The sequence below is a fragment of the Polyangium jinanense genome (assembly GCF_028435365.1).
In genome coordinates, this window is record NZ_JAGTJJ010000006.1 from 1 (window position 1) to 57393 (window position 57393).

Sequence of the window (57393 nt, forward strand, 5' to 3'; positions counted from 1 at the left end):
AGGATCGTCGTTGGTCTTGACCTGGCCTGTTCGATGAACTGCGCATCGCGCAGTTCATCGACCCCGGGTCCAGCGCTTGCGCTGGTCCAGGTCCAGGGGCGGATAGCCCCGGTGGGGCCTGGGGCAACGCCCCAGCGAGGCGCCTCCCACGACAGACAATTGACGCGTCCGCGCGAGATCGGTACGTGTCCCCGACTCGATCCTTACGGAAGGCGCAATGGCCCTCGATCTCTCGAGTCTTGGCTCCACCACGGAGCCGAGCTCGCTCACCTACGACTGGAAGACACTCGCGCTTTACGCGCTCGGCATCGGCGCGAAGCGCGAAGAGCTCGCTTACCTCTACGAGGGCACCGAAGGCGGGCTCAAAGTTTACCCGACGTTCGCCGTGATTCCGGCGACGGAGCCCGTGTTCAAGTCGCTCGCGCGCACCGGCGGCAACTTCGCCATGGTCGTCCACGGCGGCCAGAAGATCCGCGCCCTCGCGCCGATCCCGCCCTCGGGCACGCTGCTCACGACCGCCACGATCCGCGGCATCTACGACATGAAGAAGCTCGCGCAGGTCGTCATCGACACGACGACCACGCTCGAAGGCGGCGAGCGCGTCTACGAGACGACCTGGTCGATCCTCTACCGCGGCGAAGGTGGCTTCAGCGGCCCGCGCCCGCCCTCCGATCCGGACGAACCTTCGATCCCCAAGGATCGCGAGCCGACGTTCACCTACGAGGAGACGACGTCCCCCGAGCAAGCCCTGCTCTATCGCCTCTCGGGCGACATCAACCCGCTGCACGCCGATCCGGCGCTCGCTGCGTCGGTGGGCTTCCCGCAGGGCCCGATCCTGCACGGGCTCGCGACGTACGGGTTCGCGGCGCGGGCCGTGGTGAAGGGTCTCCTCGAGGGAGATGCCTCGCGCCTCAGGGCTTTGTCCGCGCAATTCCGCAAGCCGGTCTGGCCTGGGGAAACGATCGTCACGAAGGGATACTTGCTCGAAGGTGGAAAGGTGGCGCTCCAGGCGAGCGTGAAGGGAAGACCGGACCCGGTGCTGACGGGCGGATACGCGGAGATCGCCTGACGAGCCGCCGAGGCGCGTGCTAACTCGACCGGACCGATCACAGGGTCATCGCCGCCCGCGCGGCAAGAACGGTGGGGCAAAGCCCTCTCTCTGAAGAAGTCATCATGAGCAAAGAGACCAAGAAGCAGCCCAAGGCCGAACAGGATCCCGAGCTCGACAAGGAGCAGGCGGAGGAAGAGGAAGAGGACGAGGAGGAAGAGGGCGCGGAAGGCGAGTCCGACGACGAGGAAGAGGACGAAGAGGAAGACGAAGAAGAGGACGAAGAGGAAGACGAGCACGCGCAACACCAGGGCCACGACGCCGCCGCGCACGGCGACGACGAGGATCCCTACTGGTGGACGCCGCACGTCGTCCTGGCCGTGCTCGTGCTCGTCGGCATCCTCGGCTTCTTCGGCATGTTCAACAAGCCGCTCGGCTTCCTCGCCGCGAAGCCCCAGGGCGGCGCCGCGCACACGGAGACGGCCGCGACGCAGCCTGCCACGCCGGCGACGCCCGCAACCCCGCCTCGCCCCACGGCACCTGCGCAGCAGCAGCCGCCGCGCGAGATGTTCGGCGCGAAGCACTTCCTCGTGATGTACAAGGGCAGCATGCGCGCGCCTGCGAACATCACGCGCACGAAGGAAGAGGCGAAGGCGCGCGCCGAGGAGGGCCTGAAGAAGGTCAAGGACGGCGCGAAGTTCGAGACCGTCGTCGGGGAGTACAGCGACGAGCCGAACGCGGGTGCCCGCGGCGGCGACCTCGGCCTCTTCCCGAAGGGCGCGATGGTCGGTCCCTTCCAGGAAGCGGTCGAGAAGCTGAAGGTCAACGAGGTCAGCGGCCTCGTCGAGACGCCCTTCGGCTACCACGTCATTTTGAGGACGAAGTAGTTCGTCACCGGCGAAGGGGGACGCGAGCCAACGCCGCGTCCCCACGCCTCCCTCACTTCTTGGCGATCGCGTCCTTCAGCCGCGCGATCTTCTCATCCTTGCCGAGCGAGACCTTCGCCACCTCGTCGGCCGTCATCCCGCTGCGCAGCACGCGCACCTCGTCGCCGATGCCCACGAGCCGGCTGCCCGTGCGCGCGACGATCCACTCGACCGCGGGCGCCTCGCCTTCCTTGCTCATGAAGCGCACGGCGCCGTCGCCGATCCCCTTCTCTTTCTGCGCCCCGGGCCCCTTGCCGAGCGTCGCGAGCACGTCCTTCGCCTGCTCGTCGTCCACGCGCACCATCACGGCGAACCGATACCGCTTGTCCGCGTCCTTGTAGTAGCCGAACGCGCCGCCGCCCGTGCTCGGGATCCCCAGGAGATCCTTGGTCACCACGCGCACGCCGAGCGGGATCCGGTTCGCCTCGGGCAACGCCGCCGCGGCCGGCGGGAGCGCCGTCTCGCCCGGCAGCTTCGCCCCGATCTCCTTCACGAGCGGCGCGAGCAGTTTGTCCCCGAGCGCCTTGATCGCGGGCTCTGCCGCGGCCTCGTCGTTGTACGTGATCTCCGCGAGGTGCGCGCCGCGCCAGAGGTACGCCGTCCCGAGCCCGAGCGCCGCTGCGCCCCCGCCCTCGATGGGCCGCGGCGTGTCCTCGCCCGCGGGATCTCCATCACCGACGACGCGCTTCGTGAACATCGCGTACGCGCCCTCGGTCGTGCCGAACTTCGAGAGGTGCACGTCGATCGTCGCCGCGCTGCCGCTGCCGTCGACGTACCTGAGCTCGACCACGCGGCGAACGCCGAAGCCTTTGTAGATCTCGCACTCGCCGTCGAACATGTCGCAGATCTGATCGAGCGGGAGGCTGCCGCCTTCGCCGTACGTCTTGTCGCCGCCGTTCGGGTCGAGGCAAAAACCCGCGGTGGTGCGCGGGAAAAACGCCGCGGACTGCGCGTCGGACAGGGTCCCGCCGCCGCCCGCGCAGGCCGCGGGTTTCGCCGCGGGAGGCGGCGGAGGCGCCGCGCCGCGAGGCTCCTCGTTCTTGCAAGCGCTGACGAGGGCGAGGGCGAGGAGGGAACCGATTGCCGCGTGCCGTTGAATCATGGTCGACCGCACATGCAACGATCAGAAGACCGGTGCAAGGGCACGAGGCCCCCGGCCCTCTGGATCCCGCAACTTTTGCAGAGCGTCGCAATCCGTAGCGGCTCGTCCCGCGCCGCACCTCGCATCCGGCCTTGCTCTCGGCCCGTTCCGCTTCCCCGAAAACTTTTTCTTCGAGGCACGAGGCTTGCTACCAATCATGTTGGTGGCTCGTTTCCTTTCTCGCCGGCTTCCCAGGACGCGGACCGCAGGTGCGGCGGATCGGGCGCGTGGCTTCACGCTGACCGAGATCCTCGTGGTCATCTTCACGATCGCGCTGCTCGCCGCGGTCGCGTCGCCCGCGTTCATCCGGATCATGCGCGACATCGGCATGAGTCGGCTCACGATGCAGCTCGCGGAGCTCTACCGCCGCGGCTACGTCGAGTCGTCCGAGCGCGCCACGTTCCTCGTGCGCTTCCGCAAGCCGAGCGGCGCCGTGCAGGTCGAGACCGTGCGCGCCGCGCTCGACACGCCCACGCCGACGCTGATTTCGCCGCGCGGCTGCAACACGATCAACTGGGACGACCCCGCCCTCGAGCGACAAACCTATCGGTTCGCCTCGACCGACAAGAAGACGCTCGTCGAAGTCGGCTTTCTCGGCCCCGACAACTCGATCCAGGACATCGCCGACGTCTGCTTCGCGCGCCGCACCGCGTTCGTCCGTTACAACGACGGCGCGTTCGTGCAGATGGTCGGCGCGGCGAAGCTGTCCGTGAAGAACCTCGCGAACGGCCGGATTCGCCGCGTGCTCGTGCCGTCGTTCGGCCTGCCGAGGGTGATCCAATGAAGCGGGCATCGCGTGGCTACACGGTCATCGAGGTCATGATGGCCCTCGCGATCCTCGCGGTCGGCGCGACGGGCGTGATCGCGCTGCAGAAGGTCGCGCTGATCGGCAACTCGAACGCGCGGATCGGCGACGGCGCGCGGCAGGTGGCGTCGACGTGGGCCGAGCGCCTCAAGACCGACGCGCTCCAGTGGAACGATCCGCTCGGCATCTCGGACATCGGCGAGACGCGCTGGCTCGCTGGTTCGGGTACGTACGATCCCGTGAATCCGCCCGGTCCGGCGCAATGGGTCCTCGCGCCCGAGGTCCCCGGCTGGAGCTCGCCCGTGGCCGACATCCACGGCGCGGACGTGCCCATCGCTGACACCACGACGAACGGCGTGTTCTGCACGCACCTGCAGATGGCGCGCGCGGTCCAGAAGCCTCTCTCGCTGGTCGGCGCGACGCACCCGATCGCGGTCCGCGCGCTCGTGCGCGTGATCTGGCGCCGCGACCTCGCGCCAATCACGGAGTGCCGCACGACCGCGCCCGCGAACATCGAGGAAAACGACGCGCGGTACGGCTTCTATTACCTCTCCACCGTGGTCGGCCAGGAGGAGGCCTCGAACTGATGCGCGCGAAACACCGCATCCTCCGCGATGCCGATCGGCGCGGCTTCACGCTCGTCGAGCTGCTCGTCGCGATCACCGCGGGCGCGCTCGTCGCCGCTGCGGCCGTGCTCCTTTCGAAGAACGCCGTGCGCATCTTCCAGGAGGAAGCGCGCATCTCGTACGCGCAGGTCGCCGTGGCGATGGGCCTCGGCCGCATGGGCACGGACCTCGAGCACGCCGGCCGCAACACCACGCGAAACCCCTTCACGGATCGTCGCATCTGCGCCCAGCCGAGCTTCGTCGACTGGCCGGCCGGCATGCGCAGGCTCGCGCCCGTCGTCATCGAGGCCCGCCCCGATCTGCCGCAAAACGCGGGCAATGACCTGCGCAATGAGCGCATCACGATCGCGGGCGATCTCGACTCCGGCGAGAACTTCGTCATGAGCACGACGCTGCCCGGCGCGAGCACCACGACGATCGTGCTCCAGCCGCAGAGCCGCGCGATCCGCCGCCTCGCGGCGCTCACGCAGAACGGCAACGTCGCATCGAGGCTCGCCGAGCTCTTCCGCGTCGGCCGCATCCTGCACATCGAGGGCCCGACGCACGACTACTACGGCCGCATCCAGGGGTTTGCCGCGGCGGGCACGCCGATCGAGTCGATTCAGGTCACGATCGAAAACACGCCCCTCGTGCCGATCCAGACCTCGCAGAGCGTGGGCCCCTCGTGCGGGATCAAGGGCTTCGGAAGCGGCTATCCCGTGCACGTGATCTCGCGCGTCCGTTACGAGCTCCGGTCCGTCGTGGCCGACGCGAGCTTCGCCGATTACGTGCAGCCGCTGAACCCCGTCACCGGCGACGTCGATCGCACCGAGCTCGTGCGTGTCGAGCTCGCGCCCGACGACTCCGAGATCCCCGGCACGCTGGAGCTCGTCACCGAGTACGCGGTCGGGCTGCGCTTCGGCATCACCGCGCTCGCCATCACCTCGCAGCCGGACGCGCCGGTCCTCGAGCGCTTCCCGATCACCGATCCCGTGCCGGACGCGCAGGTCTACGCGATCGCGGGCCCGCCCGACGTGCAAGGCAGCCGGCCCGAGGCCGTGCGCTCGGTGCAAGTTCGTCTCTCCACACGTTCCCGCGCGCCCGATCGGCCCACGCAGATCCCTTCGCCCGCGGGTCGCCCGTTCCGCTTTCTCGTGGGGAACGCGAAGGGCGCGGAGCGTTTCGCGCGCGTCCGCACGCTCGAGCGCGAGTTCGCGCTCGTGAACACGCGGGGAGGTGGGTCGTGAGCGTGATCGTCCGCAAAACCCCGAGCGCGATCGCGCGTCGTCGCGCGCGCGGCGGCGAGCGCGGGGCCACGGTCTTCGTGGTCGTGCTCGTCATCGCGATGCTCACGGGCATCGGCCTCTTCGCCGCGCAGGCGAGCACCATCGCCACGAGCACGAGCGGCATTTCGCGCGTCACCACGCAGAGCCGCTACTTCGGCGAGAGCGCGATGCACGCCGTCACCGCGAAGCTCTCGCGCGACCTCGGCGCGCAGATCGACTTTCTCGCGCGGCAAAACTCCACGGAGTGCCTCGGGATGTCGGGCGACCCGTACTACCAGAACTGCACGCGGTTCGGCCGGACGTACCTCGAGCAGGAGCTCCGCTTCGCGCTCTTCCAGCCGTACGACGCGCAGACCGGGCATCACGGCACGCTCGGCCGCAGCGAGAACGCGACGGCCGATCTGCTCGTCGAGATGAACGACCTCTACCGCATCGATCGCCCCATCGCGGGCTTCGACTACACCTCCGCGGGCGCGGCGAACGTCCACTTCATGAGCGTCATGCTCCATGGAACGGGCCGCATCCGGCTCGCGCCGCCGAACGGAGTCGCGAGCACCCTCTCGAGCACCACCTTCCGCGCCGAGCTCGTCGTCGGACCGATCTCCGGACCTTGAAGGAGGACCCATGCGAACCCTGACCCGCGTCCTCTCCCCGCCCATCGCCGCCGCAACGTTGCTCTCGATCGCGTCCTTCGCGCCGGTCGCCGAGGCGCAGATCGACATCAACCCGCCGCTGCCGAACGTGCTGCTCGTCATCGACACCTCGGGGTCGATGGAGAACATGGCGAGCGGCAAGCGCCCCGAGGAGGCCGGCGCGACGTGTGTCCCCGGCACGGCCACGCCGCTGAACCGCTGGGCCACGCTGGTCACGGTGCTGACGGGGACGATCCAGAACTTCTCGTGCTTCGCGCAGGATCGATCGTCGACCTCGTTCCTCAACGAGTTCACCCTGCCGAGCGGCCCCGAGCCCTACGATTCCAAGTACTACCTGCCCTTCCACCGCATCCTCTCGAACGGCTGCACCTACGGCCCGGGATCGATGGGCCCGGCCTGGTGGGACTGGCCCGCGAACGCGCTGAAGACGCACGCGTGGAACAACACGAACCAGGCCTGCGCATCGCCGGGCTTCCAGCAAGCGAACGACGGCTTGCTCGACACGTACCGCGATCGCGTCCGCTTCGGCCTGATGACGTTCGACACGCTGCCCGATCCCGGCACCGGCGCGAGCGGCTCCGTGCCCACGCCGAACGACGGCACGAAGGGCATGTGGAGCTACTACCCGAACTGGAGCTCCGGCGGCTCGCCCGCGGACGGCAACCCCCCGAACTGCGCGAACCAGCCGTTCGAGGTTGGCGCGCGAAACCCCGCCGCGCCGCCGTGGGAAGGCCGCCTCCTCGGCTTCGGCGCGCACGACGCGCCCATCGCGCAGGTGCAGCAGACGAACGATCGCATCCAGGCCTCGCTCCTCGCGATGCGGCCCTACGGCGCGACCCCGATCGCGGGCATCCTCGCCGACGCGCGCGACTACCTGATCAACGACGGCTCGGACGATCCGGCCACGGGCAAACCCTTCGGCCCGAAGAACGATCCGTACTTCGCGGGTCAGTGCCGCAACCAGTTCATCATCCTGCTCTCGGACGGCGAGCCGAACCTCGACCTGCGCGAGTCCTGCGCGACCGGCAACGGCAAGTGCCCCTACGCGCGGCCGCACGAGATCGCGCATCAGCTCGCGACGCTGTCGAACCCGATCAAGACCTTCGCCATCGGCTTCGGTTTGTCGCAGGCGGGGGGCACCGACTGCAGCACGCTCACGCAGAACGACATCGTGAGCCCCGGCGGCCTCTGCTCGAACGCGACGGGCACGCTCAAGGCGTGCTGCACGCTCTCGCGCATCGCGTACGAGGGCGGCACGACGCGCGCGTTCTTCGCGAACGACCTGCCTACGCTCAAGACCGCGCTCGATCAGGTCCTCGCCGTCGTCTCGTCCGGCTCGACGAGCCGCACGCTCCCCGTCTTCTCCACGGCCAGCGCCACGAGCCAGGGCAACGCCCAGGCCAAGGGCTACCAGTTCGTCACGTCCTTCGACGCGCCGGTCGGCTCGCTCTGGACCGGCAACCTCGAGCGCAAGCGGTACATCTGCGAGAACCAGTCCGGCGTCCTCAAGCCCGTGCTCGCGTCGATCGAGCCGGCCAAGGGCGACGACTTCGAGGCGAACCTCAACACGAACACGCCCGGCCGCAAGTTCTTCACGCTCGTCGGCCCGCAGGCGAACGGGCAGATCCACTCGCGCCGCTCGCTCCGGCCGGACGTCACCACGGACGACGGCCTCGGCCTTTACGGCGGCGCGAGCACGGGTCTGCTCGACGGCGCATCGTTCGCTTCGACGCTCGCGGCGACGCCGCCCGCGCTCGACATCCCGTCGAGCCCCGTGCCCGACGCGTGCAAGGTGATCGCCGGCTCGGGCGCAAGCGCGAGCACCTGCGCCGACACGGTGATCCGCTGGGAGGTCGGCATGCCCGGCGTACCGCAGTCGCGGTACGGCAACAGCTTCGGCAGCATCTACCACGCCTCGCCCGTCACGATGGGCGCGCCGAACGAGTACCTCCGCGACGAGTCGTACGCTGCGTTCGCCGCCGATCCCGTGATCAAGAAGCGCCCGCTCGTGCTCTTCGCGGCCACGACCGACGGCCAGCTCCACGCCTTCAAGGTCGCGTCGAACGATCCGGCCGACACGCAGCGCGTCGACACGCTGGAGAACAACGAGCTCTGGTCGTTCCTCCCGCCGCACGTGCTCCCCGGTCTTTTGGCCACATACGGTCGGCAGGCGTTCCTGCTCGATGGAAGCCCCGTCGTGAAGGACGTGATCTTCCAGCGCACGCGCGCGCAGGCGCAGGCCGGCGCGGCGGGCTCGCAGTGGCGGAGCGTGCTCGTCGCGGCCGGCGGCCCTGGCGGCAGTTTTTACTACGCGCTCGACGTGACGAAGCCGGCGGAGCCGCAGTTCCTCTGGCAGCTCTCGACGAACACGAACGGCGAGCCGCTCTTCGGGGCCACCACGATCAAGCCTGCGATCGCCACGATCGCCGTCGACGACGGCAACAACGACGTGAAGGAGGTCGCCGTCGCGATCCTCCCGGGCGGCACGACGACGCTCGCGAGCGGGAGCTGCCCGCGCCTCAAGTCGGCGACGAAGGTCTCGTCGTCCGACGCGTACCAGCCCAAGGTCAGCGGCGACGTGGTGCGGTGCTGGCACGACGCGAACGGCAGGGTTGGCGCGGCGCGCTCGCTCTCGGTCGTCCGCCTCGACACGGGCGAGCTGCTCATGAACTTCCGCGGCAAGGCCGACGACGGCCCTGTGCTGCCCTCGACAAAGGTGAAGGAAAACTCCTTCGACTCGCCCGTCACCGGCATCCCCGTCCCGTATCCCGCGCAGCCTGGCCAGGTCTCCGATCGCATCTACGTCGGCGACGCGGACGGCACGCTGTACCGCATCGACCTCACGTCGCCGAAGCCCGACAAGTGGACCGTCGATCTCGCGTGGGACGCGTACTCGTTCGGCAACGACACGGCCGCGACGCGCCAGCCCATCGAGACGCCGCCGATCGTCACGATCGATCCGATCGGCAACCCCGTCGTGCTCCTCTCGACCGGTGATCAGGAGACGTTCACGTCGAGCGCGGGCGTGCAGACGCGCGCCTGGTCGATCCGCGAGGAGCTCACCGGCTCGGGCACGTTCGTCACGAAGACCAACTGGGTCATCCCCTTCGAGAACGGCGTGCGCGTGACCGGCCCGATCTCGCTCTTCAACGGCGTCGCCTACTTCTCGACGTTCACGCCGACCGGCCTGCAAGGCAACGCGTGCGCCGATGGCTACGGCGCCGTGTGGGGTGTCGACTACTACCGGAAGAATGCTTGCAGTGCCAACGGTCCCACGCCGCCGACGGACTGGCCTTGCCCGCGGTACGTGCAGGATCCGGTGAACGCGCCGCAGACGTTGAGCTACTTCGAGAACCAGCCGCCCGGCACGGTCGTGTTCGGCGTGGCCGTCACGCAGACGCCGAGCTGCTACGGGGAGCTCAACTTCGCCGACCCCGCGTTCGGGGCGATGACGGCCGTGAGCAACTCGACGGCGGGCGAGTTCCAGCTCGTTTTCCAGACCGGCCAGGGCGGCACGTCGAGCGAGAACTCGAAGACGAACACCGTGACGAAACGCCTGCCGCCTCCGCGCACCTCGGTGAGGATCGACTCGTGGGGCCTCGTCCTCGAGTGAACCACGCGCTCCTCTGCGCCGCCGCGGCGCTCGTGCTGCTCTCGGCTTGCCGCGGGAGTGACGAACGCCGCGCGCCCACCGGCGCCCCCTCCGCGGCCCCGGCCCCGCGTCCCGATCAGCTCGCGCCCGGCGAGCTCGCCGAGGGCACGGTCGATGCGTTTGGGCTCAAACTACCGCGCGCCATGACGGTCACCGCGCAGTTCCCAGACGCCTTCTTCGCCCGGGGCAGCCTGCGCGCCGAGGACGTCGCGACCTACGTGAAAGAGCGCGTCGTCGCCGAGCGTGTCGAGTCGGCTCCGCCGAAGACGATCTTCCACGGCGCGACCGCGAAGTCCGCGCCCGCGCCCGCGCGTGTCCTCGGCATCGAGGTCCTCAAGCGGGACGATCACACCGAAATCGTCGTGCGCGACGTGACCCGCCCCCCCGCGAAGGATGGCCTGACCGAGGAAGAGCGGTGGCGCGAGCTCGGCCTCACACCGCAGGGACAACCCCTCGACCCCACCAAGCTCGAATAGGCTTTCCGGCCCGATGCGCGGCGCGTCATCGATCGTGCAAGCTGCGATCGTGCGTCCGTGCTGGACCGTACCGGACGACCATCGACTTTGACCCCGAATCGGACTACATCGCGCGGGGTGTCGACCATGGATCAGCCCCAGGTACCGCTTCGCAGGACCCCTCTTTACGATGAGCACGTCGCGCTCGGCGGCCGCCTCGTGCCCTTCGCGGGCTGGGAAATGCCCGTGCAGTACAAGGGCGTCACGGAAGAGCACCGCGCGGTGCGCACGGCCGTGGGGATCTTCGACGTCTGCCACATGGGCGAGCTCGTCCTTTCCGGCGACTACGCGGCGGACGTGGTCAACTACCTCATCACGAACGACGCGAAGCGCCTCATGGACGGACAGGCGCTCTATACCGTCGCGTGCAACGACGCGGGCACGATCCTCGACGACCTCATCGTCTACCGCGTGTCGCAGACCAAATGGCTCATCGTCTGCAACGCCTCGAACCGCGACAAGATGGCTGCGCATTTCCGGGCCGCCGCGGTGAACCACTGCGACTTCGACGACGCCTCCGATCGCACGGCGCTCATCGCGCTGCAGGGCCCGAAGGCCCTCGCGCTGCTCGCGCAGGCGGGCGGCGACGGCCCTGCGCTCGCGGAGCTGCCGGCCTTCCACTTCCGCGACGCCACGCTGGCGAACGTCCCGTGCACGGTGGCGCGCACGGGTTACACGGGTGAGGACGGCGTCGAGATCTTCTGTCCCACGGACGGCGCGGCGCAGCTCTGGCGCGCCCTCGTCCAGCTCGGCGGCCCGCTCGGCCTCGAGCCGGCCGGCCTCGGCGCGCGTGACACGCTCCGCCTCGAAGCGCGCCTCTCGCTCTACGGAAACGAGATCGACGAGACGACGAACCCGCTCGAAGCCGGCCTCAGCTGGGTCGTCAAGCTCGGCAAGGGCGACTTCGTGGGTCGCACGGCGCTCGAGCGCTTCAAGGCTGCGGGCCTGACGCGCAAGCTCGTCGGCTTCGAGATGACCGGCCGCGGCATCGCGCGGCACGGCTACCCGCTCCTCGACAAGGTGGGGATCAAGGTCGGCGTGTGTACGAGCGGCAGCCCCGGCCCCACGGTCGGCAAGAACATCGGCCTCGGCTACCTGCCCACGTCGCTCGCCGAGGTGGGCACATCGTTCGAGGTCGACTGCCGCGGCCGCTCGGTGAGCGCCGTCGTGGTGAAGACTCCGTTTTACAAGCGTTCGTCGTAGCGGAAGCGTCGTAGCAGGGGACAGGAGAGAGCCTTCGTATGAGCAGCAATGATGTTCGTTCGGATCGTCGGTACAGCAAGGATCACGAGTGGGCGAAGGAAGAGAACGGCCGGGTGCTCGTGGGCATCACGGCGTACGCCGTGGAACTGCTCGGTGACATCACGCTCGTGAACCTCGACGTGAAGGTCGGCGAGACGGTCACCCAGGGCAAGGCCTTCGGGACCATCGAGAGCGTCAAGTCGCTGAGCGACCTCTTCGCCCCGGTGAGCGGGAAGGTCGTGCAGATCAACCAGCTCCTGGAGCAGCAGCCGGAGAAGGTGAACGAGGATTGTTACGACCTCGGGTGGATGATCGCCGTGGAGCCCTCCGATCCGAACGAGCTCAATGGCCTGCTCGACGTCACTGCCTATACTGAGCTGCTGAAGACCGCCGGCCACTGAGACGGGCCGCGGCCTCCTCATCATCTCTCTCCACACCCATGCGATACCTCCCTCATACGCCCGAGGAGATCGCTTCGATGCTGGAGGCCGTCGGCCTGCCGTCGCTCGAGGCGCTCTACGAATCGATCCCCGCACGCGCCCGCTACGATCGCCCGCTCGACCTGCCCGCGCCGGTCGACGAGCCGTCGCTCATGCGCCACCTCGAAGAGCTCGCCCGCAAGAACCGCGCGGCCGGCATGCTCTCGTTCCTCGGCGCCGGCGCGTACGAGCATCATTTCCCGCCCGCCGCCGACCAGCTCATCCTGCGCAGCGAGTTCTACACGGCGTACACGCCGTACCAGCCCGAGGTCGCGCAGGGCACGCTGCAGGTCATCTTCGAGTTCCAGACGATCGTCAGCGAAATCTTCGGCCTGCCGCTCGCGAACGCGTCGATGTACGACGCCGCGAGCGCGGCCGCCGAGGCCGTGCTCATGGCGCGCAGGCTCGTCGGGCGCGAGCACACGGTCATCTCCGCGGGCATCCACCCCGAGTATCTGGAGACGATCGAGACGCACGTGCATAGCCTCGGGACGGGCAAGGCCTCGCTCACGACGGTGCCCCTCGCCGCTGACGGCGCCGCGGACGTCGATGCGCTCGCGGCCGCGATCACGCACGAGACCGCGTGTGTCGTCGTCGGGTACCCGAACTTCTACGGCTCGATCTGCGATCTCCGGAAGGTGGCCGAGGCCGCGCACGACAAGGGCGCACTCGTGATCACGGCGACGCAGGATCCGTATGCGCTCGCGCTTCTCGAGTCGCCCGGCGCACTCGGCGCCGACATCGCCGTGGGCGAGGGCCAGCCGCTCGGCCTCCCGCCGCAGTTCGGCGGCCCCGGCGTCGGGCTCTTCGCGTGCCGCGACGACCGCAAGTACCTCCAGCAGATCCCCGGCCGTATCGCCGGCGAGACCGTCGATAAAGCGGGCAACCGCGGCTACGTGCTCACGCTGTCCACGCGTGAGCAGCACATCCGCCGCGAGCGGGCCACGAGCAACATCTGCACGAACAGCGGCCTCTGCGCGACCGCGATGACCATCAAGATGTGCATGCTCGGCAAGAAGGGTTTCGTGGAGGCCGCGCGTCAGTGCCTCGCCAAGGCCGAGTACCTGAAGCAGGCGATCGCGGGCCTCGAAGGCTACTCGCTGCCGTACCGCGCTCCGACCTTCAACGAGTTCGTCGTGCGCGTGCGCGGCGGCGACGCGAAGAAGGTCTGCGACACGCTCGCCGCGCGGGACATCATCCCCGGCTTCGACCTCGGCCGCGTCAGCGCCGATCGGAAGGGCGAGCTGCTCATCGCCGTGACCGAGCGCCACACGCGTGCGGACCTCGACCGGCTGGTCGAGGCTCTCGCGTCGATCTGAGGAAGCCCCCCAAGCTTCAGAAGAACCGCGGCGACGGCCCGAACGAGGCCGTCGCCGCCGGCGTTTGATGCGCCGGATACGGGTTCGGCCACGCGTCGAGCATCGACTGCCGGTAGATCGTCAGGCGCAGGAAATCGATGCCGGCGAACGCGCCGAACGCGAGCGCATCGCCCGTCCCGTAGAGCCCTTGCACGCCGATCGAAAAGCCGAGCGGCAAGCCGAGCGTGAGGCCCCCGGCCACGCCGCGCGAGTAGGTCCCCCAGAGCCTCTGGTAGCCGCCCACGTCGACCGCGACGCCGACCTTGCCCGCCTGAAAGCCGTGCGTGGCGAAGCGCGCGAGCAAGGACAGGTCGAGGCCCTCGTCGACCACGGGCGTGAGCCGCGCGAGTCCGCCGACGATGAACGATCCGTCCGGCGTCGTGCCCACGCCGTAATCGATGTTGAAGGCCGCGCGCGGCGCGAGCGCCGCCGTCCCCTCTTTCCACGCGAGCGCCCCTGCCCCCGCGAACGCCCACGCCGACGCGTCGGCCCGCGCGACGTCCGGCGCGAGCGCGACCCCGAAGGCGAGCGCGACTCCGATCCACGAAGCTTTCACGTTGCGACGCACGAACCCGCACCTAGCACGTTTTTCTGCGGCGGCCGAGGATCCGCCGCTCGACGATCCGCGCGACCTCCTCGTCGAAGAGCACCGTGTTGTGCCCTTGGCCTTCCATCACGATCACCTCACCGCCGGGCAGGGCGTGTGACACGGGCGAACGCAGGACGGCGTCCGCCCTTGCGATGATCGAGAGGTGCGGGACGTTCGCCGTGGCCGACGCGGCGAGACGGATCCTGCGCAGGACCGCGCTGTCCGGTGCGAGATCACGCGCCGCGCCGAACCCGAGCGCGCTCGCCCCGACGACGCCCGCGAACGGGCTCGCCATCGAGATCGTCTGCACGACCCGCGCATCCCCCGCCTCCTGCGCGTAAAACCGCGCCACGACGCCGCCGAGGCTGTGCCCCACGAGGTGCAGGCGCGCCGCGCCGGGCAGCTCCGCGGTGAGCGCCGCGAGCCGCTCGGCGAGCTCCTCGACGCCCGGGCCTGGCGGATACGTCATCGCCGCGGCGTGCACGCCCTTGTGACGCGTGATCGCGCGGCGCATGGGGCGGAGCCCGCCGGCCGTCGCGAAGAGGCCGTGGAGGAGCACCACGACGTCGTCACCGTCCTGTACCTCGGCATGCGGCGCGGCTCCCTCGAGATCGTGCCGCAGGAGCCACGCCTGCCGCCCGAACGCGAGGGCCTCGCGGCCCGCGTTCACGAGCGCGCGGGCCCAGAAGGGACGATCCGCCATGCCGCGAGGATGCCACGGACGGCGCCCGTGATCTTCAAGGTCGTACGAGCCACGCGTGGAAGCTCCGCCACGCGTTTTGCTTCGCCGTGATCTTCACGGAATCACGACCGCCGATGGAGGAAAGCGGGACACGCGCCTCGAACCAAGTCGCCTCGTCCCGCATGGGAATCTCCACGGTTTGCGTGCCTCCCCCGAGGGGCTCCCCGTGCACGACGTGCTCGATCTGGAGCGTGATCGGTCCGCCTCCATCGGTCCGGAGCACGAGCGTCGCGGGGCCTCGCGCGACGTGCGGCGTGACGCGAAACGACTCGCTTTGCCCCTGCGGGATGATGCGGCCTGCGTCGAACCGCGCATGCCCGGCCGCGTCGCGCAACGTCGCGCCGATCACCCACCCGGCCTGCGGCCGCGGGAACGTGTATCCGTGCGCCCGTTCGTCCACGAGATCCGCGACGTCGACCTCGAAAACCGAACCCGCCCGCGTCTCGTCGCTCGCCGCTAGCGTGGACCAGTCCGCCGCGTACACGACCTTCTCCGGCGCGGCGCAGATCACGTTGTCCTCGATCTGCACGGAAAACATTTTCTGCCCAAACGATCGAGCGAGGTCGGGGAACCAGCCCGGGTAGATCGCCATCACGTCGGGCCGCTCGCTCGCCGGCATCCGCTCGATGAGCTCGACGATCGCGGGGATCCCGTGCACCGAGGCGCGGGCGAAGGGCAGGTCGTGATAACCGCCGAGGCCGAGGCCATCGAGCGCCGAAATACCCGAGAGGTAGGGGATCGCGCCCGCGTCACCGACGAGGACGCGAAGCGGACGCGGCGAGAGCGCGGCGAGGCGACGAGCGACCTCGGCTTGCTGCTGCTCGATGTTGCCCGAGGCGCGGGCGAAATGATCGATCTGCCGCGGAAAAAGCCGCGCAGGCGCGAGCGTGGTGACGAGCGCAAGCCCGACCCCGAGCGCACGAAGCACACGCCCCCGTCGCATCAACTCCGCTGCGCCGAGCGCCGCGGCGACGAGCAGGAACAGGAGCGAAGGCACCGCGTACCGGAAGTTCTGGTACCGCGCCGTCGTGTTCAGCGACACGAGCAGGAGCATGCCGATCGCGCCCGCGACGAGCGGAATCGCGAGGAGACGCGTGCGCCGCGCGAAGGCCGCGACGAGCGCGAGGAGCGGCACGACGAACGAAAACGATGGGCCCCCGAGCGCCACGTCGAACGCCTGCGCCCGCAGCACGGCGAGGTTCTTGATCACCTCCACGGCCGCCTCGATCGGCGTGAGATACGGGTTCGTCCCGACGAGCTTACGGACGGCGCCCGCCTGGCTGATTTCCCCGGTGAACACGAGGTTCGCCGACGCCTGCGCGGCCAAGAAAAACACCATGGGCCCGAGCGCTCGGAGGAGCGAAGGCACCGTTCCGAGCGAACGCGCGCCGTACACGACAGCCACGCCGAGCGGCCCGACGAGCGCCGCGGACTCGGGCCGTGTGGCCACGAGGAGCGCGCCCCAGAGCCCGGCGCGGAGCTGCGCGGAGGGACGCTCGTTCGGCGACGCCGTCGTCGCGCGCCGCGCCGCAACGAGCAGGCGTCCGAGGATCCCGGCGAAGAGCGCGGTCTCCATGCCCGCGTACAGGCTCCAATCGACGAGCGGCACCGCGAGGAGCAGGGGTGCCGCGATCCAGGCTGCACGTCGCGGCGCGCCTTCGAGCAAGGCTCGCACCGAGCGGCACAGATCCCACAAGCACACGCATGTGATCGCGGCCGCGAAGTACGAGAGCCGCGCGCCTCGCAGGCCGAGCGCCCACGCAGGCGCGAGCACGAGCGGATACGTGAGGCTCGTCCCGCCCGAGGAGTACCCGTTCTCGGGCAGCCACGCGAACGGATGGCCGAGCGCCGCGGACCGCGCGAATCCGTAGTGGATGTAGACGTCGTCGAGCGGGACCGGGAACACCCCGTCCGTCCGTTCGAACCCGGGCAGCCAGAACGCCAGGCCCACAGCGATCACGAGGATCGCCGCGAAGACCGGAAACAGCGCGGGCTCGCGGGGCCTTTTGACCATCGAGCCGGACTAACCACGAAAAACGAGGTGCCGGAAGCGCTGATCGCTCGCCCTACGGCGCACCGCGCTTTCCGCGCGTATGCTTCGCGCATGGCAACGCAGACCGTGGATGCAGAAGACGCCGCCCGATGGGACGCGGTCGAAGAGGCGACCGAGCTCATGAACGACGGGCGCTTCGTCGAGGCGCTCGTCGCCCTGCGCAACGTCATCAAGGCCGATCCGAGGAACCCCTACGCGTTCCATTTCCTCGGCGCCGCCCTCTTCGAGACGGGCGAGCGCGAGACCGCGCGCGAGGCTTACCGCGCGGCCCTCCGCCTCGCCCCGAACTACCTCGGCGCGCGCGTCGCGCTCTCGCACCTCTTGCGCCAGCTCGGCGACCTCGACGGCGCGCTGTCGCAGGCGAACGAAGCCTTGCGCAGGTTCCCCGGCGACGGCGAAGCGATGCAGGCCGCCGGCCTCGCCTACGCCGCGAAGGGCAACCGCAAGGCCGCGAAGAAGCAACTCGAAGGGTTCCTCAAGTCGAACCCCGAGCTCGAAGCACGGCTCGAAGTCGAGCAGATCCTCGGCATGCTGGGGATCGCGGGCGAGAACGAGTCGGTCGAGTTCGAGTGACACGAAGAGGGGGGTTCCACAGGCGTCGCGAGCCGCGCAGCAGCCTGGGGAACCACACTCTCAAACGTCGACGCGCGTGAGGCATGCTTCGGCGAGGGCCTTGGCGCCCACCGACTCCGCCACGCGCGCGGCCGCGCGGAAGCCCGCGGCGCGCTCCAGGGCCTCGGCCCCGCGACGCGCGCCTTGCACGCGAAACGACACGCTCCGCACGAACGCACGCATCGCCGCGACGTCGTCCCCCGCGGCCGCCAGGATCTCGCCGAGCACGAGCGCCGCGTGCGCGGCCACGGCCTCGCTGCCCGGGTAAAACGACTCGGCCAGCAGCTTCGTGAGCGTCGCGGCGTCCCTCTCCGAGGCCGCCTTCTGCACCGCGATCTCCGGCGTCGGCTGCGGCGCGGGCTCGAACCCGAGACGCGCCTCCAGATACCCGAGCACGTCCCACGCGACCCGCCGGAACGCCTCGAGCCCGTCCGAAGGCGCCTCCAGCACGCCGCCGCCCGCGCGTAGGCCCGCGCGATCGAGATCCCGCACGATCACGAGATCGTCGCGCTCGCCGATCACGAAGAGATCGCCGTCCCAGCCGAGCGACTTCTCCTCCGTCAGCCATTTCGTTGCAGGACCGACTTCCTCGGGGCCGAGCAGGCGCGTGCCGTCGCCGAGCTCGAGCCCGCCTGCATGCGCCCAGAGCGCCGCGAGATCCTCGGGTGGATCGCCCGTGAGATCCCACGCCCCTCGCGCCGGCGGGCGTCGCTTCGTGACTGCTTCTGCGGCGCAAATCCGCGCCGCGCGCTCGCTCGTTTCGTCGTCGGTCACGGCTTCGAGACCTGCCCCTTCGGATCATCGCTCAGGCTACGGAGGAACATCGAAGCTTGCGATCGGGCCTCGGCCACGCGGAAGACCACGAAGTGACCGTCCGAGTCCTCCGGCACCGGCCATTGCGCGAGCACGCCCGTCGCCTTCCCGTCGGCGAGGTTGCCCGAAAGACCCGACGCCGGGATCTCCACCGTGCCCGGCCCGCCCCACGCGAGCTCCGGAATCGGCCACTGCGACGGCAGGACGAGCGGCAGGCCCATCGCGATCGCGTGCGTCTCGATCCCGCGCGTCGGCGAGTAGCTGTCGCCCGAGCCGTCGGAGTTCACGCCTTCGGTCATGTAGATGCTCTTCGGCGCCATCCCGTCACGTGGCGAGAGGACCACACGCTGCGCGTAATGCAACGGATCCGTCGTGTCCACGAGCATCTGCGCGAGCGAGAGCGCCGGATGGAAAAGGTCGAGCTCCGCCTCCTCCTCACCCTTCAGGCTCAAGAACACCGTCTTCACGAGCTGCGCGATGCTCGGCGACGGGCTCGTCTTCTCCAGCAGCGTGATGGCCATGACCGCCGATGAGCCCGAGAGCACGCCACCGCGCGCCTGATCGTCCGAGGCAAGGAAGAGCGGCCCGTTCAGCCCGCCCTGCGAGTGGCCGAAGTACGTGAGGCGCGTGCCGTCGAAGCGGATCGGCTGGCCCGTCACGGAGATCTTCGCGGGCACCTCCATCTTCGACTCCGTGAAGAGCCGCGCGCGCTGCACCTCGTCGAGCGCCGACTGCCGGCTGTTCGTCCGGGCCGCGAGGACGTTGTTCACGTTGAAGAAGAGCAGCGAGATCCGCGAGGGATCGCCGTCCTTGGGCGCGCCCGGCCTGCGGCCGTGGAAGATCTGATCGACCCCCATCGAGGCGATGCATTGCTCGGCCAGGCTCCGCGCGGTGCCGTCGTACACGTAGCTGCGAAAATCGCCGCCCGTGCCGTGCGCATAAAGCACGATCGGGAAGCCGTTCGGCGGCATGGGGCACGCGGGCGAGTTCGGCACGGTGAGCGAGAAGCGCAGGTCGAAGGTGTCGACGACCGCGGGCGCGCCGTTCTCGTACTTGAAGGCGCCTCCGTCGCTCGGCTTCTCGAAGGGAAGTTCGCCCTCCTGGTAGTTCGGCGAGGGCCCGTAGACGCCGAGGTATTCGGTGCGCGCGTCCCACGTGCCGCCGATGATCCACGCGGTCGGGTTCGCGACGGGCGCGGGCACGTTCGCGCGCAGGTGATCCCGCGCCGCGAAGAGCTCCTCGGTCGGATCGTTCGTCCGGAAGATCGCGAGGTGCACGATGCGCGCGCGCTCGATCCCGGCCTTCTCGATCTCCGCCACCGCGGGCGCGAGCTCCTCCTTCGCGACCCGAGCCACGTCGCTCTCGGGGGTTTGCTCGCCGAGCACCTGCGCGAGCTCGTAGCTCTTCGCGATCGTGCCTCCCTCGACCCCGCGCACCGCGTCGGTCACGACGAGCGCGTACCGCGTGTGCGGCCGCAGGGGAAATCCCAGCGTCGGCATGAAGGCGAGCGTGTTCGTCGGGTAATACACGCCCTCTTCCGCGCGGAACTTCAGCGAGACGAGCCTGCGCGTGCCGCGCTCGGGCGATGCGGGATCGATGTCGAGGAGCTGCACTGACGCGCGCGCGTCGAGTGTGAGACCCGGGTTTTTCGGGAGCGAGGCTGGATCGAGCGGGCCATCGAAACGCAGGTAGCCCGTGGCCGCCGGCGAGAAGCCGTCGAGCTTGCGATCCATGAGCGAGATGTACTCGGAGAGGATCGGCACGATGCGCGGGTTCGGAAACCCTTCGAGGGGCACGACGCCGTCCTCGAGGCGCAGATCACTCGGCCACGGATGATCAAAAAAGCTCATGTCCGCGGGCGCGGTGAGCGACGACGGGGCCACCCAGATCGAGGCGGCCTCGGGCGGCGCGGCCGGCTGGGGACCACATCCGGCGACGCCGAGGAGGACCGAGGACGATACGAGAGCAAAAGAGAAGCTCCGAAGGTCGCGCATGACGGAAAAGTATGCATGACGGTAGCCGCCCGCGATAGGCCGGGGACGCCTGCTTTTCGTGTCGCCCGACCTCGCAATTTCCGCGCCCCGCAGCGCCCAGGTCGTTCTCGATTTCGCACGGCGCGTGAATGTCCGCTCCGCGCGGAGCGATCCAGGCCCCGGCGTTTCGTCCTTTCCGGTCCTTCCCCGCCCACGCCCGCTCGGCCGCATTGTACTTTAGATGTGAATCTTTTATACGTGCGCCATGTACCTCGCCGGAAAAAATGCCCTGGTCACGGGCGGTGGTCGCGGGATCGGCCGGGCCATCGCCGAGCGGCTCGCCCGCGAGGGCGCGCGCGTTCTCGTCACAGGCCGCACCCAGCCCGAGATCGACGAGGTCGCGAACGAGATCGGCGGCGTCGCCGTGCGCATGGACGCGAACGATCGCGCGAGCGTGAAGGCCGCGATCGAGGCCGTCCACGCCGTGGGTCCCGTCGACGTGCTCGTGAACAACGCGGGCTTCGCGGAGTCCGTGCCCTTCGACCGCACGACGGACGAGCTCTGGGACAATCTGCTCGAGGTGAACGTGACGAGCGCCTTCGCGCTCTGCCGTGCGTTCGTCCCCGGCATGATCGAGCGTGGCTTCGGCCGCGTGATCAACGTCGCCTCGAACGCGGGCCTCGTGGGGTATGGCTACAGCGTGGCCTACTGCGCTTCGAAGCACGCGATGGTCGGAATGACGCGCGCGCTCGCCGTGGAGATCGCGAAGTCGCCCGTCACGGTCAACGCCGTGTGCCCGGGATGGACGCGGACACGCATGGGCGAGGAGGCGACCTCGCGGATCGCGCAGAAGACCGGCCGCAGCGCCGAGGCCGCGCACAAGATCCTCGCGAACATGTCGCCGCAGCAGCGCTTCGCCGAGCCGGAGGAGATCGCCCACGTCGTTGCGATGCTCTGCGCGCACGAGGCCCGCAGCGTGCACGGCCAGGCCATCCCCATCGACGGCGGCCAGGTCATGAAATAGGGCGAACGGAGATGGCCATGAACGACAAGCTCACTTTCGTGAACCCGGAGGGCTTCTTGCCTCCGAAGGGATACTCGAACGGCGCCCTGGTCTCGGGGCCCACGCTCTTCGTGGCCGGCCAGGTCGGCTGGAACGCGCGGTGCGAGTTCGAGACCGACGACCTCGCCGAGCAGTTCGCGCAGGCGCTCGACAACGTGATCGCCGTCGTGCGCGCCGCCGGCGGGAGCCCCACGGATCTCGCCAAGATGACCGTGTACGTGACGGATCTCGACGCCTACCGCGGGTCGCTGAAGGCGATCGGACAGGCATGGCGCACGCGGCTCGGCAAGCACTTCCCCGCGATGGCGCTGCTCGGGGTCGCGGGCCTCGTGGAGCCACGCGCCAAGGTCGAGATCGAGGCCGTGGCCGTGCTTCGTGGAGCTCAGGATCCCGCGTGAGGCGAGGCGCGCCGACCCGCAGGCCCGTGAGCGCGCAGCCCGCGGGCAAGGGCGAGCAGAACCCCGCCGTGCGCGCGTGGGTGCGCATCCTCGCCGTGCAAAAGGCCGCGCTCGCCGCGATCCGCGACGACCTCGAGCACGAGATGACCTTGCCGCGCTTCGATCTGCTCTCGAACCTGGTGCGCGAGGACGGGCAGACCCTCGCGTCGCTCTCGCGCTCGATGCTGGTGACGGCGGGCAACATCACGGGCCTCGTCGATCGCGCCGCGCGCGACGGGCTCGTCGAGCGCCGGGCCGATCCGAACGATCGGCGCGCCTGGCGCGTGCACCTCACCCCGAAGGGCCAGCTCGCCTTCCAGCGCGCCGAGCGCCGCCACGCCGCGCGCGTCTCCAAGCTCTTCTCCGCGCTCAGCGGCAACGAGATGTCGAGCCTCGTGCGGATGCTCGACAAGGTACGACAAACCATCCGTGGACCCGAGCTCTCGGCCGTCCGCGGCCCGCGCGGCGAGGCACGCCGCACCCCCGAGCGCGGCACGGGCAGGCGCCGCGCCCGCGCCAAATCCGAGGAAGAGACGTGACCCTCTCGCCGAAGACCTTTGACCTCGAAATATCCCGCGGCATCGCCCAGATCACCCTGAACCGGCCCGAGCGCCTGAACGCGCTCACGTTCGAGGTGTACGGCGAGCTCGCCCAGACCTTCCGCTCGCTGGAGAAGGCCGACGACGCGCGCGCCGTGGTGATCACCGGCAAGGGCCGCGGCTTCTGCTCGGGCGGCGACGTCGAAGGCATCATCGCCGAGCTCTTCGCGCGCGACATCACAGGCCTCGTCGAGTTCACGCGCGTGACGGGCGCCCTCATCCAGAGCATCGCGGAGCTGCGTCGCCCCGTGATCGCGGCGGTGAACGGCGTCGCCGTGGGCGCGGGCGCGGTCATCGCCGCGGCCTGCGATCTGCGCATCTTCGCGGAGAGCGCGCGTATCGGCTTCATCTTCCCGCGCGTCGGGCTCTCGGGCGCGGACATGGGCGCCTCGTTCCTCCTGCCCCGCATCGTCGGCCGCGGGAGGGCCGCGGAGATCCTGTTCTTCGGGGATCTGATCGGCGCCGAGGAGGCCCACCGCATCGGACTTGCGAACCGCGTCGTGCCCGACGCCGACGTCCTCGCGACGGCCCGCGGCTGGGCCGAGCGCCTCGCGAAGGGCCCGACCTTCGCGCATCGCATGACGAAGCAGATGCTCGAGAGCGAGCACGGCCTGACCCTCGCCGCCGCGATCGAGGCCGAAGCGCAGGCGCAGGCGCTCTGCATGGCGCACCCCGATTTCCGCGAAGCCTACGAGGCGAACAAGGTGAAGCGCCCGGCCCGCTTCCTCGGCGCGGAGATCTGCGATCCGCCGCCGGCCGCGCCGAAGGCCGACGCAGGGAGCGAAACATGAGCTCGCGCTTCACACTCTCGGTCCCGGACCTCGCGCCCTTCTTCGAGCAACGCCACCACGAGCTCGCGACGCGGCTCCAGGGCGAGCACCTCGACGTGCTCGCGACGACCGAGGATCCGGGCGAGATCGCGCGCCTCCTCGGCGATCCCCTCGGCCTCTACGCGTACCTCGTGCCCGAGGCCTACGGCGGCGCCACGACGGGCCGCCCCGTCGATCTCGCGTACATCGACGTGCGCGCGCTCGTCCTCGTGCGCGAGGCGCTCGGCCAGATCTCCGCGCAGGCCGACTCGATCTTCGCGGTGCAGGGCCTCGGCACCTACCCGATCCTCCTCGGCGGCTCGCAGGACCTCATCGCCGAGGTCGTGCCCGACGTCGTCCGAGGCCGTCGCCTCGGGGCGTTCGCGCTCACCGAGCCCGAAGCGGGCAGCGACGTCGCCTCCTTGCGTACGGTCGCGCGCAAGGACGGCGAGAGCTGGGTGCTCGACGGGGAAAAGACGCTCATCTCGAACGTGCCCATCGCCTCCCATCACGTGGTCTTCGCGAACGCCGATCCCTCGCTCGGCCGGAAGGGGATCACGGCGTTCTACGTGCCCAAGGGCACGCCGGGCCTGACGCTCGAGCCGCTGCCGATGAGCGTGCCGCATCCGATCGGCCGCCTGCGCCTCGAAGCCTGCCGGGTGCCGAACGAGCACGTGCTCGGGCACGTGGGCGCGGGCTTCCGCATCGCGATGGAGACGCTCGACGCGTTCCGCATCTCGGTGGGCGCGGCGGCGAACGGGATGGCCGCGCGGGCGCTCACGGCGACGCTCGATCACGTGAAACGCAGGCGCCAGTTCGGCGCGCCGCTCGCGGATCGGCAGATCGTGCAGGCGTACCTCGCGGAGATGGCGACGGAGCTCGACGCGGCGCGTCTGCTCGTGGCGCGCGCCGCGCATCGACGCGACACCACGGGCGAGCGCGTCACGAGCCTGGCCGCGATGGGCAAGATGTACGCGACCGAGGCGGCGCAGCGCATCATCGACAAGGCGGTGCAGCTCCACGGCGGGATCGGCGTGCTCGAAGGGAGCGAGGTGGAGCGGCTCTATCGGGAAATCCGGCCGCTGCGCATCTACGAGGGGACGACGGAGATCCAGAAGCTCGTCATCGCGAAGGCGCTCCTCGGCTGAGGAGCGGCCGTCGTCAGGGGTGCTGCGCCTTCCGGATCGTCTCGACCAATCGATTCGCGGCCTCGGCGTCGTCGGCGACGAGCGCCATGTCGTACCAGGTCCCCAGCCTCTCTCGATCGGAAGCCAGTCGGATCCACTCGCGAACCGCCGGCTCGAGCACGCCCAGACGGCGGCTCAGGATCCGGATGACCGTCTCCGCTTGGATCCGTATCTCGCCCGTGGCCTCCCCCTTCGCCTCACCTTTCGAGAAGATGCTCTGGTACAGCTCGCTTGCCATGAGTCGTTCCTCCGAGATGTACATCTTCAGCAGCCGGGTCGGCACGTCTTCCGCCTCGGCCACGAACCACAGCACCGCCAGATAATCCGCGCGCTCGCCTGGACTCAGCTCCGTCTTCGTCTCGATTCTACCACACGCCTCGCGCACCACCTCCTGGTCGGCGCCATTCCGCGTCAACGTGACCAGCGGCCAGAGCGGAAACGGCGCCTGCGAGAGAAGCTCCTCCCAGCCGAGCGCGCGCAAGTTGATCCGCTGGTAAATCGCCTGCGATGCGCTCGTCTCCAGGGACGCGCCGTACCGAAGCCCGCACTCGGTCACGACGGGTTCGTCCGCGGCGCCATAGAGGTCCCAGACCTGCGAGAGCACGGGGAGACGCTCGCGGCGGTAGAGGCGGATCTGCGCCTCGGCGATGTCGATGGAGAGCTCGGTGCTCCCCTGGTGCCGGCGGTGGAACTCGAGGTGCGCCACGGTGCGCGTGCCATCGCGGACGATCAGGTAACTGCCGTCGATGTCGCGCCCGCGCGCGGGCAGATCACTCGGTAACGGGCCGAGCACCTGGATCGTCGGGTCGCCGAGCCCGAACTGCAGGAAGGCCTCGGGCCTGTGCTGCAGCAAATACTTCAGGGACTGGTCGAAGGACTCCATGGTTTGGCGCTGCGAAACTCCACGGTAAAACCCTGCGCGTTGCGCGGCAAATTTGCGACGCCTACCGGTTTTTCCTTGCGCTTCGGCCCGCACGTGGTTCGGAGTCTTTCCTCCCCCATCCCGCCATGTGGAAGCCAAAGGAGCGCATCCGCCATCCCCTCCCCGAGGACCGGCCTCCCATGGCCGACGAGGCCGCTCGCTCGCGCCTCTTCTCGCCGCTCACCCTCGCCTCCGGCCTCACGCTCGCCGATCGCACCTGGGTGCCCGCCATGGTCCCGTGGCGCGCGACGGAGGAGGGGTTCGTCACGAAGGACGTGCTCGACTGGTACGGCCGCTTCGCCGAGGGACAGCCGGGCGTGCTCGTTGTCGAGGCAACCGGGATCCGGGACGTCCCGAGCGGGCCGCTCCTGCGCATCGGGCACGATCGGTTCGTCCCCGGGCTCACCGAGCTCACGCGCCGCGTCCGCGAAACGAGCGGCGGCCGCACCCGCCTCTTCCTCCAGATCATCGATTTCCTGCGCATCCGCAGGCGCCCGCCGCACGAAAAATTCCTGGAGACGCACCTCGCCCTCACCCCGGCGCACCGGAAGAACCTGGAGCGCGAGACCGGCGACGCCTGGTGGGCCGAAGCCCCCGACGCGAGCATCCGCGAGTTTTTGCGGACCACAAGCGACGACATGCTCGATCGGATCCTCGATCCCCGCGAGCTCGAAGCGCTCCGCTTCGGGGCGCGCGAGCGTGTCACCGACGTCCACGAGCCCCACATTCGCGACCTTCCCCGCACCCTGCCTTCGCTCTTCGCCGAGGCCGCAAAACGCGCGAAGGACGCCGGGTTCGACGGCGTCGAGCTGCATTACGCGCACGCCTACACGATGGCCTCGTTCCTCTCCGCCCGGAACGATCGAAAGGACGGTTATGGCGGCTCGCGCGACGCACGCGCCCGCCTACCGCTCGAGGTCCATGCCGCCGTGCGCGAGGCCGTCGGCCGCTCGTATACCGTCGGATGCCGCTTCCTCTGCGACGAGATCATCGAAGGCGGCAGCCGCATCGACGACGCGATCCATTACGCCCTCCTCTTCGCCCGCGCCGGCATGGATTTTATTTCCCTGTCCACGGGCGGCAAATTCGAGGATTCGAAGCAACCCAAGGTCGGCGAGGCCGCCTATCCCTACACCGGGCCGAGCGGCTACGAGTGCATGCCCACCGCCCTCTCCGACGCGCGTGGCCCCTTCGCGCGCCACGTCGAAAAGCAGGCCCGCATTCGCGCCGCCCTCCGCGCCGAGGGCCTCGAAACGCCCACCGTCGCCGCCGGCGGCATTGGCACGTTCGTCCAGGCCGAATCGATCCTCGCCCGCGGCGAGGCCGATCTCATTGCCGCGGCGCGCCAATCCCTCGCCGATCCCGACTGGTTCCAGAAGCACCGCGAAGGCCGCGGCGCCGAGGTGCGACGCTGCATCTACTCGAATTACTGCGAGGCGCTCGATCAGCGCCACCGCCAGGTCACCTGCCAGCTCTGGGATCGTCAGGATCTCGACGATCCGGACGCGCCGCGCAGCGCAGAGGGAAACCGCAGGCTCGTCGCCCCCCGCTGGGATCGGTGATTCGTGTATTCTTACCGGAGCAGCGCCCCGCCCCGCGGGCGCCCTTGAAGAAAGAGTGGCTTTCCATGAATACACGTTGCCTCACCGCATTCGCCCTCGTCGGCCTCGGCGTCCTTTCGGGCTGCAAGGAGACGGTCGACTCGCAGAACGTCAAGACCGGCGGCATCGCGGCCATCCTCTCCGCCACCGCCGAAAGCGATACCGAGACCCGCCTCATCGCCACGCTCAAGGTGGGCGGCGACGAGAGCAACACCTACGTCGACCTCTCGGGCGGCGACCGCATCTTCGCCTCGGGGGGTGACAAGCGCGTCGAGATGCAGACCCAGGATACCGGCGTCTACGAGGCCGAGTTCGACACCGCCGCCGAAGGCACCGAGTTCGCCGTCGACCTCCAGCGCGCGGACGGCGACAATGCGCCCTCGAGCCGCGGCACCTTGCCCGCGCCCTTCACGCTCACCCTTGCCCAGACGTCCGCCTCGCGCGCCGCCGCTCTCGAGGTCACCTGGACCCCGTCCGGCTCGAACGACGACGTGCGCATCGAGCTCAACGGCCCCTGCATCTTCCTCGAAACCATCGACGTCCCCGGCGACACCGGCAAGCACACGATCCCGGCCAATTCGCTGAAGGTCACGGGCACGATGGACCAGCCGCCTCCCACGTGCGACGTCAACATCGAGATGACCCGCTCGCGCCGCGGCACCCCGGACTCCGCCTTCGACAGCGAAAGCTCGTTCGTCCTCCAACAAGTTCGCACCGGCAAGTTCACCTCGACGCCCTGAGCGGGAGTACACTGCGGGCGCATGCCGACGCCCGCCCCTTCCCCTCGCCTCCTCGCCGTCCTCGGAATCGCCGCCTCGCTCGCCGCAGGTTGCAGCGATCCCTCCCCCGCCGAGCCTCCTCCTCCGCCCCCGCCCACGGACGATCGCTGTCCGGGCACCGGCGTGAGCAAGGGACCGTGGTCGCTCCGCGTCGATCGCACCTCCGCCGTCGTCCGCTGGGAGGCGTGCCGGGAAGGCGTCGCGGGCGGGGTCGTCTTCACGCCCGAGGGCGGCGAGGCGCGCGAAGCGACCTCGACCGTCACGACGTACGAGGTCCCCACGACACGCAAAGCGGTCCTCGATCCGAGCGCGCCGCCCGACGAGGCCGGCACCTACTGGACCCACGAGGCCGTCCTTTCGAACCTCACGCCCGGCGCTTGCGTCGAATACCACCTCGCCGCCGATCCCGCGGCGAAAGGCCGCGTCTGCGCCGCCAAACCCGACGGCGCGGATCTCCGCTTCCTCGCCATCGGCGACACGAACCCGGGCCTCAATCGTCTCACCTTGAAGGTGCTCGACAAGGTCCTGCCGATGAACCCCGATTTCACGCTGCACGGCGGCGACATTCAATATTACGAATCCGGCCTCGAGACCTACGCGTCCTGGTTCCCCGCCATGCGCCCCATGCTCGCGCAGGGCGCGTTTTTCCCGGCCCTCGGCAATCACGAGCTCGAGGTCCCCGAGGAATACGAGGCCTATTATCGACGCTTCTTCGGCAACGCCGGGTTCGACGGCGCGGGCGACCATTACCGCTTCGAATCGGGCGGCGTGTGGTTCTTCTCCCTCGACACGGAACAACCCCTCGGCCTCGCCTCCGAACAGGGACAATGGCTCTCCCAATCCCTCGCCGACGCGGCGTCGAAGCCCGGGTATCGATTCTCGGTGGTCTTTCTCCACAAGCCGATCGTCACATGCGGGGACAAATCCGACGATCCCGCGACACGCGCCGAGCTCGAACCGCTCTTCGTGCAGCACGGGGTGAAGCTCGTGATCCAGGCCCACATGCACGGCTACGAGCGATTCGCTTTCCCCGACATCACGTGGATCACGACGGGCGGCGGCGGCGCCTCGCTCGCGAACGTGGACGAGAACGTCGATCGCCCCATCTGCGCGATGCGCGCCGCGTCGGGCACCGTCCGCCACGCCGTCGTCCTCGACGCAACGGGCACGACGCTCTCCGGCCAGGTGATTGACGACAAAGGGGCCGTCTGGGATACCTTCACCCTCGAAGGCCCCTGACGCATCGCCCCAAAATGTGATCGTCTCGGCGAACGCTCCTTGACGCCGAGAAGCCCTCCTCGATACTAAATCTCCATGCGACGCGGCGTTTGCCTGGGAAAAGCCGGCCTCCTCTCGCTCTCTTGCGCCGCCCTGCTGCTCTTTTCGAGCGCGGCCCGCGCCGACGACGATGAAGATCCGCGGCGGCTCAAGCCGAAGTACGGCCTGGCCGGCATCGGCTTCCACATCGAGGCCGGCGCCGGCGTCTACCAGGTCGTCGGGCAAGGCGGGCTCGTCCCGGGCATCTACCCCCGCGCCGCGCTCGAGCTGCACCTCGGACCGCATTTTTCGATCCCGGTCGTCGCCCGCTTCCAGACGGCCATCGACCCGAACGCCGGCGTGCCCGACTTCGCGCAGCTCTCGGTCGCGCCCGGCATCAACTTCCGTCTGCGCGAGCTCGATTGGCCCATCGCCCTCGTGTTCGGCGCCGCCGTGCGCATCGGCCGCTTCTCCGCGAGCCAAAAGCTCGTCGACGCGGACTTCCAGACGACCCCCGACGCCGGCACCGAGGAAGCGCTCGGCTTTCCCCTCGCGCCCGAGGCCACGGCCAAGCTCGAATGGTGGATCGCGCCGCTGTTCGTCGCCAAGGTCAGCGCCACCTACGCGCCGGTCTTCGTGAACAAGCAGCCGATCCACAACGTCGAGGAAGCCCTGGCGATCGCGCTCGTATTTTGACGCCTCCGGGGAAAGCGAGGGCACGATCCTCGCCCCCTTTCCACGCGGCCATTCCCTTCCTTTCCTCGCGCAGGGCTCGTAACCTCGACGAGCCCCCCATGCCTCTCGCTCCTTCCCAGCAAAACAACGCGCGCATCCTCGGCGCTGGCGACACGACGATCGTCCTCGCCCACGGGTTCGGGACCGACCAGACGGCATGGCGGCACCAGATGCCCGCCCTCGCCGAACGGCACCGCGTCCTCGTCTTCGACAACGTGGGCGCGGGGCGCTCGGACCTCTCCGCCTACAGCCCGCGCCGCTACCAGAGCCTGCGCAGCTACGCGATCGACGTGCTCAACCTGCTGGAGGAGCTCGCCCTCGAAGACGTGGTCTTCGTCGGCCACTCGATGAGCGGCATGATCGGCCTGCTCGCCGCGATCGAAGAGCCGCGCCGCTTCCGCAAGCTCGTCCTGCTCGGCGCCTCGCCCCGCTACCTCGACGACGAGGGCTACGAGGGAGGCTTCAAGCGGGCCGACCTCGACGGGCTCTACGAGGCGATGCAGACGAACTACCACGCCTGGGCCAGTGGGTTCGCCCCGATCGTGACGGGTAACCCCGACAAACCGGACCTCGCCCGCGACTTCGCCCACACCCTGCTCGCGATGCGGCCGGACATCGCCCTCACCGTCGCCCACATCATCTTCGAGTCCGACCACCGCGCGGATCTCCCGAACCTCGAGGTCCCGACGCTCGTGCTCCAGTCGCAGGCGGACGTCGCCGTCCCCATGTCGGTCGGCACGTTCCTCGCGAGCCACATTCCCCGCGCCGAGCTCCATGTCCTCGACGCGACCGGCCACACGCCGCACTGGAGCGCCCCGGAGCAGGTGACGAGCGCGATCCTCTCGTTCGCCGCCTCCGCGTGATGGCCACGAGCACGCCCGAAGCCCTGCTCGCCGCGCTCGGCGCCGGGGAGCCCGACGCCGCGCTTCCCCGCGTGCTCGCCGTCCTCCACGAGCGCTTCCACGCCGACGCGGTCTTCGCGCTCCGCCGGATCGATCCCGTCACGGCCGTCGCGCTCGCGAGCGCCCCGGCCGGCGTCCTGCCGGATGGCATGACGCACGCCGCCATCTTCGCCGGCGCGCTCGAATCCGCCCGCCCCGTCTTCAACACGGTCGTCACCTGCGAGATGGGCTTGCCGCGGAGCCTCCGCGGCAGCCTCGCCATCCTGCCCTGGTCGTCTGCCGAGGACGCGGGCGGCCTCGCCCTCGTCCGCCGCGAGATCGCGCCCTTCTCGGAGGAGGAGCAGCGCGCCCTCGTCTCCGTCCTGCCCCTCCTCCACCTGCTCGTGCGGCACGTGCAGAAGACCGAGCTTGCCGCGGCGGCCTCGGCCCGCTTCGACGCCGTCTTCCAGACCCTCCCGCATGGCCTCGTCTTCGTGGACGACCGCGGGTCCGAGGCGTGGGTGAACGAGGCCGCGGCCGCGCTCCTCGGCCTGCCCGAGGGCGCGCACGAGCCGGCCCGCGTGGCCCGCGCGATGGCCGGCCTCTGGAGCCGCGCCGAGGACCGCGCCGGCCTCCGGCGGAGCGCGCTTGCCGTGATGAACCAGCGGGACGGTGAGCTCCGCGACGCGCGGTGGGTCTTCGCAGGGCCGCCGCGCCGCGTCCTCAGCATCTCCAGCACGGCCACGGGCGAGCGCGAGCACCGCGGCAGGCTCTGGCTCTTCATCGACGTCACCGCGCAGCACCTCGCGAGCGAGGAACTCGAAGCGAAAAACGCCGCGCTCGAAGGAGCGCGCCGGGAGGCGGACCTCGCCAATGCGGCGAAATCGCGGTTCCTCGCCACGATGAGCCACGAGATCCGGACGCCCATGAACGCCGTCCTCGGCATGACGGGGCTTTTGCTCGATACCCCGCTCGGCGAGGACCAGCGCGACGTCGTCGAGACCATCCGTCAGAGCGGCGAGGCGCTGCTCACCATCATCAACGACATCCTCGATTTCTCGAAGATCGAGGCGGGCCTGATGGACCTCGAAGAGCAGCCCTTCGCGCTCCGCCCCTGCGTGGAGGAGGCCCTCGACCTCGTGGCCGTCGCGGCGCGCAAGAAGGGCCTCGAACTCGGCGCCTTCATCGACCCACACATGCCGCCCGGCATCTTCGGCGACGTGACCCGCCTCCGGCAGATCCTGGTGAACCTCCTCGGCAACGCGGTCAAATTCACCGCCGCGGGTGAGGTCCTCGTGGAGATCGTCCCCGCGAACGAGCCCTCGTCGCCCGGAAAACTCGCCCTTCAGGTTTCCGTGCGCGACACCGGCATCGGCATCCCGAAAGACCGCCTCGGGCGGCTGTTTCAATCGTTTTCCCAGGTCGACGCCTCGATCTCCCGCAGGTATGGCGGCACCGGCCTCGGCCTCGCGATCTGCAAGCGCCTCGTCGAGCTCATGCACGGGAAGATCCGGGTCGAGAGCGAGGAGGGCGTCGGCACGACGTTCCATTTCACGATCGAGACCACCCCCGCGCACGACGTCGGGCGGGATCTCTCGGAGGCCCTCGCCATCGCGGGCCAGGATCTCTCGGGCAAACACGTCCTCATCGTCGACGACAGCGCCACGAACCGGCGCATCCTCGCCGACCAGACGCGCGCCTTTGGCCTCACGCCGATGCTCGCCGCGTCCGGCGACGAGGCCCTCGACCTGCTCCGGCGCCGCGCCGAGGTCCTGCCGCCGGACGAGCCCTTGCCGGTCGCCCTGGCGCTGCTCGACGTCGCCATGCCGGGCATGAATGGCTTCGAGCTCGGCGCCGCCATTCGCCAGGATCCTCGGCTCGCGGAGCTGCCCTTCCTCTTGCTCACGTCGAGCGACCTCGCCACGCATCGGGAGGCGGCGCGGCTCGGCGCCACCTGCCTCTCGAAGCCCATCAAACAATCGAGCCTCTTCGACGCGATCATGCGCGCGCTCTCGCAATCGGTCGCGCGCCCCTCGCGCGCCCCGCGGGCCTCGGCGATGGATCCTTCGCTCGGCGAGCGCCACCCGCTGCGGATCCTCCTCGCCGAGGACAACGTGGTCAACCAGAAAGTCGCGAGCCTCCTGCTCCAGCGGCTCGGCTATCGCGTGGACATCGCGGCGAACGGCCTGGAGGTCATCGAGGCCGTCACGCGCAAGGAATACGACGTCGTCTTCATGGACGTCCAGATGCCCGAAATGGACGGCCTCGAAGCCACCCGCCGCCTCCGCGCTCCGGGCCCCTTCCGGGGCAGGCCCCGCATCGTCGCGATGACGGCGAACGCGATGCACGAGGACCAGAAGGAATGCCTCGCGGCGGGCATGGACGATTTCGTCTCCAAGCCCATTCGTATCGAGGAGCTCGTCGCCGCGCTCACGCGCTCGGCCCTCGAACGGCCGAAGACGCTCGCGCCCTCGCAGATCCCGGCCCCACGGGACCCGGACGAGCCTGTCCTCGACGAGGAGGCCTTCGAACGGATCCGGCTCGTCGCGTCGTTCGACGAGGAAAACCCGCTCGCGACGCTGGTCGCCGATTTCGTCCGGGATTCGCGGCGCACCGTGGAGGACATGGCCGCCGCGCTTTCGGAAGGGGACTTCCGCACGCTCGAGCGCCTCGCGCACAACCTCAAAGGCAGCGCCGGCATGATGGGCGCCACGCGCCTCTCGCGCCGCTCCGCCGACGTCGAGCGGGCGGCCCGGGAAGGCCAGCACGAGGGCCTCGGGCGGCTCATCGAGGCGGCCTTCGACGAGCACGTGCGCACAGCGGCGGCCCTCCTATCGAGGTGCTAGGTCCGGTCCCGCGGGTGCGGGAACGATTGCGCAGAGAGCACGCGGGTGCCCTTCGGAATGTCGACGCGCACGCCGGCGGCGCTAGAACCGCGCTTTCGCATGCCCGCCGAGGTATCCGATCGCCATCGTGTACCTGCCATTGGCGACGTCGCTCCGCGAGGTCGTCACCGTCCGCGGCAGGATCCCCTGCGCGCGCGCGTCGGCGTGCAGGTCGAGCCATTGCGTCGCCCGGACCACGGCCCCGAGGCCGCCGATGAAACGGTGCCCGTCCGGCGAGCCCACGTCGATCGTCTCGTCGGGTGAGGCCGGCGATTGATACCCGACCGTCGCCGACATCGTGAAAAGCCGCGAGATCGCGAACCGCCCATTGGCCTCCACCCACACCGTGTCGTTCCATTTCCGCGGCAGGATCGCCCGCACCGAGGGGCCGATCCCGAGTTTCGGCTGCGCGAGCGAAGGCGATCGGGACGTCACGACGAACGCGTCCACGTCCGAATAGGTGACGTACTGGACGAACCCGTCGACGCGGAAGGCGCTCGTCGCCTGATACGACGCGCCGGCCGTGATCCGCTTCGGGAGCCGGAACGCAAGCTCGGCGTCTCCTTCCACGAGGGGCGGATATCGGAGCCCCTGCGCGGCGAGGTCCTGCGTGAAAAACGGATCGTTCTTGTCGAGCGCGAAGCGGCCGCGATAACGCATCTGCGCGCCGTGCTGGTAGGCGAGCGCGAGGCGCACGTCCGCGGAGGGCTGATACAGAACGCCAACATTGAAGGAGACCCCGTGGCTCAGGGCGTTCGTGAGCGAAAAGGGCCGAGACAGCACGTCGAGCTCACGCACGTGGCTAGGCGCGTTCGGCCCGAACTCGTTTGGCTGGCCAATCGGTGGATTCGAGAACGCGTGCTGGATTTCAGGCAGCTCCGCCAGATCTTGCTTCTTGCGGAGGCTCGCGAGCCCGCCCACGTACGAGACGCCCGCGCCGAACGAGAGGTTTGGCAGGACGCGCAGGGCCGCGCTCGCGGTCACGTAGGACGCCACGATGAAGGCCTGCTGGAGCTGCCACGCCTGCGGACCGTTCGCCGGAAAGTCGAGGGCTGCCGCATAAGGCACGTACGCGCCGAGCCCGAGGACGAGCCGGCGCTGAGCCATGGGCAACGCGAAGAAAAGATCCCCTGTCGGCGCGAGGGGCGTCGCCGCCACCTCCTCGGAAAAACCTCGCTTGCCGGGGTCCGTCTCGCCGGTCGCCATGGGGCCGCGCAATCGCAAGCTGTCGGGCGTCTGGTAAACCCCACGCCGCTCGCGACGATACCCGACCCTCCCTGCGACGAGGCCCGCGCCGCCGAAAAGCTCGGGGCGCTCGATATCGGCGAGCGCAGCGGGGTTCCAGTGGATGGCTGCGCCATCGGAGATCGTCGGCCCGGATTGCCCGCTCCCCACGAGCGGCGCGTCGAGCCCGGAGGCGCCCGCGCTTTGAGATGCGACGAGCGAGCCGAGGACGAGGGGCAGGGACGCGATACGCAGCGGACGACGTGACATGATGCTCTCCCCCTTCGATCGATTCACGACGCGCGCGTCACGACGAGCGCGAGCCTGTGCAGGCTCGGCTTCTCCTCCGCGACGATCTCGAAGACGCGCCCCTCGGCGTCCTTCACGTAGAGCCGATCGCCCGGCTCGATACGCACCTTTTCGTGCGTGGTGTCCCCGTCGAGCTCGACACGCGAGGAGACCTTCCGCGTGAGCGTGGGATCCGCAAAGAAACCCGGGGTCGTGTAGGCATACGGCCGGACGGGTTTGCCCTCCGCGTCCTTGCGGATGTCCTCGGGCGCCACGAAATAGAGCCAATCCTCGGCGGTGCCCTCGGGCTGCACGTAAAAGAAATCGGCGTCGCCGCGGGTGTTTTGCGTCAGCGCCTCGGCCATGTCCCGGAGCGCCGCGGGGTTCGTCTCGATGTTCTCCCGGATCCGCGCGACGACCTCCTCCGTCCGCACGCCGACGGGCACGTCGTGCACGGGCATCACCACATTCGCCTCGCCCTCCACGAGCCCGCCGTCGTGCATGCGCGCTTGCGCGACTTCGAGCAGCATGTCCCAGTAATAGGATGGCTGCGGCGGCGGCACTGTGAGGATCACGCTCGGATCCACGTCGATCTTCACCCAGCCTTCCGCGTCGATGCACACCCGTACGGCCTCGAAGGGATCGGAGACCTCGCCCGCGGGCGAATACGTGGTGCAATGGGGCGAAATCCGCGCCGCGAGGCGCCGCCCCGTCTCGGCGAGGACCCGCTCCTCGGCCCACGGCGCTGCATTCCAGACCGGCGAATTGCCGAGCGGCCGCGGATCGCGGCTCGTCCCGGGCGCGAGGTAGGTCGGGTCCTCCGCGATCGTCATCGTCATCTCCCGGATCGAGAGGTCCTCCGCGAGCCCCTGAACGTCGAGCCAATGGGGATCCGAGAAATCGAAGGCGTGGCCCATCTGCCCGCCGATCGAGTTCACACTGGCGACGCGGGCGTGCGAGGCGTCAATGCCCCGGTACGGCAGCGCATTCACGTCGAGTCGCACCGTCATCCGGAAGCCACCCTCGGCGGTCGAGAGGCCGGAGGCGGACCGGAGAAACCCCGGGTGCGCAGGGCCCTCCGGACGCGCCGGATCGAGCGGCGCCCGGCCAAACCGCTCCGAGAGGGAAGCAAAATCCGTGGCCACGTCGTAAAGGGTCAGGGCGATCTTGCCCTTCTCCACATCGTAAAACCCCTCGGGGTGATCGGCGGTCACCGGGCCACTGCGGACGCGCGCGCGCGGGTGCGTCGCGACAACCTGATCGAGCACGACGTCGGTGACGGCCGAGGGCGCAGCGAGCGGCTCGTTCGGCCCCACGCCCGCGAGATCCGCGAGGATCCGCGACGGCGAGATCCCGACCGCCTCGCCTACGGCCGTGAGCCCGGCGAGCGATGTGCCATCGAGCCGCGCGCTCGCCGGCGTCATGTTGAGCAGCGCGAACATGTTCCACGCGGGCTGCGGCAGCGCCTTCGCCTCCTCCAGGGGAAGCCGCGTGAATCGATCGAGCGCATTCTCCACGAGCGGCCGGAGCTCCATGTCGAAGAGCCAGGTTTCTTCGAGCGTTTTTCGCGGCAACCGACGCAGCTCCTCCGGGCCGAGCGTCTGCGCGAAATCCTCCACGTCGAGCCGCAAGAACCGCAAGGTGACCTCGCGGCTCTCGCCCACGGCGAGCTCGCCTTCGGGCGGGGGCGGCGCGAGCGTGACGGGCTCGACGCAGCCCGCGGCCGAGGCGCCGAGGAGGGCGAGCAGGGCAGCGCATCGTTTCGTGGTCATCGCGACCTCCGCGAGGCGACCTTCTCGAAATCGACCACCATGTCGCGTCCCTCCTCCTCGGGCACCAGGATCCGGATCTCGTAGACGTCGCGCGTGTCGTCCTGCGCATAAAGCACGAGCTCGCCCGGCGAAAGTGGCACCTTCTCGTGCTCCGTATCGAGGACGCCCGGAATTTGCCGCCTGGAAATGCGGCTCCCCTCGGCGAGATCCGGGCTCGTGAAGAACCCGGGGCGCTCGTAGGCATACGGCTTCGGACGATCGAATCCTGCCGGATCGGGCTTTCGATCGGACGGCGCCACGAAATACAGGAGCGGCAGCCCGCCTTCCGCGCCGCGACGCACATAAAAATCGAGGTCGTGGTTGTTCTCCCAGAACCTGCCGACGATGACGTTCGCCATCAGGTCCGCTTGTGATTGCAAGGTCGGACGCATGGCTCGCACGAGCTCGGCGCCGCTCGGCCCGATCGGCACGTTTTGGAGCGCGAACACCGGCCGCGCGGCGCCCTCGGGGATGTCCGGCGTGCCGTCGCCCGTCGGATCGTGGAGCGAAATCTGCGCAACCTCCGCGAGCAGATCCCACAAGAATCGTGGCTCCGGCACGGTCACGCCCCGGATCGCATTCGCGAACGTGATCCACCCCGGCGGCGCGCCGCCCTGCCCGATCTCCACGCCGACCAGGCATTCGCCGTTCAGCTCGACGTAGCAACGATCGTACGAACGCCGGCCATACGCGCGCCGCGCGCCGCTCGTCACGATCGACTCCAGGAAAAACGGGCGGCAGCGGGGATCGGCCTCGCAAGACGGGATAAAAGGGTCCGCCTCGACGGTCGCGAACCGCATGTCGACCGTGGGCACGTCCGCGACGCCCTGGATCACGAGCCGCTCGGGATCCTCGAAATCGAACGAGAGCGGCGTGCTGCCTTCCATCACGAACATGTCGCCGCCGCCGGACGAGAGGTCGACGCCGCGCACGCGGCGCAGGTGCGATTCGGCGACCACACGCATCCGGAAATCGGGGCCGAGCACGTCGCTCCGCGTGGCGAAAAACGCGTCGTCCGGCACGAGCACGCCGGGATGCGCCCCCGGCACGGGGCCGAATTTCTCGGGCAACGTCGAAAGGTCTTTCAGGGCGTCATAGAGGGTCACCGGGAGTGTTCCGGCGGAATTGTCGATCCCCGGATGCGTGCCGAGCAGGTTCTCCTGGAGCGCACGAACGAGCGCATCCGTGGGCACGACGGGATCCGTGCGGCCGATGCCGAGGCTCTCGGCGAGCACCTGGGGAAAATCGAAACGGAACGTGCCCGGGTTTTGCTCGACGAGCGCCGCGAACGTCTCGAGGCTCGTCCCCGAGAGCTCCGTATTCGCAGGCGTCATGCCGAGGAGCCGCACGAGGCCGAATTCGGCCGAGGTCCGCCACATGGGCCCGAACGTCCGGCCGAGCGCCGTTTGCGCGCAATCGTATCCGGGGTTTTTCCGATCGATCCTCCAGCCCGTGCCGCAGGCATCGCGGATGCTGTCGAGGACGTGGCCGAGCAACGCCGTGGAGTCGACGTCGAGAATACGAATGCGCCGCGCGGCCTCCTCGCCGAACATTTCGAGCGCCTTTGACTTGTCGAGCTCCAGCGTGATCTCCTCGGTCACCTCTGGACCAGGAAGGGCGAGGAGGAACCGATTCGCGAGAATTTGCGGCGGCTGTGCCTCGTCGTCCTCGGCCGGCGGGTCGACGCCGAAAACCTCGCTGTTCGCGGCGCCCCCGCAAGCGACGAGGGGTAGGCAGAGGAGCCAGAAACCGGAGCGTGTCGAGGTCCGCATGGAGCGCATCTCCGTCGGAACGAAAACGAGGTCGTGACCGCCCGAGACACTTTACGCGATGCGGCATAGCCCCGGGCCAGTCCGCCTTCTCCCGTTCCAAACGAGATCGTTGTGCGGCGCCATGCTCCGTCAACGGCAGGTGCGCGTTGCCTGTGTCAGGACGTCCAGAACGCTTGACCTCCAATGATAGAAAGCCATAGGATGCCCATTTCAAGAGGTAACCGCCTCTCCACGGAGCTCCTCATGCGCCGCTTCCTCGCCCCTTCGCTCGCCGCCCTCGCGGCGCTTTTCACCCTATCGGCCGCCCCGGACGCCGAGGCCCAGGCGTACCGCGACGGGCCGCCCCCACAGCACCGGATCGTCTATACCGATTTGACGCTGTTCCGGTGGAATCCGCTCGGCCTCATTACGGACGCCCGCTTCGTCTACCGATACCGCCTTTACAAGAGCGAGAGCACGGCGTTACGGGACAATTTCATCGGCATTGGACTCGCGCCCTCCCTGAGCGGCGCCTTCGCCCGCGGCGGCCCCACCATCCAGATCCAGCCGGCGAGCTTCCTCCAGCTCTGGGCGCTTTACGAGGGGATCGGATACTTCGGCGCGTTCAACTTCCTGCAATCGTATCCCACGGCGGACGCGACGAAGGTGAACTACAGCGACACGGAGCTCGCGCGGCGCGGAGATCTCGAAAAAGGCAATCCCGAGAAGAACTATTCGACGACCGGGACGCAGCTCATCGCCGGCGCGAACCTCCAGTTCAAGTTCGGCCCCGTCGCGGCGCGTAACCTCTTCCGCTTCGGCCGCCCCGACATGAAGCTGCGCCAGGGCGACCGCGTCTTTTACGATATTTTCTACGATCTGCTCGTGGGCGACGGCGGCCTCTGGTACTCGAACGACACCGATCTCCTCTACCAGGGCCTCGACAACCGCCTGACCGTGGGCCTGCGCTGGACGACGGGACGGGCGTTTTACAACGACGAACATTTTGCTCCCGGCGACGACAAGACCCGCGCGCCCGGCGCGATCCATCGCATCGGCCCCATCGCAGCGTGGACGTTCAAGAAGCCGGACGGCGCCGCGCTCGAGCCGACGATCCTGCTCGTCGCGAACTGGTGGCTGAAATCGCCTTATCGCACGGGCCAGGACGTCTCGCAGGCCGTCCCCTACATCATCCTCGCCCTGAACCTCACGGGCGACCTCCTGCCCGCTCCAGAGAAGCCAAAGGACGAGCCCGAGGCCACGAAACCCCTGCCGAGCGAGCCGCCGGCCGCGCCCACGCCTGCGCCCGAGCCTGCCAAGGAGCCCGCGCCCGCGGCGCCTGCCGAGCCCGCGCCTGCCGCGCCCGCCGCGCCGCAATAGCATCCACTCGTCGCTTTCCCCGCATTCGGCTACAGTTGCCGCATGCGATTCCTCCATCCCGAGCGAGACGAAAACCTCGAGCTCGCGCTCGAAGACGTCTTCCTGACGCCAGGGTATTTCGAGGGCGTGTCGCGCCTCGACGTCGATCTCCGGCCGGTCGATTTTCCGGGCGGGTCGCACCCGATCGTCTCCGCAAACATGAATGCCGTCACGGGCAAACGCATGGCCGAGACGATGGCCCGCTTCGGCGGGCTCGGCGTGCTCCCCCAGGACATGGCCCTCGATACGACCGAGCGGATCGTCCGGCACATCAAGAGCGCCGATCCGCGCTACGACACGCCCCTCGCGGTCTCACCACGCGAGAGCCTGCGCGACGTGCAAGGCATCATTCGCAAACGATCCCACGACATGGTCGTCGTCGTGGACGACGAGCGCCGCCCGCTCGGCATCGTCACACACGCGGATTTGCGCGATCGAGACCAGTACACGCCCGCCTCGGCGCTGATGTCCTCGCGCCTCGTGACGATCCCCGCGGGCACGCCGAACCGCGACGCATTCCTCCTCATGGAAGAGGCGCGCGTGAAGGCCGTGCCCGCGCTCGACGCCGAGGGCAAGCTCGTGGGCGTCTTGACGCGGGACGACGCCGTGCGGCTGGAGCTGCTCCGGCCGAGTTTGTCTGCGAACGGCGAGCTCATGGTCGCGGCCGCAGTGGGCATTTCGGCGAATGCGCCGGAGTTTGCCCGGCGGCTCGTCGACATCGGGGTCTCGGCGATCGTGCTCGACACGGCGCACGGCCATCAGCGGCGCATGATCGAGGCCATCCGCGCCGTGCGGAAGGCCATCGGGACCGCCGTGCCGCTCGTCGCCGGCAACGTGTGCACGGCCGAAGGCACGCGTGATTTGCTGGAGGCGGGCGCCGACATCGTGAAGGTCAACGTGGGCCCGGGCGCGATGTGCACGACGCGTATGCAAACGGGCGCGGGCCGGCCGACGTTCAGCTCGGTGCTCGCATGCGCGCGCGAGGCGCACGCGCACGGAAAACAAGTGTGGGCCGACGGCGGCGTGAAATACCCGCGCGACGTGGCGCTGTACCTTGCGGCCGGCGCGTCGCGCGTGATGGTGGGCACCGCGCTCGCGGGCACGTACGAGAGCCCCGGCGACGTGAAAGAAGACCGCGAGGGCGCGCTTTACAAGGAGAATTACGGCATGGCGAGCGCCCGCGCCGTGCACGACCGGACGGCGGACATCGATCCGTTCGAGCGCGCGAAAAAAGGCTTCTTCAGGGAGGGCATTTCGACGTCACGCATTTACATCCAGGAAGGAAAGGAGAGCGTGGGCGCGCTGCTCGTCGACATGATCACGGGCGTGCAATCGGCCTGCACGTACGCCGGCGCGCGGAGCCTACCGGAGCTCCACGAAAAGGCGGTGATCGGGGTGCAGACGCTCGCGGGGTACGGCGAGGGCAAACCCCACGGCGCCGTGCGGCGCTGACGCTCCCGGCGGAGGCGATTTTCGGGTAAGCTTCGGGGATGCGCTCGCCGCTCCTCGCCGTTTTGCTCCTCGCCTCCGCCCCGGCGTGCAGCGAACCTTCCGAGCCGCGCGGATCGACCACGTTCACGCCGGCGGAGCTTTCGCTCTTCGCCGAGCTGCGCACGAACGGCGGCACGGCCCAGGTCCTGGTCACGCTGCTCGGCGACGGGACGAGCGTCACCCTGGAAAACCCCGATCGCTTGAGCCTCGAGGCGCCGGGCGGGCCGGCGCAAACCCTCGTCCCCGGCGGGTTCGGGTACGTGGCGCAGCTCGAGACGACCGCCACGGAGTTCGATCTCGTCTTTTCGCGCGGCAGCGAGCGATTCGTGAGCAAGCTCGTGGCGCCGCCGCCTTTTTCGATCGTGGTCCCGAGCGCGACGGCCTCACGCGCGTCGCCCATCTCGATCCACTGGGACGCGGCGGACGGCACGTTCGAGACGTGGCTCGACGTGACGGCCCCGTGTTTGTCATGGCCGATTTCGCGGTACTTCGTGGAGGATCCCGGCGTGTATGCGATCCAGCCCGCGGATCTCGCGATCGAGCCCGGAACGATGGATTGCGATTTCCGCGTGTGGGTCACGCGGTCGGCGTCGAGCGGGACGATCGCGCCCGGGCTCGGCGCGGCGCCCGCGCCCGGCGGGATGCAAACGCGCTCGATTCTGATCCCCACCTCACCCTGAGGACGACGCCATGAACAAGAGGCAACTCGAAAAACTCCTCGGCATGATCATCGCCACGACGGCGCTCGGGGCGCGGGGGATCTCGTGCGGGCCCTGTCCAGACAACGTGGCGCAGATCCCGGTCCTGCCACCGAGCAGTGACGGCGGCGTCGAGGACGCCGGGGACTGGCTCGCCGACGAATGCCAGCGCAAATGCCCGAACGGGATCTCGTGCGTGCCGACGTCGCTCCCGCTCGAAGACGGCGGGTCGATGCCCGCGATCGAGTGCACGCAGATGGCGGATTGCAGCGCGGGGCGGCGGCCGCTCGGGAAGGGCGGCCCGGAAAAACGTTGGGACACCAAGGGTCTCGGAGCGGCGGGCGAATGGCTCGTGCACGCGGCCGCGCTCGAAGCCGGGTCGGTGATCGCCTTCCGGGAGCTACGGCGGGATCTAGCTGCGCTCGGAGCGCCGCGAAGGCTCCTCCGGGCGGCTTCGCGGGCGGCCGAGGAGGAGCAGAGGCACACGCGGCGCACGCGGGCGCTCGCGCGGCGGTACGGGGCGCGTGTGCCGGGACAAACGACGGGCGTGACGCGACGCGCTTCGCTGGAGGAGCTCGCGACGCACAACGCAGTCGAAGGTTGCGTGCGCGAGGCGTTCGGCGCCCTCGTGGCGCGGTGGCAAGCGACGTTCGCGGAGGATCTGGAGGTGCGTACCGCAATGGCGCAGATCGCCGACGACGAGGCGCGCCACGCGGCGCTCGCCCATGCGATCGACGCCTGGGCACAGCGGCGGCTCGGCCCTGCGGCGCGGGCGCGCGTGGAGTCCGCGCGCCGGGAAGCTGCACATGCACTCTTGGCCCCGCGGGCGCGGGATGCCGGGCGCGAGGAGGCGCTGCGGGTCCTGGGTTTGCCTGGCGCGGCGGAGACGGAGGCGCTCGCGAAAAGGTTCGTCGTGGCAATCGGGCTCGACGCGGCGGCCTGAATCAGCCCTTCTTGCGGCCGTGGAGGACGATTCCGAGGGCGAGCGCGCCGATGGACGCGAGGAGCGGCGCGGTCCCGAGGGCCAGGCCGACGTCCTTGCAACCGTCGGCTTCGGCATACCCCATCTCTTGGATACGCGCCCTCTGGGATGCGTCGATGTAATCCCCGGCAAGCGCCGTGTCCGTCCTGGATCGGCCCAGCATCGCGCCGACGGGCCCCATCCCGACCGAGCCGAGCGACACGAGGATCCCGACCCCGCCCACGATCGCGCCACCGAGCGGCTTCTTCATGAGCGAGAGCAAAAAGCCGAGAGCCGCGAGGCCAAACCCCACGAACGCGAAGAGCAGAATCACCCACGCGGGCCAGCCGCACATCTGGAACGTTTCCACGGGCGCCGATGGGACCGTGCGAAACGCAGAAAGTCAAGGTCAGCGGGGCGGGCGATCCCCGGCGCGAATACGCCCCTCGGCGACGGCCGTCGCGTACGGCGGCGCCTTGCCGGCGCGGAGCGAGTAAACGTCGAAGCGCATCGTCGCCGCATCGGGATAACGCGCCTCCTTGTGAAACGCGAGCGCAATGTCGACGACGCGGCACACCGGCGCGGGGATGTGCGGCGCGAGGGACGCGAGCGGCGGCGCGGGTCGCGTGGCCGCCGCGACGAGGAGGACCGCACCTTCGAGCTCACCGTGCACGTAGCGGCCGCCGAGCAGACGGAACATCGTCGCGCCGAGTGCGAAGATGTCGGTCCGGCCGTCGAGCTCCTGGTTTCTCCCCATGGCCTGCTCGGGCGCCATGTACTCGTAGCTGCCGATGGCGACGCCCGTCCGCGTCGCCGTCTTCTCGGGCAGCTCCGCGGTGCCCTCGGGCAGCGTGTCGACGCGGGCGATGCCGAAATCGAGCACCTTGATCCGCGCGTCCCTACCGACGTGCAGGTTCTCGGGCTTGAGGTCGCGATGCACGATGCCGAATGCATGCGCGACGACGAGCACGTCGAGGACCTTGTGCGCGATCCGTAAAACCTCGTCGACGGAGAGCACGCCCTTGCGCGCCATGCGATCGAAGACGGTCTCGCCGTCGAGCAGCTCCATCGCGAGGAACGCCGCGCCGTCCTCGGCCACGCCCGACTCGTAGACCTGCGGCAGTCCTTCGCAGAGCGGGCCGACGGCCGCGAGCGCGCTGCCGATGGGCCCTTCGCGGAGGAAGCGCTTTCGGAGCTCGCGCACGTCGAGCAGATAAGGGTGGAGGACCTTGATGGCCGCGACGCATCCATCGGCGCGGCGGCCGAGAAAGACGCTCGCCATGCCGCCGATGCCGATCACGCGCTCGATCATCCAGCTTCCGATCGACGTGCCGATGCGCCGCGCGGCGATCTCCTCGTCCGATTCCGACATCATGCGCGGCCGAGGCTACCACGACCACGCCGCGAGCGGGTTACACTGCGGCCATGCTTTCGCGCCCAAGCTTCCTTCCCGGCCTCTTGCTCGCGGCGATCGCGCTCCCAGTGACCGCCTGTTGGCTCGACCTCGACCGCCTCGGCGCGGGCCTGCCGAGCGCCGCAGCCGGCGGCGGTAGCAATGTCGGGAGTAGCACCATGAGCGGCACCGGCGGCGGCGGCACGGGCGCGCCTGTGCTCGAATGTGATCCGTGTCCCGAGGGAGGGTGCAGTCCCGAACCCGTCGCGGAAGGGCCGGCGTTCGCGCTCGGCGCCGTGGATCTCGTGGCCGATAGCGACGGCGTGTACTGGGTGAACCAGGAGGGCGGCGAGGTCATGCGGTTCGTCTCGACCGCGGATGCGCCGGAGACGCTCACGACCGCGGTCGCGCCGCGTTGCCTCGTGGTGCGGGGCGGAAATGTGTTTTACGGGGACGACGAGGGGCTCTGGTCCTGTTCGGCGGACGCGTGCATGCAGACGCGGCAGAAGGTCACGTCGTCCGTCGCGCAAGGCACGATCGGGCGCATCGCGTTCGACGGGGCCTCGGTCTACTGGACGGATCGCGGCACGGCCGAGAGCGACGGCCGCGTGTACGGCTGCGCGCCGGGCGACTGTACGACGCCGAAGGAATATGCCACGGGGCTCTTCCGACCGGACACGATCCTCGCGAGCGGCGGCCAGCTCTTCTGGGTCCAGTTCGGCAATGGCAACGCCAATGGTGCGATCTATCAGGGTTCGCCCGGGGGAAGCGCGACGACCGTCGCGAGCGCGCTCGCGTTCCCCTCGTCCGTCGCGGTGGACAACGACTCCTTTTATTTTCCGTCGTGGCGGCCGGGCGGGACGGTCCACCGTTGCCCGAAAAGCGGCTATTGCAGCGAGCCTCCGGCGATCAAGCCGGCGGAGGCCGGGGAAAAACCTTTCGACGTTGCGGTCTCCGGGGGGCGCGTCTACTGGAGCGACACGGCGGACGGCGCGATCCGGAGCTGTCCCGCGGCCGGGTGCGGGGCCGAGGCGCCGCGCGTGCACGTGAGCGGACGGACGGGCCTTTCGCGTTTCGCGCTCGGAAAGGCGTGTATCTTCTGGGTGGACGCGACGAACGGCGGGAGCGTGATGAAGGTCGGTCGATGAGCCGCGTTTTCCCGCGGTGCGCGCCATAACGCTTGACACGCGGCGTGACTCGTGGCAGCGGGCGAGCGCGCGAAAGCGTCTGTGCCGGCGCCGGAGGGGCCCGGCAGGAAGGTATGTCGTCGTGCTCGGTCTCCGGGAATCGTGGTTGCGTGCGTGGGGCATGTCCGCGGCGCTGCTCGCCTTCATGGTCGTGTCGCCGGGCGAGGCGCGGGCCGGGGACACGCCGCGCTGCTCGACATGGCGCGCGGCCGGCAAGGGCTACGAGAAGCTCGAGCTCCGGACGTGCGCGCGGCCCGAGGGCGACGAGAGCGAGGGCGAGAGCGAAGGGGACGACGAGGACGCGGCGTCCACCGTGGAGATCAAGAGCGGCTACGAGGACGCGCTCAAGGTCCGCATCGAGCTCGTGACCAAAGGCGGCACGGTCGAGCAGCTCGACGTGAAGCTGAAGAATGGCGAGAACGCGGCGGGATCGTGCAAGGCGTGCCGCGGCCACGACGACGTGAAGAGCTTCCGCGTGACGACGCAGGACGGCGCCGGCGAGGGCAAGGACCCGACGCCCGAGCCTCTGCAGAAGGTGGCGGGCACGAACCACATGGAGGTGCTCGCCCGCGATCTGCGCCTCACGGACACGAATGCGAAGCGGCTCGAGCGCATCGCGGCGCGGTATCACAAGGCGACGAAGAAGCGGCTCGTCGTGACGGGCGGGACGCGCACGCCGCAAAGGCAGGCGCAGCTCATGTACGACAAGCTGAAGCGCGGCGACGACGTGGTGGCGCTCTACGAGAACAAGGCCGCGGCGACCGAGGTGCAGCGCGCCTATCGCGAGGCCGCCTCCCGCGGGGAGAAACGAAAAGGGACGATCCGCGCGATGCGCGAGGTGATCGAGGCGCAGATCGGGCGCGGGACGTACGTGTCGAAGCACCTGAAATCGGGCGCGGTCGACGTGCGGTCGTGGAACATGGACGGCGCGCTGGAGAAGGCGTTGCGCGAGGCCGTGAAGCAGGAGCCGGGCGTGACGCTCATGGACGAGCGGGACGGGCCGGAGCCGCATTTCCACCTGAATTTGCTCTGATCGACGAGGCGAGGGGGGCCCGGCCTTGACCTCGCTCGCCTTTTCGTTTATAGGTTGGTCAACTAAACAACGGAGCGACCGATGGCCCGACCGTCGAACACCGAGGAGCGCCGGAGGCAGATCGTGGAGGGGCTGCTCGCCGTGATGGCGGAGCGCGGCTACGAGCGGGCCACGATCCAGGAGGTCGCGCGCGCGGCGGGGCTCTCGCCGGGGCTCGTGCACTACCATTTCCACGACAAACAGGAGATCTTGCTCGTGGGCGTGAACGAGCTCGCGGCACGGGCACGGGCGCGGGTTTCTGCGCGGGTCGCGCGGGCAAACCACGCGCGGGCGAAGGTCGACGCGTTCCTCGATGCGTATCTCGCGACGGGGAAGGACGCGGATCCGGCCGCGGTGGCCGCGTGGGTGACGATCTCGGCGGAGGCCGTGAAGCAGCCGGAGGTGCGCGCGGCGTACGAGAAGGTGGCGCGGGAGGATCTCGAGCGGCTGGAAGGTTTGGTCGCCGAGGTGATCGGCGCGCGGCGGGCGCGGGGCGTGGCGGCGGGGCTTTTTGCGACGATTCAGGGGTATTTCGTGCTCGCCGCGGCGGCGCCCGGCCTCACGCCCAAGGGCTCGGCCGCGGCCACGGCGAAACGCATGGCGAAGGGCCTGCTCGACGAGGCGGCCGAAGATACGAAGGAGGCCGTGTGACGATCCCGAAGAGCACGCTGACGAAGCTCGGATTGCTGTCGAGCCTCTATTTCTCGCAAGGTTTGCCTTATGGTTTCTTCCAGGACGCGCTGCCGGCGATCCTCAAGACGATGGGTTTGTCCTTGCCGGCCATTGGCCTGACCTACCTGCTCGCGGCGCCCTGGGCGCTGAAGTTCCTCTGGTCGCCCTACCTGGATCGGCGCGGCGCGGGCCGGCTCGGGCGGCGGCGCGGCGTGATCCTGCCGATCCAGCTCCTCTCGGTGTTGCTCGTCTTCGGCGTCGCCGCCGCGAACGGCGGGCCGACGATCACGTGGCTCCTCGCCTCCGTCTTTTTCGTCAACCTGCTCGCGGCGACGCAGGACATCGCAACCGACGGCCTCGCCGTGAACCTGCTCGCGAAGCACGAGCTCGGCTGGGGCAATGGGCTCCAGGTGGCGGCCTATCGCATGGGAATGGTCCTCGGCGGCGGCCTCCTGCTCCGGATCTTTCACGCGACGGGCTTCCGGGTCACGCTGACGGCGCTCGGCGCGCTGCTGCTCGTCGCCACATTGCCGATCGCGCTCTTCCGCGAGCCGGAGAGCGCACAGCCCCCGGCCCGCGAGGCGCCGAGTTTGTCCTACTGGCTCACGCGTCCCGGCGCATTCGCGTGGTTCGGGCTGCTCTTCGTCTACAAGGCCGGCGAGCATTTCGCCACGGCCATGCTGAAGCCTTTCTTCGTGGACGAAAAGGGCGCGGGGCTCGATCTCACGCAGGTGAGCACGCTGAACATCGTGGGGATCACCGCGGGGCTCGTCGGCGCCATGCTCGGAGGCGGGCTCGTGCGAAGGCTCGGATATCGGCGCGCGCTCCTCGGGTTCGGGACGCTGCAAGCGCTCGCGGTGCTGCTGTATGCGCTCGCGGCGAGGCACTCGCCTTCGATGTCGACGCTCGCGGTGGTGTGCGGCGTCGAGCACATTGCGGGCGGCATGGCGACGGTCTCGCTGTTCACGGCGATGATGAATTCATGCCGCCCGGAGCACGCGGGGGCCGATTACACGGTGCAAGCCTCGGTGGTGGTGGCGGCGAGCGGCTTGGCGGCGGCGGCGAGCGGGTTTTCCGCGAAGGCGCTGGGGTATGCGGGGCATTTTACGCTGGCCGCCGCGCTGGCCGCGCTCGCCGTGGTCTTCGTGGGGCTGGTGTTCCGGAGCGGACGGGGGCTCGAGCCCGCGGTGGCGCGAGGCTGATGTCCGCAAAGCTCAGGGCGCCGGGAATTGCGGGTGCTTCTCGATGAGTGAGACGATCTCGGCGATCACCGGATCGGCGAGCTCCGGGTCATACGCGAGGGCCGCTTCGCGCGCCTTGGTGAGGCTCTCCTTGCCCGGACGCTTCAGGGCCTCGGCATACATGACGATCACCCTGCCCTTCGGCAGCCCCATCTTTTGTGCGGCGAGGAGCTCGCCGATCGTCGTCGTGACCTCCGTCGTCTGCTTGGCGTAGGTGATCGGCGTGGTCCAGACGGCGCGAATCGTGACCGGATCGCTCGGATTGACGACCATCGGGTCGCACGTCTTGAGGACCTGGCTGAAGATCATCGCGTCGTTCGGCGCGAGGTGCTGCGGCGCCACCTCCGTCTTGTCCGTCGCGTATTCCTCGCCGTAAAACTTCTGCATGTCGAAGTACCAGGGGAGCGTGAGCTCGACGCTGACGCTGCGGGCCGCGATGTCCATGGTCTCGTCGAATCGCTTGACGAACATGTTCGTGGCCTCGTCGGTGGAATCGAGATACACGTACGCGCCGCGGCCCTTGTCGGTCAGCGTGTCCATGATCGCGTCGTTGTGCGTGAGCGCCGGGCCCGTCGCGATGCCGAGGAGATAAATGCCCTCCTTGTCGGCGTCTTCGGCCGCCATCGCAATGCGGTCGGCATCCGTGACGCCGACGTTCGCGCCGCCGTCGCTGATGAGGACGACGCGGTTCAAGCGCCCCGGGGCATAATGCTTCTGGGCAAGGTCGTAGCCCGCATGGAGGCCACTCTTGAGATCCGTGCCGCCGCTCGCCGTGAGGGCGTCAGTGACGGCGAGGATCGCCGGATCGTTCGGGCCTGTGGCCACGTGATCGGCGAGCAGGACGTTGTTCGCCGCGCCCCACGTGACGATTCCCACGAGGTCGCCGGCCGCGAGCTGCGACGCGATGGCCGAGACCGCGGCCTTCGCCCGCGTGAGGCCCGGGCCCTGCATGGAGCCCGAGGTGTCGACGAGGAACGTGATGTTCATCGGCTTCCGCGGCTCGATCGCGTTGAAGGAGCGGAGGGCGACCTGGAAATAGAGCTGCTCCGGGGCATCCTTTTCGGCCTCGAGCTCGGGAAAGAGGGTGAGCTGGCCCGTCGGGGCCGCGGGATACAGGATCTGGTAGTAATTCAAGAATTCGTGCGTGCGGATCTCGCTCGGGTAAGGCTCCATGCCCAGCCGGAGCAGGTCGCGGGCGTGGACCGGCGACGCCATGGAGTTCGAGTCGTCGGCCGAGACGAAGAAGGTGGTCGGCTTGGACTGATCGACGCCCACGCAGCCGATGGGCCTGGGAGCCTCGATGATCTTGACGAGGGTGTCGTCCGGGTGGGGCGGCGGCTCGTCGGGACCAGGGCCGGTGGTGGTGCCTCCCGGCGGCTCGCCGCCAGAGCCGTCCTGCTGCTTGCCGCCGCTGCCCCCATCGCCGCCGGTCGGCTCGCCCGGCGCCGAGTCGTCTGCGCACGCGGCGAGCCCAAGGCCGATGCCACCGATCCAGGCAGCGCAGAGCGCAGGGAAGACGAAGGGAAGAAAAGACGATCGCTTCATGCAAGACCTCCAGGCGAAGGGAAGCGTGGCAAGGTCCGTGCCCTTCCGCGCCCCGGCATCTCTGCCGCGAGCCCCAAAAACGAGCCGCGCCCCGGCCCAAGATGACACAGGTCCCGGGAAAAAAGACAGGCCCACGCGCGAAGCCAGGGCCCGGCCGGCCGCGATTCGCGTGCGTGGATGCGCGGGAGCTGTGAGGACGGAATGGTTCGTCCTGTAAACCGGTTTTTTGGGAGGACGCTTGCCTACCGCGCGAGCTGCGCCGGGACCGCGAGCCGAATCGTGCCCTTCGGGACCACGAACTCGAAGAAGGCGCCACGCCGATCCGCGATCCCCATGCGGAGGAGTCCGTCCTCCCGCACGAGCGCATAAGGCGCGCGCGCGAGCGGCTCGTCCTTGCCGTCGGGCGCGACGAAGACGAGCACGTCGTCGGTGCCCGGCGCACGCACGGGAAGACGCGCGCAGCGGTTCGCCACGGTGGCGTTGCGATCCTCGCCCGCACATCGCGCGAGCGCACGACGCTCGAGGTCCTTGCCCGTCTGCGCACGCGAGACGTCACGCCAGATCGCTTCAGCGGCCGCGAGGCGTACGGCCTCGGAGCGATCCCGTTGCAAGAGGCCCATGACGAGCCCCGGCTCGCACGAGGCGCCCGCAAGCCCGAGCGCGACGACGGCGTTGGCGCGCACGTAGGGCCGGGGATCGGTGGCCGCACGGCAGAGCGAGGCCTGCACGTCGGCTGCAGCGCCCTCGCGTGCCGCGACGCGGCCGAGCGCGCCCGCCGCATTGCCCGCGACCGCGACGTCGGGATCCGTCACGGCACGCGTGAGCGTTGCCACGGCGTCCTTCTTGCCGACGGCGCCGAGCGACCAGGCAGCGTTCGCGCGCACGCCGGGATCGGCGTCGCCGAGCAGCGGGACGAGCACCGTCGCGGCCTCCGGATGCCCCGCGAGCGCCTCGGCAACCTTGCGTCGATCGTCGATGCCAGACGCGACGAACTTGCGCAGGACCTTGCCGCTCGCCTCGCCGCGCATGCGGCCGAGGCCTTCGAGCAAAGCATCACGCGCGACGTCGGGCGACGACGGGAGAGCCGCACCAACACGCTCGGCGAGAGCTGGATCGGTGGCGCGCGAGAGCGCCCCCGCGAGCGCGAGGCCAATCGCCCCGCGGTCTTGCTCGGCCGCGACCTGGAGCCGCTCGAGGAGCTTCGCCGCGGCCGAAGGGCCACCCGCGCGCGCGATAGACGCCGCCGCCGCGAGCCGCACGTCCGCCGCGTCGTCGGCGATCGCGTCGAGCAGCACGGCCTCGACCTTCGGCGGCGCGGGCGCGTACGCGCCGAGCGCTTCGAGCACCGCGAGCCGGAACGCTCGCGACTTCGTGGTCGCGAGCGGCAAGAGCACGTCATGCGCGCGCGGTGAGCCCGTGCGGCCGAGGAGGCGCACGAGCTCGATCTTCTCGTCGGGCGGGGTCGCCGCGTCGAGCAGCATCGCGCGCGCCGGATCGACCGCGCGCCCATCGGGCCGCGCCGGATCGAGCAGCTCCGAGGCCGCGCGAATGGCCTCGCGTCGCACGGTGGGATCGGCGTCGGAGAGGAGCTCGAGCACCGCGGGGAGAGCCTCGGACGAGCCGAGGAGCGCGAGCGCGCGGAGGCCATGCTTGAGCGGGAGGACGCCGCGCTGCATCGCGCGCACGGTCGGATCGAGCCCCTCCTTCGCGCCGAGCGCGCCGAGCACGAGCGCCGCGCCCGCCGCCGTGGAGGGCGAGGGCGAGCCCGACAGCACCGCGACGAGCTGCGGCGCCGCGCTCTTGCCCGCCATGACGAGCGCCTCGCGGACCGGAGAGCGTGGCGCGGAGGGATCGTCCTTCGCGAGCGCGCCGATGAGCGCGCGCACCGCGCTCTCCGAGCCGATGCGGCCGAGCGCTCGCAGCGCCGCCGTGCGCACCTCGCCCGCGCCCGCGCTCCCCTGCCCCGGCCGCACGCCGGGCATGCTGGGCGCGAGGACAGCGTCGCTCCCCGATCCCGCCTCGAGGAGCGGTGCGATCGCTGCCGTGGCCTCGTCCGAACGCAGCTTGCCGAGCGCGGTGACGGCCTCGACGCGCACGTCCTGCGAGCCGTCCTGGAGCGCGATCATGAGCGCGCTCGTGGCCCGCGCATCCCCGAGCTCGCCGAGCGCGCGCGCGACGGCGCGACGCACCTCCGGCACCGCGTCCTGGACCTTGCCGATGAGCGGCACGACTGCGCGTGGATCGGCGAGTCTGCCGAGCGCGCGCGCCACCTCGACGCGCACCTCGAGCGCGCTGTCGTCGAGGTGCCCGAGCAGCGGCGAGACCGCGTCGGGCAAACCCGAGCTGCCCATGGCCGACGCCGCTGCGACGCGGACCTTCGAATCCGGATCGCCGAGCACGCGGCCGAGCGCCACGACGCTGCGATCCGTGGGCGAGGAGCGGATGACGTCACAGGCCGCGAGCCGCAGCCGCGCGTCGCCCTCGCCGAGCCAGCCGATGACGAGATCACCGGCGCGCGACAAACGCAGCGCGATGGCCGCCTCGGCCGCCGCGAGCCGCACCTCGACGTCGGGATCGCCGAGCGCGCGTTGCGCGAGCGGAACACCAAGCTCCGAGGGGAGCTCGCCGATCCGTTGCGCCGCGGCGCGCCGCTCGGAGACGTCGGGCGAGGCGAGCGAGCGAGCGATGCGCTCGGGCACGTTGGGCCAGACGAACGCCTCGGCCGCTCCGCCCGAAACGAGCGAGAGCGAGACGGAAAGCGAGAGGAGGCCGGCTCGGACGAGGCTACGCATGCGGATCGAGCGCGTGACCGAACGCACGACGCGCACCGTACCATGTTTTGTGGATCGAGCCGGCGCCTCGCGAATCGTGAGGCTCAGGAAAGCGGAGGAGGCGGAGCACTGCTACGCGCGGCGACGGGACGCACGCTCTCCTGTTCACGCACGGGCGTACTCGCGCTCGAGCCGACCGAGCTGGCCGAGAGCTGCGGCTGGGCGGCCGCCGTGCGCTCCTTGGGGCGGGCCTTTTCCGGCGGCGGCGCGGCCGCGCGCAGGTTGATGAGCTTGTTCAGGAGATCGAACCAGAACGGCGCGCCGAGCGCGATCGCGATCGCCGTGAAGAGCCACCCGCCGAAGCGACGCCCGAATCCGCCGAGCGTCGCCGGCACCGCGCGTCGATCACACGTGACCTCGGCGGTTGGCGTGCAAAAGAACCCGCGCCCCTCGGGCCAGCCCATCGGCAACGTGAGCTCGTCGAGGCCACGCTTGACCGCGACGACGCGCTTGCGCACGAGCTCCTCGGTCTTCTTTTCGTCGACGAAGACCTCGGGCGGCTTCGCGTTCGCGTTCGCCTTCTGCTCTGTCGTGACCTCCGAGGCCGTCTTCACCACGGCCGATTCGGACTTCACGCTCTCGGCCACCGCCGACGCCACGGACTCGCGCAGCACGGCGTCGCGATTGAGGCTGTCGAGCACGAGGAACGTGTCCACGTTCAGCACGACGGCCGTGAAGAGCCCCACGACGGAAATCAGGGTGTGCGCCGTCCGCTTGTACCAGCCGGAGACGCTATCCATCGCGCGATCGAACCACGCGGCGATCTGCTGGGTCGCGTCCTCGAGCGTCTTGACGCTCGCGTCCGACACGAGCGCCGTGAGCGCGACGCGCGTGTCCTCCTCGAAGTCCTGGGCCTCGGCGAGGCGCTTCTTGAAGTCGTCGAGGCTCACCGCGGCCTTCTTCGTCGCGCCCTCGCCTCCGCCCTCGGCCTTCGGCCAGAGCCTGCGGAAGAAGCCTTTCAGCGCGCGGAGCGGGATGGACAGGATGCCGCGAAGCAGCCCCATCCGCTCCGGCCTTCGCGATCGATCCGTGCCGTCCTTCCAGCCCGCGACCGCGTCGACGAGCGCGCGCGCAAAAAGGTCCGACGGGATGTACGAGGGGTCGCTGTCGTCGTCCTTCGTCAAACCGTCGATGAGCGGATGCGCGTAGACCTTGTCCGTCAGCGTGCGGTCCTTGAGGAGCCGCTCGACGCCCTGCCGCAGCGTGACGGAGCGCAGCGACAGGATGCCGGAGATCGCCTCGGTGACGGCCGAGGCGATCACGCTGAGCAGCATGAAGACGAAGGAGATCCCGATCGCGACGTCGAGGATGGTCGATATGGACACGGCTACCTCCTCGCCGGCGGGACGCCCTGCCGCGGGCCTCCCGGCGCCCCTGCCCCCACGCCTCGGGCGCCGAGCCGACACGCTCATGGTCTCAGAGGATCCACCCCCACGCAATCGAGGCCGGACAAAGAAAGGCCGGCTTGAAAGGTCGCCTTCGAATCGACCGCCTCTCGCTTGGCCAAGGATACGAAACTCGTGGTACGACGAGGCGTGGCCGACCATCGCGCCCGCCCCACCGTCCGCCCCCAGAGGCTCGCGCTCGGCGTCCTTGCTCGCGCTCCGATCGCAGGCACGGCGAAGCCTCGCCTCTCTCCACCGCTCTCCCCCGAGGCCGCAGCGGAGCTCTCGTCGGCGCTCCTCGGCGACGCGCTGAACATGCTGGCCATCTTGCCGATGGCGTATCGCGCGGTGCTCAGCGTATCCGACGAGGAGAGCGCGGTGCTGCAAAAGCTCGTGCCCGGGCGATGGCAACACGTCGTCTCGGCCGGCACGATGCAGCTCGAGAAGCGGCTCGGCCACGGGCTCGAGCACCTCTTCACGACGGGCGCGGAGGCGGCGGCGATCGTCACGACCGACGCGCCGTTCATGCCGATCGACGAGGTCTTCGAGGGTCTGCTCTGGCTCGCCGCCAAGCGAAAGCGCGCTCTGCTCGGACCGACGGGGGCGGGGGGCCTTTACCTCATCGGCACGACGCACCACGAGCCTGCGCTCTTCGACGGCGTGGACTGGACGTCGCCCGGCGTGCTCGAACGCGCGACGAAGCGCGCCGCGGAGCTCGGCCTGGAGACGCTGCTCCTCAAGCCGACGTACGAGATCGACACGCCCGCGGATCTCGATCGTTTCGCGCGTGATCTCGCGAGCGGCACGGGAGGACCGGGGATGGCCGTGCCCGCGTGCGCCGCGTTCCTGGCGCGCGCGGGCCTCCGGCCCGTGAACCGCTGAGCGGCGGGTTTTACTCGGCGTCCGCGGCCGGCTGATACCCCGCGGCCCACGAGCGGCTCACCGGCGCCACGCGCTCGGAGGGCCGCGGATACACGTCGCGATCGAGACCGTCGCCGAACATGCGCAAAAGCAGCTCGGCCTGCTCCAGCGCGGCCGGCGTGTCGACATCGATCCAGCGCGCGTCGCCCGCGTCGCACGCGAAGAACATCCCTTCGTCGGCGAGGGCGCGTACGCCCTCCGAGAGCGAGCAATCGCCCTTCGCCGCGTACACGCGATCGAGCGCCTCGACGAGCGAGGGGCCGATGCGGAACACGCCCGTGTCGAGCGCGTCGTACGCCGGGATCTCCTTGCCGATGTCCACGATGCGCCCGCGCTCGACGCGCACCTTCGTGGCGTCGTCGAGATCGAAGCAGCGCGGGATGTCGTAATCGACGGCGAGCGCGGCCGCGCGACTCGGCAGATCGAGCGCGGCGAGCCGACGCACGATCGCCGGCGCGTACAGGTGATCGGCCATCGTGAGCAGCGTCCCCGGGACGACGTGCTCACGCGCGGCGAGCAGCGACACGCCGTTCTTTCGCTCGTACTGCGTGTTGCTCACGAACGAGATCGACAGGCCGAGGGAGCTCTCCGCGAGCGCGCCGCGAATGAGCTCTTCCTTGTACCCCGTGACCACCACGACCTCGCGGATCCCCTCTGCGCGCAGCGTCCGGAGGATGCGAACCAGAAGCGGAACCCCGGCGACCGGCTTGAGGGGCTTGGGTGCGATCTCGCCACTCACGAGGCGAGAGCCGGTTCCTGCCGCGAGCACGATCGCCCGCTCCATCGTTTGTTTTTCAAGCATGGAAGGTGCGGTGCCCAATCCGAAGACGCCCCTCGTAGCACGCCTTCTGCCTGCGAAACAATTCCCATCGGTCCGCTTTTAAAGGCGGTGTTCCGGCGCCTCACAGTGTTGCAAAAGCGCAACACCCGCCCGACTTCGACACGCGAAGCCGAGCTGCATCGCCACGTACATCCGACGGGTATCGGCGTGCGAGGCGCGGGAGACGCATCTCCATTCAAAGCAAGCCGGAGGCCAGCGGAGCCGCTACCGTGCCTTCGCACCTCACGCGTGCGCCTCCAGAAAATCGCGTTGAAACTTCGCAGGAACGTCGTTCACGAGCACGCACACGAGCGAGGTCGAGCGTGCGCGTGGCGCGACAGTGCGACGTCGTTGCCAGACCCCGTCGAACGTTCGCGTCGTCGCGCGAGCGAGCGTCGTGAAGCGCGCGGCCAGCCGATCCGAGCCGCGTGAGCCCGCGTCCGCAACGTGACGCTCGCCGCGACCGCCCCGTTCGGGTCAGACCCCGCGCGCCGTGGTCGTTCGTGTCTTCGCGTGGATCGCGCAGATGCCGTGCACACGCCGCGCGGCACGTCATGCTCCGTGGGCCGACGCTTGCAGGCACCGCTTGAGTGTCCTGTCGCGTTGGCCTAGACATGCCCCCCCTCGGGGCGATCGACGGGACATACGGAGGAGCGGGAGTGAAGCAGCCGAAAGAAATCACGAAGGCAGAGGGCAAGCTCGGCGTGCTCCTGCCGGGGCTCGGTGCGGTGGCGACGACGACGATCGCCGGCGTGATGCTGGCCCGCAAGAATCTGGCGTTGCCGATCGGATCGCTGACGCAGCTCGGGACCATCCGGCTCGGCAAGCGCACGGACAATCGCTCGCCGCTCATCCGCGAGTTCTTGCCGCTCGCGTCGCTCGATCAGCTCGAGTTCGGCGGCTGGGATCTCTTCCCGGACACGGCGTACGAGTCCGCGAAGCACGCCGAGGTCCTCGAGCAGCGCCACCTCGATCAGGTGCGCGACGAGCTCTCGCAGGTCACGCCGATGAAGGCGGTCTTCTACCCGGAGTACGT

The 57393-nt window shown here is 69.5% G+C and carries 49 protein-coding genes (1 of these 49 only partly in view); 33 read left to right on the forward strand and 16 right to left on the reverse strand.

Going from position 1 to position 57393, the window contains the following annotated elements:
• Positions 1 to 217: 217 nt before the first annotated feature.
• Both KEG57_RS15030 and KEG57_RS15035 read left to right on the forward strand, forming a co-directional pair.
• Positions 218 to 1069 (forward strand): MaoC/PaaZ C-terminal domain-containing protein, encoded by an 852-nt coding sequence (locus KEG57_RS15030; RefSeq protein WP_272458569.1) that lies wholly within the window; start codon positions 218 to 220, stop codon positions 1067 to 1069.
• A 104-nt stretch (positions 1070 to 1173) separates the two neighbouring features.
• Complete coding sequence (locus tag KEG57_RS15035; RefSeq protein ID WP_272419015.1) at positions 1174 to 1935, forward strand: peptidylprolyl isomerase; 762 nt, start codon at positions 1174 to 1176, stop codon at positions 1933 to 1935.
• Positions 1936 to 1987: 52 nt separating this feature from the next.
• Here KEG57_RS15035 and KEG57_RS15040 read toward each other — a convergent pair whose 3' ends face one another.
• Complete coding sequence (locus KEG57_RS15040; RefSeq protein ID WP_272419013.1) at positions 1988 to 3076, reverse strand: DUF6599 family protein; 1089 nt, start codon at positions 3074 to 3076, stop codon at positions 1988 to 1990.
• A gap of 196 nt (positions 3077 to 3272) precedes the next feature.
• On the opposite strand from KEG57_RS15040, the gene KEG57_RS15045 reads away from it, so the two are divergent.
• The 9 genes from KEG57_RS15045 (at position 3273) to gcvPA (ending at position 13671) form a co-directional block, all read left to right on the forward strand.
• The gene (locus KEG57_RS15045; RefSeq protein ID WP_272458570.1) at positions 3273 to 3899 is read left to right on the forward strand and encodes a prepilin-type N-terminal cleavage/methylation domain-containing protein; all 627 of its coding nucleotides are present in this window, start codon (positions 3273 to 3275) and stop codon (positions 3897 to 3899) included.
• A complete protein-coding gene (locus KEG57_RS15050; protein ID WP_272458571.1) occupies positions 3896 to 4507 on the forward strand; it encodes a type IV pilus modification PilV family protein in 612 nt (203 codons plus the stop codon). The genes KEG57_RS15045 and KEG57_RS15050 overlap by 4 nt, the downstream gene beginning before the upstream one ends.
• Positions 4507 to 5772: a prepilin-type N-terminal cleavage/methylation domain-containing protein gene (locus KEG57_RS15055; protein ID WP_272458572.1), complete on the forward strand. Its 1266-nt coding sequence runs from the start codon at positions 4507 to 4509 to the stop codon at positions 5770 to 5772. Before KEG57_RS15050 ends, KEG57_RS15055 begins: the two co-directional genes overlap by 1 nt.
• The gene (locus KEG57_RS15060) at positions 5769 to 6425 is read left to right on the forward strand and encodes a hypothetical protein (RefSeq protein ID WP_272458573.1); all 657 of its coding nucleotides are present in this window, start codon (positions 5769 to 5771) and stop codon (positions 6423 to 6425) included. The genes KEG57_RS15055 and KEG57_RS15060 overlap by 4 nt, the downstream gene beginning before the upstream one ends.
• Before the next feature lie 10 nt (positions 6426 to 6435).
• Positions 6436 to 10077, forward strand: coding sequence for a pilus assembly protein (locus KEG57_RS15065; RefSeq protein ID WP_272458574.1), 3642 nt, complete (start codon positions 6436 to 6438; stop codon positions 10075 to 10077).
• Positions 10056 to 10592 (forward strand): hypothetical protein, encoded by a 537-nt coding sequence (locus KEG57_RS15070; protein ID WP_272419004.1) that lies wholly within the window; start codon positions 10056 to 10058, stop codon positions 10590 to 10592. The genes KEG57_RS15065 and KEG57_RS15070 overlap by 22 nt, the downstream gene beginning before the upstream one ends.
• A 126-nt stretch (positions 10593 to 10718) precedes the next feature.
• A complete protein-coding gene (gcvT, locus tag KEG57_RS15075; RefSeq protein ID WP_272419003.1) occupies positions 10719 to 11834 on the forward strand; it encodes a glycine cleavage system aminomethyltransferase GcvT in 1116 nt (371 codons plus the stop codon).
• Between the two features lie 38 nt (positions 11835 to 11872).
• The gene (gcvH, locus tag KEG57_RS15080; protein ID WP_272419001.1) at positions 11873 to 12274 is read left to right on the forward strand and encodes a glycine cleavage system protein GcvH; all 402 of its coding nucleotides are present in this window, start codon (positions 11873 to 11875) and stop codon (positions 12272 to 12274) included.
• 38 nt (positions 12275 to 12312) lie between these two features.
• Positions 12313 to 13671 carry an aminomethyl-transferring glycine dehydrogenase subunit GcvPA gene (gene gcvPA / locus KEG57_RS15085; protein ID WP_272419000.1) on the forward strand — a complete coding sequence of 453 codons (1359 nt, stop codon included), beginning with the start codon at positions 12313 to 12315 and terminating at the stop codon, positions 13669 to 13671.
• Between the two features lie 16 nt (positions 13672 to 13687).
• Here the strand turns inward: gcvPA and KEG57_RS15090 are convergent, their stop codons facing one another.
• From KEG57_RS15090 to KEG57_RS15100, 3 genes are read right to left on the reverse strand one after another with little or no spacing between them, the layout of a single operon-like run.
• A complete protein-coding gene (locus tag KEG57_RS15090) occupies positions 13688 to 14278 on the reverse strand; it encodes a hypothetical protein (protein ID WP_272418999.1) in 591 nt (196 codons plus the stop codon).
• A 10-nt stretch (positions 14279 to 14288) separates the two neighbouring features.
• The gene (locus KEG57_RS15095) at positions 14289 to 15002 is read right to left on the reverse strand and encodes an esterase/lipase family protein (protein ID WP_272418998.1); all 714 of its coding nucleotides are present in this window, start codon (positions 15000 to 15002) and stop codon (positions 14289 to 14291) included.
• A 34-nt stretch (positions 15003 to 15036) separates the two neighbouring features.
• Positions 15037 to 17055, reverse strand: a complete 2019-nt coding sequence (locus KEG57_RS15100; protein WP_272418997.1) for a DUF8728 domain-containing protein — start codon at positions 17053 to 17055, stop codon at positions 15037 to 15039.
• A gap of 90 nt (positions 17056 to 17145) precedes the next feature.
• Between KEG57_RS15100 and KEG57_RS15105 the strand changes: the two genes are divergently transcribed.
• On the forward strand, positions 17146 to 17667 hold the full coding sequence (locus KEG57_RS15105; RefSeq protein ID WP_272418994.1) for a tetratricopeptide repeat protein: 522 nt from the start codon (positions 17146 to 17148) through the stop codon (positions 17665 to 17667).
• A 60-nt stretch (positions 17668 to 17727) separates the two neighbouring features.
• Here the strand turns inward: KEG57_RS15105 and KEG57_RS15110 are convergent, their stop codons facing one another.
• Both KEG57_RS15110 and KEG57_RS15115 read right to left on the reverse strand, forming a co-directional pair.
• Positions 17728 to 18480 (reverse strand): hypothetical protein, encoded by a 753-nt coding sequence (locus KEG57_RS15110; RefSeq protein WP_272418993.1) that lies wholly within the window; start codon positions 18478 to 18480, stop codon positions 17728 to 17730.
• Positions 18477 to 20513 (reverse strand): hypothetical protein, encoded by a 2037-nt coding sequence (locus KEG57_RS15115; RefSeq protein WP_272418991.1) that lies wholly within the window; start codon positions 20511 to 20513, stop codon positions 18477 to 18479. The genes KEG57_RS15110 and KEG57_RS15115 overlap by 4 nt, the downstream gene beginning before the upstream one ends.
• Before the next feature lie 244 nt (positions 20514 to 20757).
• Here KEG57_RS15115 and KEG57_RS15120 point away from each other — a divergent pair, with 244 nt between their 5' ends.
• From KEG57_RS15120 to KEG57_RS15140, 5 genes are read left to right on the forward strand one after another with little or no spacing between them, the layout of a single operon-like run.
• On the forward strand, positions 20758 to 21516 hold the full coding sequence (locus KEG57_RS15120) for an SDR family NAD(P)-dependent oxidoreductase (RefSeq protein ID WP_272418989.1): 759 nt from the start codon (positions 20758 to 20760) through the stop codon (positions 21514 to 21516).
• Between the two features lie 17 nt (positions 21517 to 21533).
• Entirely contained in the window at positions 21534 to 21953 is a 420-nt protein-coding gene (locus tag KEG57_RS15125) for a RidA family protein (protein ID WP_272418988.1), read from the forward strand.
• Positions 21950 to 22531, forward strand: a complete 582-nt coding sequence (locus KEG57_RS55585; RefSeq protein ID WP_272418986.1) for a MarR family winged helix-turn-helix transcriptional regulator — start codon at positions 21950 to 21952, stop codon at positions 22529 to 22531. Before KEG57_RS15125 ends, KEG57_RS55585 begins: the two co-directional genes overlap by 4 nt.
• Positions 22528 to 23382: an enoyl-CoA hydratase family protein gene (locus KEG57_RS15135; RefSeq protein WP_272458575.1), complete on the forward strand. Its 855-nt coding sequence runs from the start codon at positions 22528 to 22530 to the stop codon at positions 23380 to 23382. Before KEG57_RS55585 ends, KEG57_RS15135 begins: the two co-directional genes overlap by 4 nt.
• On the forward strand, positions 23379 to 24548 hold the full coding sequence (locus tag KEG57_RS15140) for an acyl-CoA dehydrogenase family protein (RefSeq protein ID WP_272458576.1): 1170 nt from the start codon (positions 23379 to 23381) through the stop codon (positions 24546 to 24548). The genes KEG57_RS15135 and KEG57_RS15140 overlap by 4 nt, the downstream gene beginning before the upstream one ends.
• A 13-nt stretch (positions 24549 to 24561) precedes the next feature.
• On the opposite strand, the gene KEG57_RS15145 is transcribed toward KEG57_RS15140, so the two are convergent.
• Positions 24562 to 25470, reverse strand: coding sequence for an RpnC/YadD family protein (locus KEG57_RS15145; RefSeq protein WP_272418982.1), 909 nt, complete (start codon positions 25468 to 25470; stop codon positions 24562 to 24564).
• 179 nt (positions 25471 to 25649) lie between these two features.
• On the opposite strand from KEG57_RS15145, the gene KEG57_RS15150 reads away from it, so the two are divergent.
• The 6 genes from KEG57_RS15150 to KEG57_RS15175 all read left to right on the forward strand — a co-directional run bounded on the left by KEG57_RS15150 (position 25650) and on the right by KEG57_RS15175 (position 33608).
• Entirely contained in the window at positions 25650 to 27071 is a 1422-nt protein-coding gene (locus tag KEG57_RS15150) for an oxidoreductase (RefSeq protein ID WP_272418981.1), read from the forward strand.
• 65 nt (positions 27072 to 27136) lie between these two features.
• Positions 27137 to 27850 (forward strand): hypothetical protein, encoded by a 714-nt coding sequence (locus KEG57_RS15155; RefSeq protein ID WP_272418980.1) that lies wholly within the window; start codon positions 27137 to 27139, stop codon positions 27848 to 27850.
• Positions 27851 to 27871: 21 nt separating this feature from the next.
• Positions 27872 to 29128, forward strand: coding sequence for a metallophosphoesterase family protein (locus KEG57_RS15160; RefSeq protein WP_272458577.1), 1257 nt, complete (start codon positions 27872 to 27874; stop codon positions 29126 to 29128).
• 75 nt (positions 29129 to 29203) lie between these two features.
• The gene (locus KEG57_RS15165; protein WP_272418977.1) at positions 29204 to 29842 is read left to right on the forward strand and encodes a hypothetical protein; all 639 of its coding nucleotides are present in this window, start codon (positions 29204 to 29206) and stop codon (positions 29840 to 29842) included.
• A gap of 98 nt (positions 29843 to 29940) precedes the next feature.
• On the forward strand, positions 29941 to 30744 hold the full coding sequence (locus KEG57_RS15170) for an alpha/beta fold hydrolase (protein WP_272418976.1): 804 nt from the start codon (positions 29941 to 29943) through the stop codon (positions 30742 to 30744).
• Positions 30744 to 33608: a hybrid sensor histidine kinase/response regulator gene (locus KEG57_RS15175; RefSeq protein ID WP_272418974.1), complete on the forward strand. Its 2865-nt coding sequence runs from the start codon at positions 30744 to 30746 to the stop codon at positions 33606 to 33608. Before KEG57_RS15170 ends, KEG57_RS15175 begins: the two co-directional genes overlap by 1 nt.
• A gap of 81 nt (positions 33609 to 33689) precedes the next feature.
• On the opposite strand, the gene KEG57_RS15180 is transcribed toward KEG57_RS15175, so the two are convergent.
• The 3 genes from KEG57_RS15180 to KEG57_RS15190 are packed head-to-tail and all read right to left on the reverse strand — an operon-like array spanning position 33690 to position 38742.
• Positions 33690 to 35141, reverse strand: coding sequence for an OmpP1/FadL family transporter (locus KEG57_RS15180; protein WP_272458578.1), 1452 nt, complete (start codon positions 35139 to 35141; stop codon positions 33690 to 33692).
• Positions 35142 to 35164: 23 nt separating this feature from the next.
• The gene (locus KEG57_RS15185; protein ID WP_272458579.1) at positions 35165 to 36931 is read right to left on the reverse strand and encodes an acetyltransferase; all 1767 of its coding nucleotides are present in this window, start codon (positions 36929 to 36931) and stop codon (positions 35165 to 35167) included.
• On the reverse strand, positions 36928 to 38742 hold the full coding sequence (locus KEG57_RS15190; RefSeq protein WP_272418969.1) for a hypothetical protein: 1815 nt from the start codon (positions 38740 to 38742) through the stop codon (positions 36928 to 36930). The genes KEG57_RS15185 and KEG57_RS15190 overlap by 4 nt, the downstream gene beginning before the upstream one ends.
• Before the next feature lie 201 nt (positions 38743 to 38943).
• Between KEG57_RS15190 and KEG57_RS15195 the strand changes: the two genes are divergently transcribed.
• From KEG57_RS15195 to KEG57_RS15210, 4 genes are read left to right on the forward strand one after another with little or no spacing between them, the layout of a single operon-like run.
• Complete coding sequence (locus tag KEG57_RS15195) at positions 38944 to 40101, forward strand: hypothetical protein (protein ID WP_272418968.1); 1158 nt, start codon at positions 38944 to 38946, stop codon at positions 40099 to 40101.
• 42 nt (positions 40102 to 40143) lie between these two features.
• Positions 40144 to 41592, forward strand: a complete 1449-nt coding sequence (locus tag KEG57_RS15200; RefSeq protein WP_272418966.1) for a GuaB1 family IMP dehydrogenase-related protein — start codon at positions 40144 to 40146, stop codon at positions 41590 to 41592.
• Between the two features lie 38 nt (positions 41593 to 41630).
• On the forward strand, positions 41631 to 42311 hold the full coding sequence (locus tag KEG57_RS15205) for a hypothetical protein (protein WP_272418964.1): 681 nt from the start codon (positions 41631 to 41633) through the stop codon (positions 42309 to 42311).
• A gap of 10 nt (positions 42312 to 42321) precedes the next feature.
• Positions 42322 to 43272 (forward strand): hypothetical protein, encoded by a 951-nt coding sequence (locus tag KEG57_RS15210; protein WP_272418963.1) that lies wholly within the window; start codon positions 42322 to 42324, stop codon positions 43270 to 43272.
• Position 43273: 1 nt separating this feature from the next.
• Here KEG57_RS15210 and KEG57_RS15215 read toward each other — a convergent pair whose 3' ends face one another.
• Positions 43274 to 43660: a hypothetical protein gene (locus KEG57_RS15215; protein ID WP_272418961.1), complete on the reverse strand. Its 387-nt coding sequence runs from the start codon at positions 43658 to 43660 to the stop codon at positions 43274 to 43276.
• A 39-nt stretch (positions 43661 to 43699) separates the two neighbouring features.
• Positions 43700 to 44665 carry a serine/threonine-protein kinase gene (locus KEG57_RS15220; protein WP_272418960.1) on the reverse strand — a complete coding sequence of 322 codons (966 nt, stop codon included), beginning with the start codon at positions 44663 to 44665 and terminating at the stop codon, positions 43700 to 43702.
• A 50-nt stretch (positions 44666 to 44715) separates the two neighbouring features.
• On the opposite strand from KEG57_RS15220, the gene KEG57_RS15225 reads away from it, so the two are divergent.
• From KEG57_RS15225 to KEG57_RS15240, 4 genes are all read left to right on the forward strand, one after another.
• Positions 44716 to 45831, forward strand: coding sequence for a hypothetical protein (locus KEG57_RS15225; protein WP_272418959.1), 1116 nt, complete (start codon positions 44716 to 44718; stop codon positions 45829 to 45831).
• 121 nt (positions 45832 to 45952) lie between these two features.
• Complete coding sequence (locus KEG57_RS15230; RefSeq protein WP_272418958.1) at positions 45953 to 46903, forward strand: hypothetical protein; 951 nt, start codon at positions 45953 to 45955, stop codon at positions 46901 to 46903.
• 81 nt (positions 46904 to 46984) lie between these two features.
• Positions 46985 to 47593 (forward strand): TetR/AcrR family transcriptional regulator, encoded by a 609-nt coding sequence (locus tag KEG57_RS15235; RefSeq protein ID WP_272418956.1) that lies wholly within the window; start codon positions 46985 to 46987, stop codon positions 47591 to 47593.
• Entirely contained in the window at positions 47590 to 48816 is a 1227-nt protein-coding gene (locus KEG57_RS15240) for an MFS transporter (protein ID WP_272418955.1), read from the forward strand. The genes KEG57_RS15235 and KEG57_RS15240 overlap by 4 nt, the downstream gene beginning before the upstream one ends.
• Before the next feature lie 12 nt (positions 48817 to 48828).
• On the opposite strand, the gene KEG57_RS15245 is transcribed toward KEG57_RS15240, so the two are convergent.
• The 3 genes from KEG57_RS15245 to KEG57_RS15255 form a co-directional block, all read right to left on the reverse strand.
• Positions 48829 to 50400, reverse strand: coding sequence for a vWA domain-containing protein (locus tag KEG57_RS15245; RefSeq protein WP_272418954.1), 1572 nt, complete (start codon positions 50398 to 50400; stop codon positions 48829 to 48831).
• A gap of 242 nt (positions 50401 to 50642) precedes the next feature.
• Positions 50643 to 53219 carry a HEAT repeat domain-containing protein gene (locus KEG57_RS15250; RefSeq protein ID WP_272418953.1) on the reverse strand — a complete coding sequence of 859 codons (2577 nt, stop codon included), beginning with the start codon at positions 53217 to 53219 and terminating at the stop codon, positions 50643 to 50645.
• Between the two features lie 56 nt (positions 53220 to 53275).
• Entirely contained in the window at positions 53276 to 54556 is a 1281-nt protein-coding gene (locus tag KEG57_RS15255; protein ID WP_272418952.1) for a hypothetical protein, read from the reverse strand.
• A gap of 195 nt (positions 54557 to 54751) precedes the next feature.
• Between KEG57_RS15255 and KEG57_RS15260 the strand changes: the two genes are divergently transcribed.
• Entirely contained in the window at positions 54752 to 55498 is a 747-nt protein-coding gene (locus KEG57_RS15260; protein ID WP_272418950.1) for a TIGR04282 family arsenosugar biosynthesis glycosyltransferase, read from the forward strand.
• Positions 55499 to 55508: 10 nt separating this feature from the next.
• Here the strand turns inward: KEG57_RS15260 and KEG57_RS15265 are convergent, their stop codons facing one another.
• Complete coding sequence (locus KEG57_RS15265) at positions 55509 to 56339, reverse strand: phosphocholine cytidylyltransferase family protein (RefSeq protein WP_272418948.1); 831 nt, start codon at positions 56337 to 56339, stop codon at positions 55509 to 55511.
• A 677-nt stretch (positions 56340 to 57016) separates the two neighbouring features.
• Here KEG57_RS15265 and KEG57_RS15270 point away from each other — a divergent pair.
• Positions 57017 to 57393: the start of an inositol-3-phosphate synthase gene (locus KEG57_RS15270; protein ID WP_272418947.1), read on the forward strand. It continues 937 nt past the right edge of the window; only the first 377 of its 1314 coding nucleotides appear in the window; the start codon lies at positions 57017 to 57019; its stop codon lies beyond the right edge, outside the window.

What these genes read in the sequence shown, in the direction of transcription:
- KEG57_RS15030 (WP_272458569.1), top strand. Translation starts at nt 218, where the DNA reads ATGGCCCTCGATCTCTCGAGTCTTGGCTCCACCACGGAGCCGAGCTCG.
- KEG57_RS15035 (WP_272419015.1), top strand. Translation starts at nt 1,174, where the DNA reads ATGAGCAAAGAGACCAAGAAGCAGCCCAAGGCCGAACAGGATCCCGAG.
- KEG57_RS15040 (WP_272419013.1), bottom strand. Translation starts at nt 3,076, where the DNA reads ATGATTCAACGGCACGCGGCAATCGGTTCCCTCCTCGCCCTCGCCCTC.
- KEG57_RS15045 (WP_272458570.1), top strand. Translation starts at nt 3,273, where the DNA reads ATGTTGGTGGCTCGTTTCCTTTCTCGCCGGCTTCCCAGGACGCGGACC.
- KEG57_RS15050 (WP_272458571.1), top strand. Translation starts at nt 3,896, where the DNA reads ATGAAGCGGGCATCGCGTGGCTACACGGTCATCGAGGTCATGATGGCC.
- KEG57_RS15055 (WP_272458572.1), top strand. Translation starts at nt 4,507, where the DNA reads ATGCGCGCGAAACACCGCATCCTCCGCGATGCCGATCGGCGCGGCTTC.
- KEG57_RS15065 (WP_272458574.1), top strand. Translation starts at nt 6,436, where the DNA reads ATGCGAACCCTGACCCGCGTCCTCTCCCCGCCCATCGCCGCCGCAACG.
- gcvT (WP_272419003.1), top strand. Translation starts at nt 10,719, where the DNA reads ATGGATCAGCCCCAGGTACCGCTTCGCAGGACCCCTCTTTACGATGAG.
- gcvH (WP_272419001.1), top strand. Translation starts at nt 11,873, where the DNA reads ATGAGCAGCAATGATGTTCGTTCGGATCGTCGGTACAGCAAGGATCAC.
- gcvPA (WP_272419000.1), top strand. Translation starts at nt 12,313, where the DNA reads ATGCGATACCTCCCTCATACGCCCGAGGAGATCGCTTCGATGCTGGAG.
- KEG57_RS15095 (WP_272418998.1), bottom strand. Translation starts at nt 15,002, where the DNA reads ATGGCGGATCGTCCCTTCTGGGCCCGCGCGCTCGTGAACGCGGGCCGC.
- KEG57_RS15100 (WP_272418997.1), bottom strand. Translation starts at nt 17,055, where the DNA reads ATGGTCAAAAGGCCCCGCGAGCCCGCGCTGTTTCCGGTCTTCGCGGCG.
- KEG57_RS15105 (WP_272418994.1), top strand. Translation starts at nt 17,146, where the DNA reads ATGGCAACGCAGACCGTGGATGCAGAAGACGCCGCCCGATGGGACGCG.
- KEG57_RS15115 (WP_272418991.1), bottom strand. Translation starts at nt 20,513, where the DNA reads ATGCGCGACCTTCGGAGCTTCTCTTTTGCTCTCGTATCGTCCTCGGTC.
- KEG57_RS15120 (WP_272418989.1), top strand. Translation starts at nt 20,758, where the DNA reads ATGTACCTCGCCGGAAAAAATGCCCTGGTCACGGGCGGTGGTCGCGGG.
- KEG57_RS15125 (WP_272418988.1), top strand. Translation starts at nt 21,534, where the DNA reads ATGAACGACAAGCTCACTTTCGTGAACCCGGAGGGCTTCTTGCCTCCG.
- KEG57_RS15140 (WP_272458576.1), top strand. Translation starts at nt 23,379, where the DNA reads ATGAGCTCGCGCTTCACACTCTCGGTCCCGGACCTCGCGCCCTTCTTC.
- KEG57_RS15145 (WP_272418982.1), bottom strand. Translation starts at nt 25,470, where the DNA reads ATGGAGTCCTTCGACCAGTCCCTGAAGTATTTGCTGCAGCACAGGCCC.
- KEG57_RS15150 (WP_272418981.1), top strand. Translation starts at nt 25,650, where the DNA reads ATGGCCGACGAGGCCGCTCGCTCGCGCCTCTTCTCGCCGCTCACCCTC.
- KEG57_RS15155 (WP_272418980.1), top strand. Translation starts at nt 27,137, where the DNA reads ATGAATACACGTTGCCTCACCGCATTCGCCCTCGTCGGCCTCGGCGTC.
- KEG57_RS15160 (WP_272458577.1), top strand. Translation starts at nt 27,872, where the DNA reads ATGCCGACGCCCGCCCCTTCCCCTCGCCTCCTCGCCGTCCTCGGAATC.
- KEG57_RS15165 (WP_272418977.1), top strand. Translation starts at nt 29,204, where the DNA reads ATGCGACGCGGCGTTTGCCTGGGAAAAGCCGGCCTCCTCTCGCTCTCT.
- KEG57_RS15170 (WP_272418976.1), top strand. Translation starts at nt 29,941, where the DNA reads ATGCCTCTCGCTCCTTCCCAGCAAAACAACGCGCGCATCCTCGGCGCT.
- KEG57_RS15175 (WP_272418974.1), top strand. Translation starts at nt 30,744, where the DNA reads ATGGCCACGAGCACGCCCGAAGCCCTGCTCGCCGCGCTCGGCGCCGGG.
- KEG57_RS15180 (WP_272458578.1), bottom strand. Translation starts at nt 35,141, where the DNA reads ATGTCACGTCGTCCGCTGCGTATCGCGTCCCTGCCCCTCGTCCTCGGC.
- KEG57_RS15185 (WP_272458579.1), bottom strand. Translation starts at nt 36,931, where the DNA reads ATGACCACGAAACGATGCGCTGCCCTGCTCGCCCTCCTCGGCGCCTCG.
- KEG57_RS15190 (WP_272418969.1), bottom strand. Translation starts at nt 38,742, where the DNA reads ATGCGGACCTCGACACGCTCCGGTTTCTGGCTCCTCTGCCTACCCCTC.
- KEG57_RS15195 (WP_272418968.1), top strand. Translation starts at nt 38,944, where the DNA reads ATGCCCATTTCAAGAGGTAACCGCCTCTCCACGGAGCTCCTCATGCGC.
- KEG57_RS15200 (WP_272418966.1), top strand. Translation starts at nt 40,144, where the DNA reads ATGCGATTCCTCCATCCCGAGCGAGACGAAAACCTCGAGCTCGCGCTC.
- KEG57_RS15205 (WP_272418964.1), top strand. Translation starts at nt 41,631, where the DNA reads ATGCGCTCGCCGCTCCTCGCCGTTTTGCTCCTCGCCTCCGCCCCGGCG.
- KEG57_RS15210 (WP_272418963.1), top strand. Translation starts at nt 42,322, where the DNA reads ATGAACAAGAGGCAACTCGAAAAACTCCTCGGCATGATCATCGCCACG.
- KEG57_RS15220 (WP_272418960.1), bottom strand. Translation starts at nt 44,665, where the DNA reads ATGATGTCGGAATCGGACGAGGAGATCGCCGCGCGGCGCATCGGCACG.
- KEG57_RS15225 (WP_272418959.1), top strand. Translation starts at nt 44,716, where the DNA reads ATGCTTTCGCGCCCAAGCTTCCTTCCCGGCCTCTTGCTCGCGGCGATC.
- KEG57_RS15235 (WP_272418956.1), top strand. Translation starts at nt 46,985, where the DNA reads ATGGCCCGACCGTCGAACACCGAGGAGCGCCGGAGGCAGATCGTGGAG.
- KEG57_RS15245 (WP_272418954.1), bottom strand. Translation starts at nt 50,400, where the DNA reads ATGAAGCGATCGTCTTTTCTTCCCTTCGTCTTCCCTGCGCTCTGCGCT.
- KEG57_RS15265 (WP_272418948.1), bottom strand. Translation starts at nt 56,339, where the DNA reads ATGCTTGAAAAACAAACGATGGAGCGGGCGATCGTGCTCGCGGCAGGA.